The 53864-nt window shown below is 65.5% G+C and carries 58 protein-coding genes and 3 pseudogenes (2 of these 61 cut by a window edge); 25 read left to right on the top strand and 36 right to left on the bottom strand.

All coding sequences use genetic code 11. From position 1 onward, the window contains the following. Nucleotides 1-50: the beginning of a hypothetical protein gene (locus BLR24_RS30280; RefSeq protein WP_139188714.1), read on the bottom strand. It extends 148 nt beyond the left edge of the window; only the first 50 of its 198 coding nucleotides appear in the window; its start codon is at nt 48-50; its stop codon lies beyond the left edge, outside the window. Continuing rightward, complete coding sequence (locus tag BLR24_RS05175) at nt 28-954, bottom strand: LysR family transcriptional regulator (RefSeq protein ID WP_093014718.1); 927 nt, start codon at nt 952-954, stop codon at nt 28-30. The genes BLR24_RS30280 and BLR24_RS05175 overlap by 23 nt, the downstream gene beginning before the upstream one ends. A 215-nt stretch (nt 955-1169) precedes the next feature. Between BLR24_RS05175 and BLR24_RS05170 the strand changes: the two genes are divergently transcribed. Further along, nucleotides 1170-2537 (top strand): MFS transporter, encoded by a 1368-nt coding sequence (locus BLR24_RS05170; protein ID WP_254787173.1) that lies wholly within the window; start codon nt 1170-1172, stop codon nt 2535-2537. 145 nt (nt 2538-2682) lie between these two features. Here the strand turns inward: BLR24_RS05170 and BLR24_RS05165 are convergent, their stop codons facing one another. The 5 genes from BLR24_RS05165 to BLR24_RS30275 form a co-directional block, all read right to left on the bottom strand. After that, nucleotides 2683-3081: a VOC family protein gene (locus BLR24_RS05165; RefSeq protein WP_093013671.1), complete on the bottom strand. Its 399-nt coding sequence runs from the start codon at nt 3079-3081 to the stop codon at nt 2683-2685. A 342-nt stretch (nt 3082-3423) separates the two neighbouring features. Further along, on the bottom strand, nt 3424-4098 hold the full coding sequence (locus tag BLR24_RS05160) for a hypothetical protein (protein WP_093013668.1): 675 nt from the start codon (nt 4096-4098) through the stop codon (nt 3424-3426). Between the two features lie 105 nt (nt 4099-4203). Next, the gene (locus BLR24_RS05155; RefSeq protein WP_139188713.1) at nt 4204-4581 is read right to left on the bottom strand and encodes a hypothetical protein; all 378 of its coding nucleotides are present in this window, start codon (nt 4579-4581) and stop codon (nt 4204-4206) included. A 30-nt stretch (nt 4582-4611) separates the two neighbouring features. Next, a complete protein-coding gene (locus tag BLR24_RS05150) occupies nt 4612-4935 on the bottom strand; it encodes a hypothetical protein (protein ID WP_093013662.1) in 324 nt (107 codons plus the stop codon). Nucleotides 4936-5088: 153 nt separating this feature from the next. After that, a complete protein-coding gene (locus BLR24_RS30275) occupies nt 5089-5739 on the bottom strand; it encodes a hypothetical protein (RefSeq protein WP_139188712.1) in 651 nt (216 codons plus the stop codon). Nucleotides 5740-6162: 423 nt separating this feature from the next. On the opposite strand from BLR24_RS30275, the pseudogene BLR24_RS05135 reads away from it, so the two are divergent. Continuing rightward, nucleotides 6163-6500, top strand: a pseudogene (locus tag BLR24_RS05135) (YnfA family protein). Nucleotides 6501-6549: 49 nt separating this feature from the next. On the opposite strand, the gene BLR24_RS05130 reads toward BLR24_RS05135, so the two are convergent. Further along, nucleotides 6550-7467, bottom strand: a complete 918-nt coding sequence (locus BLR24_RS05130) for a protein NO VEIN domain-containing protein (RefSeq protein WP_093013652.1) — start codon at nt 7465-7467, stop codon at nt 6550-6552. 162 nt (nt 7468-7629) lie between these two features. Between BLR24_RS05130 and BLR24_RS05125 the strand changes: the two genes are divergently transcribed. Continuing rightward, the gene (locus BLR24_RS05125) at nt 7630-8277 is read left to right on the top strand and encodes an ABC transporter ATP-binding protein (RefSeq protein WP_093013649.1); all 648 of its coding nucleotides are present in this window, start codon (nt 7630-7632) and stop codon (nt 8275-8277) included. A gap of 83 nt (nt 8278-8360) precedes the next feature. Here the strand turns inward: BLR24_RS05125 and BLR24_RS05120 are convergent, their stop codons facing one another. The 3 genes from BLR24_RS05120 to BLR24_RS05110 form a co-directional block, all read right to left on the bottom strand. Next, on the bottom strand, nt 8361-10145 hold the full coding sequence (locus BLR24_RS05120) for an alkaline phosphatase D family protein (RefSeq protein WP_093013646.1): 1785 nt from the start codon (nt 10143-10145) through the stop codon (nt 8361-8363). A 168-nt stretch (nt 10146-10313) separates the two neighbouring features. After that, entirely contained in the window at nt 10314-10679 is a 366-nt protein-coding gene (locus tag BLR24_RS05115) for a copper-binding protein (RefSeq protein ID WP_254787172.1), read from the bottom strand. 47 nt (nt 10680-10726) lie between these two features. Then, the gene (locus BLR24_RS05110) at nt 10727-11377 is read right to left on the bottom strand and encodes an FMN-binding negative transcriptional regulator (RefSeq protein WP_093013642.1); all 651 of its coding nucleotides are present in this window, start codon (nt 11375-11377) and stop codon (nt 10727-10729) included. A gap of 266 nt (nt 11378-11643) precedes the next feature. On the opposite strand from BLR24_RS05110, the gene BLR24_RS05105 reads away from it, so the two are divergent. Further along, the gene (locus BLR24_RS05105) at nt 11644-11919 is read left to right on the top strand and encodes a hypothetical protein (protein ID WP_093013639.1); all 276 of its coding nucleotides are present in this window, start codon (nt 11644-11646) and stop codon (nt 11917-11919) included. A gap of 16 nt (nt 11920-11935) precedes the next feature. On the opposite strand, the gene BLR24_RS05100 is transcribed toward BLR24_RS05105, so the two are convergent. Together BLR24_RS05100 and BLR24_RS05095 are read right to left on the bottom strand one after the other, a co-directional pair. Continuing rightward, nucleotides 11936-12133, bottom strand: a complete 198-nt coding sequence (locus BLR24_RS05100; RefSeq protein WP_175543182.1) for a DUF7661 family protein — start codon at nt 12131-12133, stop codon at nt 11936-11938. A gap of 77 nt (nt 12134-12210) precedes the next feature. Then, nucleotides 12211-12646: pseudogene (locus BLR24_RS05095) on the bottom strand (tripartite tricarboxylate transporter substrate-binding protein); the annotation flags it as partial. On the opposite strand from BLR24_RS05095, the pseudogene BLR24_RS05090 reads away from it, so the two are divergent. The 10 genes and pseudogenes from BLR24_RS05090 to BLR24_RS05045 all read left to right on the top strand — a co-directional run. Continuing rightward, nucleotides 12638-12883: pseudogene (locus BLR24_RS05090) on the top strand (LysR substrate-binding domain-containing protein); the annotation flags it as partial. The pseudogenes BLR24_RS05095 and BLR24_RS05090 overlap by 9 nt on opposite strands. 153 nt (nt 12884-13036) lie before the next feature. Beyond that, the gene (locus tag BLR24_RS05085) at nt 13037-15076 is read left to right on the top strand and encodes an alpha/beta hydrolase domain-containing protein (RefSeq protein ID WP_139188711.1); all 2040 of its coding nucleotides are present in this window, start codon (nt 13037-13039) and stop codon (nt 15074-15076) included. A gap of 19 nt (nt 15077-15095) precedes the next feature. Beyond that, complete coding sequence (locus BLR24_RS05080) at nt 15096-15443, top strand: GFA family protein (RefSeq protein WP_093013630.1); 348 nt, start codon at nt 15096-15098, stop codon at nt 15441-15443. An 84-nt stretch (nt 15444-15527) separates the two neighbouring features. Beyond that, a complete protein-coding gene (locus tag BLR24_RS05075) occupies nt 15528-16007 on the top strand; it encodes a VOC family protein (RefSeq protein ID WP_093013627.1) in 480 nt (159 codons plus the stop codon). Nucleotides 16008-16055: 48 nt separating this feature from the next. Continuing rightward, complete coding sequence (locus tag BLR24_RS05070; protein ID WP_093013624.1) at nt 16056-16655, top strand: TetR/AcrR family transcriptional regulator; 600 nt, start codon at nt 16056-16058, stop codon at nt 16653-16655. A 135-nt stretch (nt 16656-16790) separates the two neighbouring features. Further along, nucleotides 16791-17792 carry an NADP-dependent oxidoreductase gene (locus tag BLR24_RS05065; RefSeq protein WP_093013621.1) on the top strand — a complete coding sequence of 334 codons (1002 nt, stop codon included), beginning with the start codon at nt 16791-16793 and terminating at the stop codon, nt 17790-17792. A 47-nt stretch (nt 17793-17839) separates the two neighbouring features. Then, nucleotides 17840-18544, top strand: coding sequence for an SDR family oxidoreductase (locus tag BLR24_RS05060; protein WP_093013618.1), 705 nt, complete (start codon nt 17840-17842; stop codon nt 18542-18544). Nucleotides 18545-18574: 30 nt separating this feature from the next. Continuing rightward, nucleotides 18575-19543 (top strand): alpha/beta fold hydrolase, encoded by a 969-nt coding sequence (locus BLR24_RS05055; protein WP_093013615.1) that lies wholly within the window; start codon nt 18575-18577, stop codon nt 19541-19543. Nucleotides 19544-19692: 149 nt separating this feature from the next. Continuing rightward, on the top strand, nt 19693-21075 hold the full coding sequence (gene baeS, locus BLR24_RS05050) for a sensor histidine kinase efflux regulator BaeS (RefSeq protein ID WP_093013613.1): 1383 nt from the start codon (nt 19693-19695) through the stop codon (nt 21073-21075). Then, nucleotides 21072-21758, top strand: coding sequence for a response regulator (locus tag BLR24_RS05045; protein WP_093013610.1), 687 nt, complete (start codon nt 21072-21074; stop codon nt 21756-21758). Before baeS ends, BLR24_RS05045 begins: the two co-directional genes overlap by 4 nt. A 57-nt stretch (nt 21759-21815) precedes the next feature. Here the strand turns inward: BLR24_RS05045 and BLR24_RS05040 are convergent, their stop codons facing one another. Continuing rightward, the gene (locus tag BLR24_RS05040) at nt 21816-23198 is read right to left on the bottom strand and encodes an MFS transporter (RefSeq protein ID WP_093013607.1); all 1383 of its coding nucleotides are present in this window, start codon (nt 23196-23198) and stop codon (nt 21816-21818) included. Nucleotides 23199-23525: 327 nt separating this feature from the next. Between BLR24_RS05040 and BLR24_RS05035 the strand changes: the two genes are divergently transcribed. The 3 genes from BLR24_RS05035 to BLR24_RS05025 are packed head-to-tail and all read left to right on the top strand — an operon-like array spanning nt 23526 to nt 26471. Further along, a complete protein-coding gene (locus BLR24_RS05035; protein ID WP_093014712.1) occupies nt 23526-24509 on the top strand; it encodes an amidohydrolase family protein in 984 nt (327 codons plus the stop codon). 26 nt (nt 24510-24535) lie between these two features. Then, nucleotides 24536-25405 (top strand): intradiol ring-cleavage dioxygenase, encoded by an 870-nt coding sequence (locus BLR24_RS05030; RefSeq protein WP_093013604.1) that lies wholly within the window; start codon nt 24536-24538, stop codon nt 25403-25405. A gap of 4 nt (nt 25406-25409) precedes the next feature. After that, nucleotides 25410-26471 (top strand): maleylacetate reductase, encoded by a 1062-nt coding sequence (locus BLR24_RS05025; protein WP_093013601.1) that lies wholly within the window; start codon nt 25410-25412, stop codon nt 26469-26471. 3 nt (nt 26472-26474) lie between these two features. Here the strand turns inward: BLR24_RS05025 and BLR24_RS05020 are convergent, their stop codons facing one another. Continuing rightward, the gene (locus tag BLR24_RS05020) at nt 26475-27425 is read right to left on the bottom strand and encodes a LysR family transcriptional regulator (protein WP_093013598.1); all 951 of its coding nucleotides are present in this window, start codon (nt 27423-27425) and stop codon (nt 26475-26477) included. Between the two features lie 24 nt (nt 27426-27449). Next, nucleotides 27450-27986 (bottom strand): MarR family winged helix-turn-helix transcriptional regulator, encoded by a 537-nt coding sequence (locus tag BLR24_RS05015; protein ID WP_093013595.1) that lies wholly within the window; start codon nt 27984-27986, stop codon nt 27450-27452. A gap of 134 nt (nt 27987-28120) precedes the next feature. On the opposite strand from BLR24_RS05015, the gene BLR24_RS05010 reads away from it, so the two are divergent. Further along, nucleotides 28121-29386 carry an acyl-CoA dehydrogenase family protein gene (locus BLR24_RS05010; protein WP_093013593.1) on the top strand — a complete coding sequence of 422 codons (1266 nt, stop codon included), beginning with the start codon at nt 28121-28123 and terminating at the stop codon, nt 29384-29386. Between the two features lie 15 nt (nt 29387-29401). Then, complete coding sequence (locus tag BLR24_RS05005; RefSeq protein WP_093013591.1) at nt 29402-29947, top strand: flavin reductase family protein; 546 nt, start codon at nt 29402-29404, stop codon at nt 29945-29947. Nucleotides 29948-29959: 12 nt separating this feature from the next. Here the strand turns inward: BLR24_RS05005 and BLR24_RS05000 are convergent, their stop codons facing one another. Beyond that, nucleotides 29960-30856, bottom strand: coding sequence for a LysR family transcriptional regulator (locus BLR24_RS05000; protein WP_093013589.1), 897 nt, complete (start codon nt 30854-30856; stop codon nt 29960-29962). Nucleotides 30857-30959: 103 nt separating this feature from the next. Here BLR24_RS05000 and BLR24_RS04995 point away from each other — a divergent pair, with 103 nt between their 5' ends. The 3 genes from BLR24_RS04995 to BLR24_RS04985 all read left to right on the top strand — a co-directional run bounded on the left by BLR24_RS04995 (nt 30960) and on the right by BLR24_RS04985 (nt 34138). After that, entirely contained in the window at nt 30960-31337 is a 378-nt protein-coding gene (locus BLR24_RS04995; protein ID WP_254787171.1) for a c-type cytochrome, read from the top strand. Nucleotides 31338-31398: 61 nt separating this feature from the next. Then, nucleotides 31399-31872, top strand: coding sequence for a (2Fe-2S)-binding protein (locus tag BLR24_RS04990; protein ID WP_093013583.1), 474 nt, complete (start codon nt 31399-31401; stop codon nt 31870-31872). 13 nt (nt 31873-31885) lie between these two features. Further along, a complete protein-coding gene (locus BLR24_RS04985; RefSeq protein WP_093014709.1) occupies nt 31886-34138 on the top strand; it encodes a xanthine dehydrogenase family protein molybdopterin-binding subunit in 2253 nt (750 codons plus the stop codon). Here BLR24_RS04985 and BLR24_RS04980 read toward each other — a convergent pair. The 8 genes from BLR24_RS04980 to BLR24_RS04945 form a co-directional block, all read right to left on the bottom strand. Next, nucleotides 34128-35093 carry a universal stress protein gene (locus BLR24_RS04980; RefSeq protein ID WP_093013581.1) on the bottom strand — a complete coding sequence of 322 codons (966 nt, stop codon included), beginning with the start codon at nt 35091-35093 and terminating at the stop codon, nt 34128-34130. The genes BLR24_RS04985 and BLR24_RS04980 overlap by 11 nt on opposite strands. 121 nt (nt 35094-35214) lie before the next feature. Beyond that, nucleotides 35215-35616, bottom strand: coding sequence for a GreA/GreB family elongation factor (locus BLR24_RS04975; protein WP_093013578.1), 402 nt, complete (start codon nt 35614-35616; stop codon nt 35215-35217). Nucleotides 35617-35939: 323 nt separating this feature from the next. Beyond that, a complete protein-coding gene (locus tag BLR24_RS04970) occupies nt 35940-37541 on the bottom strand; it encodes an MFS transporter (protein WP_093013575.1) in 1602 nt (533 codons plus the stop codon). Then, on the bottom strand, nt 37534-37935 hold the full coding sequence (locus BLR24_RS04965; protein ID WP_093014706.1) for a DoxX family protein: 402 nt from the start codon (nt 37933-37935) through the stop codon (nt 37534-37536). Before BLR24_RS04965 ends, BLR24_RS04970 begins: the two co-directional genes overlap by 8 nt. Further along, entirely contained in the window at nt 37935-39827 is a 1893-nt protein-coding gene (locus BLR24_RS04960) for an amidohydrolase (RefSeq protein ID WP_217636299.1), read from the bottom strand. The genes BLR24_RS04965 and BLR24_RS04960 overlap by 1 nt, the downstream gene beginning before the upstream one ends. A gap of 107 nt (nt 39828-39934) precedes the next feature. Then, nucleotides 39935-40213, bottom strand: a complete 279-nt coding sequence (locus BLR24_RS04955; protein ID WP_093013572.1) for a DUF1427 family protein — start codon at nt 40211-40213, stop codon at nt 39935-39937. A 14-nt stretch (nt 40214-40227) separates the two neighbouring features. After that, nucleotides 40228-40881, bottom strand: a complete 654-nt coding sequence (locus BLR24_RS04950; RefSeq protein WP_055798514.1) for a hydrolase — start codon at nt 40879-40881, stop codon at nt 40228-40230. 73 nt (nt 40882-40954) lie between these two features. After that, nucleotides 40955-41677, bottom strand: a complete 723-nt coding sequence (locus BLR24_RS04945; RefSeq protein WP_093013569.1) for a pirin family protein — start codon at nt 41675-41677, stop codon at nt 40955-40957. 166 nt (nt 41678-41843) lie between these two features. On the opposite strand from BLR24_RS04945, the gene BLR24_RS04940 reads away from it, so the two are divergent. Then, nucleotides 41844-42752 (top strand): LysR family transcriptional regulator, encoded by a 909-nt coding sequence (locus tag BLR24_RS04940; RefSeq protein ID WP_093013566.1) that lies wholly within the window; start codon nt 41844-41846, stop codon nt 42750-42752. 10 nt (nt 42753-42762) lie between these two features. Here the strand turns inward: BLR24_RS04940 and BLR24_RS04935 are convergent, their stop codons facing one another. Next, on the bottom strand, nt 42763-43464 hold the full coding sequence (locus BLR24_RS04935) for a B3/B4 domain-containing protein (RefSeq protein ID WP_093013562.1): 702 nt from the start codon (nt 43462-43464) through the stop codon (nt 42763-42765). Nucleotides 43465-43503: 39 nt separating this feature from the next. Continuing rightward, a complete protein-coding gene (locus tag BLR24_RS04930) occupies nt 43504-44340 on the bottom strand; it encodes an AraC family transcriptional regulator (RefSeq protein ID WP_093013559.1) in 837 nt (278 codons plus the stop codon). A gap of 125 nt (nt 44341-44465) precedes the next feature. On the opposite strand from BLR24_RS04930, the gene BLR24_RS04925 reads away from it, so the two are divergent. Beyond that, nucleotides 44466-45305, top strand: coding sequence for a DKNYY domain-containing protein (locus BLR24_RS04925; protein WP_175543181.1), 840 nt, complete (start codon nt 44466-44468; stop codon nt 45303-45305). 88 nt (nt 45306-45393) lie between these two features. Continuing rightward, nucleotides 45394-45600 carry a dodecin gene (locus BLR24_RS04920; RefSeq protein WP_093013553.1) on the top strand — a complete coding sequence of 69 codons (207 nt, stop codon included), beginning with the start codon at nt 45394-45396 and terminating at the stop codon, nt 45598-45600. Nucleotides 45601-45621: 21 nt separating this feature from the next. Here BLR24_RS04920 and BLR24_RS04915 read toward each other — a convergent pair whose 3' ends face one another. The 9 genes from BLR24_RS04915 to BLR24_RS04875 form a co-directional block, all read right to left on the bottom strand. Further along, nucleotides 45622-45891: a hypothetical protein gene (locus tag BLR24_RS04915; protein ID WP_254787170.1), complete on the bottom strand. Its 270-nt coding sequence runs from the start codon at nt 45889-45891 to the stop codon at nt 45622-45624. 77 nt (nt 45892-45968) lie between these two features. Then, nucleotides 45969-46397: a hypothetical protein gene (locus BLR24_RS04910; RefSeq protein WP_093013547.1), complete on the bottom strand. Its 429-nt coding sequence runs from the start codon at nt 46395-46397 to the stop codon at nt 45969-45971. An 11-nt stretch (nt 46398-46408) separates the two neighbouring features. Continuing rightward, entirely contained in the window at nt 46409-46987 is a 579-nt protein-coding gene (locus tag BLR24_RS04905) for a tail fiber protein (protein WP_093013544.1), read from the bottom strand. A 68-nt stretch (nt 46988-47055) separates the two neighbouring features. Next, nucleotides 47056-47712, bottom strand: a complete 657-nt coding sequence (locus BLR24_RS04900; RefSeq protein ID WP_093013540.1) for a hypothetical protein — start codon at nt 47710-47712, stop codon at nt 47056-47058. A gap of 138 nt (nt 47713-47850) precedes the next feature. Beyond that, complete coding sequence (locus tag BLR24_RS04895) at nt 47851-48786, bottom strand: FHA domain-containing protein (RefSeq protein ID WP_093014700.1); 936 nt, start codon at nt 48784-48786, stop codon at nt 47851-47853. A 23-nt stretch (nt 48787-48809) separates the two neighbouring features. Continuing rightward, nucleotides 48810-50987, bottom strand: coding sequence for a TOMM precursor leader peptide-binding protein (locus BLR24_RS04890; protein WP_093013537.1), 2178 nt, complete (start codon nt 50985-50987; stop codon nt 48810-48812). Beyond that, nucleotides 50977-51849, bottom strand: a complete 873-nt coding sequence (locus BLR24_RS04885) for a class I SAM-dependent methyltransferase (RefSeq protein WP_254787169.1) — start codon at nt 51847-51849, stop codon at nt 50977-50979. Before BLR24_RS04885 ends, BLR24_RS04890 begins: the two co-directional genes overlap by 11 nt. Beyond that, nucleotides 51827-52624, bottom strand: a complete 798-nt coding sequence (locus tag BLR24_RS04880) for a BMA_0021/BMA_0022 family TOMM bacteriocin (protein ID WP_254787168.1) — start codon at nt 52622-52624, stop codon at nt 51827-51829. The genes BLR24_RS04885 and BLR24_RS04880 overlap by 23 nt, the downstream gene beginning before the upstream one ends. 17 nt (nt 52625-52641) lie before the next feature. After that, nucleotides 52642-53864 carry the end of a TOMM system kinase/cyclase fusion protein gene (locus BLR24_RS04875; RefSeq protein ID WP_093013534.1) on the bottom strand. 2824 nt of this gene lie beyond the right edge of the window, so only the last 1223 of its 4047 coding nucleotides appear in the window; its start codon lies beyond the right edge, outside the window; its stop codon occupies nt 52642-52644.

Below are 53864 nucleotides of genomic sequence, written 5' to 3'. Positions count from 1 at the left end.
ACGTTCAAGGTCGAAGCTCGAATGCATTCACGGCGCTCTTGTTTGCTCATTCAGCGGCCGGCAAACCTCCAGCACCACCCCACGCAGCCACCGATGCGCAGGATCCCGATCAAGACGCGGATGCCACATCTGCGACACGGTGATCTGCTCCGTAGGCAGCGGCAGAGGGAACGAGCGCAGCGTGCCCCGCGCCCTCAGGTGTTCAAAGTACGAGGACGGTATCAATGCAATTAACTCAGTCGCGGCCGCTATCGACAAGGCGGTGCTGAAGCTGGGCACCACGACTGCGGTATTGCGCACCAGGCCCATCGCTGCGAGCGCGTCGTCCACCGGTCCCACAGTCCGGCCATGGCGTGAAGTGACCACGTGTTCGCAGGCAGCGTAGCGCTCGGCAGTGATCTCGGGTTCGGCGAGCAGGGGATGGCCTTGGCGCACTACTGCGATGAATCGGTCGCGATAGAGCGCCTGAACGCGTACCTCCGGGCCCGACTCACCGAGAACGCCGACATCCAGATCGAGCAATCCCTCGCGCAGTGGGCGAACGTCCTTGTCGGGCTTGGGTGCGAAGCGCAGGCGAACGCCGGGCGCTTCGTGCGCGGCGCGAGCCACCAGCTGATGCGCGAAGGCCTCGATGAAGCCGTCGTTGGCCCGTATGGTGAACAAGTGCTGGAGCGTGCGGGGGTCCATGCTCGTGCCGGCGGGCTGAAGCACCGCGCGCGACTCCTGCACCAGCTCCCTGACGCGGTCGCGCAGTGCGAGCGCATGCGGCGTGAGCACCATGGCGCGACCCGCGCGCACGAGGAGCTGGTCCCCGGTTGATTCCCGCAACCGCGCGAGCGCCCGGCTCATCGCCGACTCGCTCAGGCCCAGGCGCTCGGCAGCTTTCGCGACGCTGCCCTCGGAAAGAAGTGCGTTCAAAGCGAACAGCAGGTTCAGGTCAGCTTCTGTTGGCATGCCCGAACCTAGCACGGCTGCGAGGATTTCGGCAGGCGCCGCATGCAGGGACAAGTTGAGCGCCGCGCGCTGTGCAAGCCGTGCGCGCAGTCCTAAGCTGGCTTGGCGCAATAGAGCGTGCCTCTTCCAGTAGTCCAATCATGTTGTCATCTACGCTTCGACCGAACTCTTCTTCCACCATTGCCCGCACCGTCGAAACCCAAGAGGTGAACGACGTGAACGCAGTGCATGACGCCGATGGTCTGCCTCTACCGCGGCGCTACGCAGCCGTCGCCGCGATCCTGGGCGCGGGCGTGCTGGTGGTGCTCGATGGCGCCATCGCCAACATCGCGCTGCCAGGCATTGCCCAGCAATTGCAGGCGACACCCGCCGATGCCGTCTGGATCATCACCGCCTACCAATTGGCCGTGGTCATGTTCCTGTTGCCGGCTTCTGCTGTTGGGGAGAGGTTCGGGTATCGGCGGGTCTTCGCTGGCGGCGTCGCGCTGTTCACCGCGGCGTCGGTGTTGTGCGCGTTGGCCCCGTCGCTGCCATGGCTCGTGGCCGCGAGGTGCCTTCAGGGCCTGGGCAGTGCGGCCGTGATACCCCTTGGACTGGCGTTGTTGCGCTTCACTTATCCGCGTCGATTGCTGGCGCGCTCGATCGCCTGGAACGCGCTCGCCGTCGCGGCCGCTTCAGCGTCGGGCCCCACCCTTGGCGCTTTCATACTCTCTGCGGCAAGTTGGCCGTGGCTCTTTGCGGTGAATCTACCGATCGGCCTCCTCGTGCTCGCCGCCTGCGCAGGGTTGCCGAGCCCCGCGCGCTCGGTGCGCCGCATCGACGTCTGGAGCATCGCGCTCAACGCGGTCATGTTCGCCTCTTTCGTGCTGGGGAGTGACCGGCTGGTGGTGCATCCGTTGCACGGCGGCGCGTTGCTCGCGTTGTCGGCCGTTTGCATGGTCCTGCTGGTACGGCGTGAGATGCCAAAGTCAGCGCCGTTGATCCCGCTCGACCTGCTGCGCGTGCATTCCTTTCGGGTCTCGATCGTTGCCTCCGTGTGCTGCTTCACCGGCCAGATGGCCAGCCTTGTGGCTCTGCCGTTTTACATCCAGCACGAACTCGGCCAGAGCGCCGTGACTGCCGGCCTGTTGATGACCCCCTGGCCTTTGGCGGTGATGCTGGCTGCACCGCTGTCGGCACGCATGGCCCAGCGCTTGCCGAGCGCCTGGCTGTGCGCGGCCGGAAGTGCGTGCTTCGCGAGCGGTCTGGCCCTGTGTGCCCTGTGGCCGCTGCACGGCAACCCGGCTTTACCGATCGCTGTGTTCACGAGCCTCGCCGGCCTGGGCTTCGGCTTCTTTCAGACGCCGAACAACCAGAACATGCTGCTCTCGGCACCCAAGGAACGCAGCGGCGCGGCCGGTGGCGCGCAAGGCACCGCCCGACTCACGGGGTTGACGCTCGGCAGCCTGTTGATGAGTTTGATGTTCGGGCTGCTGCCGCCCCACAGCGCAGTGCACTGGGGCCTGGCGATGGCGGCTTTGGCCGCGCTGGCCGGGAGTGTGGCGAGCTTGCTCAGAAGCCCCGCAAGGGCTCGCGCCGCGTGATCGGTATCGGGAAGCGAGCGCACTCTTTTCGGCCCCAGCATTGCTGGTGCAACCGGCTTTGGAGGCACACAGATGTCTACAGTGGGGCCCCGAGCGGAAGTAGCGGCTTCGTAAAAGCAGTCGTTCACGGCGCAGGTCCGCACCCCTACTTCTCGGAGTCAGGTGCGGGTTCAAACAGCTCCACAAGATTTCCCGATGGGTCTTCCAGCAGAATCTGGCGGCCGCCCGGGCCCGCAACGATCTCGTTGCGAAACAAGACACCCGCCTTCTTCAGAGTGACCACTTCACCGTCGAGGTCGTCGGTGCGCACGATTATTCGATTCCACCCGCCCGGCTCGGGTGTTCGACCATCAGGCATGGGTTGCGATCCACCCCCAGGCCCCTTCCGAGGGCTGAGCACGAGTTGCATGTTCTCCTGCGTGAGAATCGCGAAATAGGGACCCGATTGTGCGGTGACGTGAAACCCCAAGTTCTCCTTGTAGAACGCAATAGCCGCATCGACGTCGTCCACAATATAGCGAACCATGAGTGCGTTTAGCTTCATACTGAATCTCCTTTGGCGAAGGCTTCAAGGGCAGTATGCAGTGGCGGCAATATTCATGAGACCGCCAGGGACACCCCGATCAGTTCTGTCGCCCTCATCAGTTTTCATGCACAGCAAGCTTCATGCGTCGCCAACGAATTGGTTGGTGGCCTGATTCCGCCACGACAGCGACCGACGTCCGGTCCTGGCCGAGGCTGTGTGGAAACGCGCTGTGCTGCTGGTCCTCTCGGAAGTTGACCTCTCAGATCAAGCCAGGATCGGCAATCGAAGGGGAAGGAAGGGTTTGAGTACCCCCGAAAACACGCTGATCACGAGTTTTCACACAGCCTCGGCCGAATCGAGTCAGGGCCGCCACACGTCAATCGCCCCTGATTTGTTAGCCGAGACTAGAACCATCTGGCTGCGCCAGTCAACGAGGACGACATTGTTCGACTTGCTGATAGCGGTGAAAGCATTCGTCAAAGCGGCGTCATCGGCACCCCTGTCGAGAAGCGCGGCGAGGACGTTGACGCCCGCGTCATCGGCTAGCCCGTACAGATGGACCTTGTCCGACAGTCGAATGCTGAAGCCATGCTCAACTTGCCCGAGAGGACGGGATGCGGTTGTCAATATGGGCGAAGGCAAGCGCTGTCCATGAAGCGTCGATGCCAAAAGATCCGCAGCACTTTGACCGACAAGTACTGGGGCTCTTGAGATGCGTCGAGCGTAGATGTCAGTCCACCCGTTTGCTCCTCGATGGGTTCGCTCAAATGCTTTGTACTCGGCAAGGCGCTTCTGGATTTCTGATAGCCGGTTGGCTGGAAAAAACTCGACCTGCGCCCACTCATCCTCATGAAATTGCGGCGCACCTTCGAAGGATTTAGTGCTGGGCATGACGAATCCAAGTTCGTCAGCCGCAACCGTCGGCATCGTGAATCGGATGGACTTGATATCAATGACCTCGATCTTGTCCGGGGCCTGCGCTGCCGAAGGGGCGGCACCCAGCGCAACCATAAGGGAGGAAATAAGCTTTTTCATGCGCTTCGGTTCTGCTCGATTTGATGATGGCGAGGCTGGGCGTCCGCTATGGCCGGATTTTCACGTCCGGCGCCAATGAGCGGTTGAATCCCCGCCGAAAGCGCACTAAACATCAAGCGCTCGCTGCCTTCGGATCTGACGTTTCTGCTCTGCGCTGGGCGGCTTGTAACAGCCGGAGAGACGCCGTCGGAGCGACTTTATCGCGGCAGCTTTTGAACGCATCACACCAGGGTCGGTCACGGTCTGAGCTTCGGCCCACTCCAATGAACCATCGACAAGCGCCCCTCTCAACGCACACAGGCAAAGCGTCTGCTGATATACCGTTGTTGCACTGGCGAATGTCTCGATCACCAAGTCTCGCAACTTCTTCTGCTGTTCCTGCGGTGGGACCAGCCCGTCATCGAAGCTCGTCAACCCGTTCAACGCGCTGAGCGCTCGCCAGAACGGATCGTCTGGCTCGTCCGAAAGCGCGGTCGTCGACATGCAGTAGTCCAACAGCACCGTTACGCAAGACTAGGTGCGAACTTCACTGAGAACAGCAATAGCGAATGGCGCGAGCGCCCGATCAGTCAGCAAGCGCTGCAGTGCAGCCACACCGCCGCGGCCGTAGGCAATGCAAGCCACAGCCCAGCGCGCGAGGGGCACCACCCTGGTGCCGTCCTCCAGTAGTCCATCTTCATGCCATCCGTGCTGGTTGCATAGCCGTTCAATCTCATCAGCGCCGTCAACGCCATGCGTGAGCGAAAACCGAATCAAGTCTTCCGGGAAAACCGAGCCGCCGTAGGACAGCGGTCCGGAGCTCTTGGCTGCTTTGCGGGCGAGATCATTGAATTTCATCGGAATTCGATATCCACGCTTTTGTGGTCGTCATGTCATTTGCCATTTGCCAGACTCTGAGATTCAGCCAACATGGTGAGGGTCCGGTTCTGGCCACTGGAGTCAGTTCTGACAGAGCGCTTGAGTGCTCGGCCCTTTCCCGAGAGTCTCCTGTTAGTACTGAGTCAAATGAAAGTTCGTCGCTGCGTCCAACGCGGAAACAAGCGGGCTTTTCTCTGTGTTGGATTTGATCGGTACGATCGTTCTTGTAAACGCCCTCTTACCCTGCATTTCAGTTTCGATGTACACAATGTGCACGCTGCCGCGGCCCGGGTTCTCTTTCTCGGTGTAAAGAGCTCTCTTGAATTCCGCCTCAGTCAGCGCTTCGAAAGTCTTGGCGTCGACCAACGAGGTCACGATACCTGACGGCTCCGCCTTGATCTGACCAGCCACGACAGCACCAATTACTCCTCCGAATGCAGCGCCCAATGCCCCGCGTCGCAATTCGGCTTGGAGATTGCGATAGACCACGAAGTGATGGAGCTTGATTTCAAGCGGACCGCTGTCCGCACCGAGCTTTTCGAACGCTCGATGCTGGAAAAGGCGGGTGGCAGGCGGAACGATGGCACTGTCGGGGACGCGATAAGTAGCATAGGCGTCGCTTGTGACGAGGAGGCTGAAGATTTCGCTTTGCTTCTCCTTTTCAGGACGCAGATCCGTAACTCGAGCTGGAACAGAACGCTCTATGCCCGGAACGTTCACGGTAACCACCTGCGCAGCACAGCCGGAAAGCAGGACGGCCACAGCGATCAAGTAAATTCTCAAGATTTCCTCCAAGCCATTTTTTTTGAGATTGCCAACAAATCAGCAGACCGACTCTAGTCGGCACAAAGGCGCTTGCAATGCCCCCGCCAGGGAAGAATGCGCAGGTGTGATGAACTTCCGCTCCTAGCCGATTGTCGTGCGGCACGAGGTCAGTGCGCACGCGCTTCGGACGCCCGGTTTGACCGTCGGCTCGAGGCCGATTGTGTTGAAAAACTCCCTCGGCAAGGCTCAGCCACGTTTTCGTGGGTACTTCACCCCTTACCTTGCGTGAGATCGTCGATCCTGGCCCGTTCTATGAGGTCGATTTTTCGATCACCGGAGGTTGGCCAGCAACCTTCGAGTTTTTCAACACAATCGGCCGAGTCCGGTCCTTGGCTACGCCAACTCACTGGTGGAGCGGGCCTGTGCGACGGCGAGGTCGCAATGGAGGCTTTCAAAACACTGGGACTTTTCATCGCAACTGCACTGGCAGAAATCGTCGGCTGCTAGCTACCTTACCTCTGGCTAAAGCACGGCAAGTCGGCCTGGCTGCTCGTGCCCGCAGCAATGAGCCTGCCGGTTTTCGCGTGGTTGCTGTCGCTCCATCCGACGGCCGCCGGGCGTGTGTACGCCGCCCATGGCGGGGTCTACATCGCGTTGCGATCCTGTGGTTATGGGCGGTGGACAAGGTGACTCCATCGACCACCGACTGGATCGGCGTCGCCGTCGGCTTTCTCGGCATGGCCATCAGCATGTATGGACCTCGGGAGCCAGGTCGTTGATTTCATTGACCTTGGTGTTCCGACTTGAGCGACGGTCGACGGCTGCCCGCTACCCCAGCGGATCGAAGCCCGGCGCCTGCGCCATCTCGGAAGCCTTGTAGATCTTGTGCTGCGCCGTGGGGCCAAGTGCATCGGAAACCACCAGCAGGCGCCAGAGCGGTTCGCGTGCGGAGCATGCGCGTTCTTCGCTCGTGAGCTGGAAGGCGGGCAGGCCCGTGGCGGTGCCCTTCACCACGACCCTGAGAAGCGTTGCGCCCTTGGCGTTCGACACCTCGATGTCATAGCCTAGCCCTTGGCTGCTCACATCCTCGGCGTTGTAGCCGTAGCCCTTGAAGTGGCGCATCACGTAGGCTGTGGCGGCGGCTTGCACGTCTTCGCGCGAGACCTGCCCGGATGCCGCCTGGCCCTCGGCCGCGGTGTCGGGAACGCTGCCTCGCGCCCTGGAGGCCTTGATTTCGGTATCGTCGGGAATCCAGCCCCGCGGGCCGCGGACCAGCACCGCGAGCTTTTGGGCCGGCTCCCAGATTGCCACATGCCATTCGCTCTCGTCGCGCACCCGCGTCGACACCTTGGCGCCCTTGTTGCTCTCGAGTTCGGCGATGGGCACGCGGTTCGTCTGCACAACGGCGCGGAAGCCCTGGCCTGCATCGAAGGTCCGCTTGAGCAGCGCCAGGCGGTCCTTGGCGCGCTGGATCTGGTAGGGCGTGCGTTCGCCGCCGTCCGGCCGATGATGCGTGTCCAGCGACTCGAGGCAGAACCAGCGTCCTTGCGCACCCACGCTCACGTATTCCGCCCAGATGGTGGCAATGACGTTGTCGCCGGTTGCCAGCCAGGCTTGGTCGAACGGCTTTTCGCGCGCGTCGAACACGCCCATCTTGGCGACGATTTCGACCGGCGTGAGCCTCGGTCCTGACAGGCGCATCTCGTCGATGACGGCGAGTACGGGGGGATCGACTTCCTTGTCCATGCAGTGGCGTTTTGGCGAATTGGGGGGTGGGAGTATGCCGTATCGGTGCTCCCCTTCTTGAGTTGGCCGGCCATTCGCACACCTGTTACGGCGGCCCTACATTGTTTCGACCGCCGGAGGGTACTCCTCGGTCCGGGCAGAATCCAGCGAAGGCTTACCCACATGAATTCCTCGACCCGGCTCCCCATCCTCCAACTCGACGACGTAGGCTTTGCCTATCCGGACCAGTCCGCGCTGGCGTCCGACTGGTGCGCCTCGGTGGGCGAAGGCGTCACGTTGATGTACGGCGACACAGGCACCGGAAAATCGACCCTGCTGCGCGTGATCGCGGGCACGCTGCCCGTTTCCGGACAGCTGACGCTGGCGGGCGCATGCCTCGACGCTGAGCCCGAGGCCTACAAGCGCAACGTGTTCTTTTGCGATCCGGCCACGGACGCGTTCGACCCGATCACCGCGCGTGCCTGCACGGCCATGCTGAACGAGGGCGACGGCGGCTTCGATGCGGCACTCTGGCAAACGCTGGTCGATGGCTTTTCACTTCAGCCGCACATCGAGAAGCCGATGTACATGCTCTCGACCGGATCGAAGCGCAAGGTGTGGCTGGCCGCCGCGCTGGCCTCCTGCCGGCCGCTGGTGCTGCTGGACGAACCCGAGGGCGCGCTCGACGCACGCTCCATCGGCTGCCTCTGGAAAACCATTGGCGCGCTCGCCGCCCGCCCGGGCCATGCCATCGTCATTGCGAGCAGCGCGCGCCTCGAACATGTTCCGCAGATAGCGCTCGCCGGCTGCATCGAACTGCCGCTTGCCTGAGCTCACCGGCCCCAGATCTTCCTGTAGGCATCCCGATAGCCGTTGCCTGAATCGAAGCTGTTCGCCGGTGCGCCGTCAAAAGCTCAGGCTGCAAGCACCTGCAGGTTGCCGACACCCGGCAGCACGCGCAGCGTGGCGGCCAGCCGCACCGAATAGTCGCGGCTGAACACCGTGCTGATCTCGATGTATTCGCAGCGCGCTTCGGCCGTTGTCAGGGTCAGCACGGCATAGCCGCGCTTGCTGGTCTCGGCGTAGCGCAGGTCGTCGACCATGCGCTTGAAGCCATCGGACAGCAGGTCGTTGGCGATCAGCGGCAGCGCCCGTTCGAAGCCGGGGGAAGACACGGAGGAGGTGCCGAATTCCACCCCCACCCGCTGGCCCGAGGAATCGGTGAGGTTCCCGGCCCAGGCATTGTGCGTGTCGCCGGCCAGCGAGATCAGGTTCTTGCCCTGGCTGCGCGCCATGGCCAGCACGGCATCGCGCGCAGCCGGGTAGCCGTCCCACGCATCGAGGTTGTAGGGCACCTTCTGCTGCGCAATCAGGGCGCGCTGGCTTTCGCTGCGTGCGGACTCCGGCAGCGCCAGCGCCGCGAGGTATTCGGTCAGCGTCTCTAGGCTGAAGTTGGCCGCAACGCTCAGGGGAATGTGCATGCGCATCATGAGCACTTGCTGCCCGAGTACCTGCCAGGTGCACGGCGATGCCGCCATGCGTCCGGACAGCCAATCGACCTGCGGCTGTCCCAGCAGCTGCCGCGTGGACGCGGAGGCCTCGCCGGCCAGGTACTGGCTGAGCGTGACCTGTTTGTCTCGGCCGATCAGGCGGGTGTCGAGCATGTGCATCGATGCCAGCGTGCCGATGTCGAACGAGCGGTAGATCCGCAGCGGGTTGGCCGGGTCGGGCAGCCGGGTCGGCAGCCACTCGTGGTAGGCCTGCACGGCGGCCGCGCGCCGTGCGGCAAAGCTGCCTTCGGTCGACTCGTCGTGGTTCTCGGCGCCGCCCGACCACGCATCGTCGGCCACGTCGTGGTCGTCCCACACGGCAATCATGGGCAGCCGCGCATGCAGGGCACGAAGGTCGTTGTCGGTGCGGTACTGCGCATGGCGCAGGCGATAGTCCGTGAGCGACAGGAGCTCGTGGTCGGGGTTCGACTCGCGGTCGATGGCAATGGCGAGCTGCGAGGCATAGCCCACCCGGCCGTACTCGTAGATGTAGTCGCCCAGGTGCAGCACCACGTCGATGTCGGTGCGCTTGGCGATCTCGGCATAGACATTGAAGTAGCCGCTCGGGAAGTTGGAGCACGACACCACCGCGAGCTTGGCCTGCGACACGCCGCCCACCGGCAGCGTCTTGGTGCGGCCGACGGGCGAGTTGTCGCCGCCCATGGCAAAGCGATAGAAATACGTGCTGGCAGCCTGCAGGCCTGTGACGTCCACCTTGACCGTGTAGTCGCGCTCGGGGCCCGCGCTCGCGGTGCCGCGCGCGACGATGATGCCGAAGCCTTCGTCGCTCGCCACTTCCCAATCGAGGTTGATGGTGCCCGGCGCGGACGCCGTCACGCGCGTCCAGATGATCACGCGATCGGACAACGGGTCGCCGCTGGCGATGCCATGCTTGAACACCGAACTGGGACCGTCTGGCGGCCTGCCGCCGCCCCCGCCTCCACCGAAGCCCCCTCCTCCTCCGTGGCCGCCCCCACCCCCACCGCAGGCGGTCAGCCCAATGCCGCCGCCCGAGAACATCGCGAACAGCACCGCGCTTTGCAACAGCGATCGTCGGGTGGTGCCTGTCAGGCCTTGCTGGGGATCGATGCCGCCGTCGTGGGCGATGGGGCTTGCCTGGTCTTTCTTCTTGTCATCGTCAGTGCGCATGGCTGTCTCCTGGTCCGCCGACGGTGAGACGCACGGCACGCCTCAGTCCCCTTTCGACGTCGGCGCCATTGAATGTGAAGACTTTGGTTTTTAGCGTAGGTTTGCGCCGACGCCCGCGTCAGCCGGAAGCGCACGGCATGCTTGCCGCAATCCTTGCGGATCGACGCGTCAGTCGCACTCCCGAAAGCGCTTGCACTCGGGGGCGACGTGGATGGACGTCAACGTGTTTTCGCCATCGATGTGTTTCGCGGTGAACCTCACCCACGAACCTTCGGCGATGCCCGCCAGCAGCGTGCGGTCCCTCACCCTGAATGCCTGAACCGTGAATGGAATCTTGGCCCTCGGGATCAACTTCAGCCGGACGTAAAGCTTGCCGTCGGACTCTTCCTTGAAGGAAGTGAGGCGCGCGTACGTGGTCACCGGCCTCGCCGCCTCGGTGGCGGTTTCGACAGGCTTCGTTTCAGTCGAGTGAGCAGGCGCCCCCATCGCCGTGGCAAGGCTCGACGCGAACATGAGGATGAAGGGATTGAGCATTTTCTGTCCCGGGATTCTGCAAGATGCGGGCGCGGTGTCGCGCTTGGTCAAACGTCTTCACGTCCGGCCATGGCGCGCTCGACAAGCCGGGCCATTGCCGCTGCGTTCTCGGTCCCCTCGGCCGCAAGTCCGGCGACGGTCCCTTGCCTGTCTTGCAGGTCTTCGTCCTGACTCGCCTTGAGCTTGCCAACCAGGCGTTCGATCGGAATTTCTATGCCCACTACGGCACGCGTGAGCTTGTCGATGAAGTCTGCCGGCGCGTCCGTCACCTTCCAAGGCGATTGGCGTGAGGACTCATGGACAGCCGTGAGGCGGACCAGCAGGTCGCGCAGCCACGCTTCATCAGTAATGGCCCGGGCAACACCGTGTGCATGCGCGACCGCGTAGTTCCAAGTGGGAACGACCTTCCCATGCGACCGCTTGCCCGGATACCAGCCAGGTGCGATGTACGACTGAGGGCCCTGGAACATCACCACCGACTGATCCGAATCGGGAAGCTGCCTCCATACGGGATTGGCGCGCGAGACGTGGCCAAGAAGCGTGCCGAGCTTGCCGCGCGACCTGTCCAGCAGAAAGGGAACATGGTTCGCGACCAGCCCTTCACTACTGGGCGCAACCCAGGCGCCAAGGGGATGGGCTTCCATCAGCGCCTGGGCTTCGGCGAGGTCGGGCAGCACGTGATGCTTTGATATGTACACGAAAACTCCAAGATTCAGTCGAGTCGAGGGCGCTGTTGCGAGAGGGAGTGCACCGCTCGACGGCACTGGGTATTTTGTCCCCCGGAACTCCCGTCTCCCCAACGAGATCGCGAATCAACTCATCAATAAGGGCCGATGCTCTTGACAGTACCGTCGCTCTATGACGAGTGGCTAGGTGCAAACAAGAGGTACTTAAGACTACATTCAGGAAACCAAAAAAAGCCGGCTTTTTTAGCCCAGTCAAATGCCGGCAATGGGAGGAATGAATGCCGCTCTTGTTCTTGATGAGACTGCAGCACACCCCGCTGCCAGTACGGGTCGTCCAGCCGGAAGAGGTCCGCCACGTCTCGGTGCTTGTGGCCACAGGCCTGATAGAAGCCGACATCGCACCTCTCCATCCGACCGGCCCGTACGCCGCATCGCGCATGGCGACGGTAAAGCGCATCACGGAGGACGGGGCTGCCGAAATCGCAAAGATGAGCGACACGCCCAAGCAGGCGAAAACCTCGATGCGATTCGCGCGGGGTCAGCGGCTGATGTGAGTCTCGGTTCCCGGTTTCAGGGTGGCGGAGAAGCTCCGATCTCGAAGACGTCGCCGTTCGTGGGCGTGGCACGCTCGTGATAGATGTCGTAGAGGTATTGCGCAAGCTCGCCGCCAGTGACGTCGGACGGAATGCCGAGCTGCACCTTCCGGCGCTTTCCATCCGGCCCCATCAGGTAGCCGTTCCACCGGCCTTCGACTCTCTCGATGGCCATGACCTGGCCGAACACGTTGAACAAATGCCGCATGCCTTTTTCTCCTGGCGAACTGTGACAGTGTCTCCTGGAACCTGTTCGATCGTGACCTTGCCCTCTTTCACGAGCTTGGCGAATTTCACGGTTTCTTCGCGGATGCGGCTCGCCATGTCGGCCGGGCTGTCGCCGATCGGATCGGCGCCAATCGCACGCATCCTCTCGCCGAAGTCGGGCGACTTGATGATCTTGACCATCTCGGCATTCAGCTTCGCGACGATGTCCTTCGGCGTGCCCGCCGGCGCCAGCACGCCAACCCACGTTCCGATGTCGAAGCCCTTGAGCCCGGCCTCTTCGAGCGGCACATCGGGCAGCACAGCGGAGCGCTTGGCCGTGGTGACCGCCAGCGCGCGCAGCTTGCCGCCCTTGATGTGCTGAAGCACGGGCGTGTTGGTGTCGGCCGATGAGATGCTGCGCCGTGCCGTTGCCGTTGGAGCCGTAGGTCAGCTCCTTGGGCGAGGATTTGGCGACGGAGAGATCGCTGTGCGCTGGGCACTCGATGGACACGGCATCGTGATGCGCGCCGAATGGGACATCGAGCGCTATCTGGCGAGCTGCCGCCTGGTGCAGGTGCTGCCGCAGTACCGAACGCCCAGCGCCGACATCTACGCGGTCTATGCGCAGCGGCACCAGCTCTCATCGCGCATCAGGGTGTTCGTCGATTGCCTGTCGGAAGCCTTCGGGCGGCTCGGTGCCGGTACTGGAGCTAGCTGAGGTCGAATTGATTCTGGTTGACCACGGCCTGCCTCCTCGACGAGTATTGAAGGTGGCGTCGCCAGATGATGATGATGCCGTGCCGGTGCGCCTGCGACGCCGGCAATTCCGGAGACACGGAAACACGGAAACACGGAAACACGGAGACAAACAATGAGCAAACTGGTAGCCCCGGAGCAAGCCCTGCGCTGGCGAATCGCGATCATGGCGGCGGCACTGCTTGCCGCTCTTTCCGCCTTTTCCGGCTGCGCGCAGATGTCCGCTTCGGGCGCTGCGCCCGCGGTGGTCGAACAGCTTCTCGTGCGCGAGCGCCAGCCCGCATTCGGCGGCAGCGCTTTCGGCAATGCCGGCCCTTACGAGCGCGTGGTCGCGCAAGCCCAGGTGGCGCTCGATCCGGCGCATCCGGCCAACCGCGGCATCGTCGACGCGGGGGCGGCCGCATCGGCCGACGGCAAGGTTCGCTACAAGGCCGACGTCGTCATCCTGCGGCCACGCGACAGCGCGAGGGCATCGGGAACATGGGTGGTCGAAGTCGCGAACCGCGGCCGCAAGCTGATGCTCGAGATCGTCAACGGCGGCGGCCTCCAGGCCGATCGCGCCGAAGAAGCCGGCACGGGATGGCTGATGCGCCAGGGCCATACCCTGCTGTGGGTCGGCTGGCAGGGCGACATTCCGGCGGACGCCACCGGCAAGACCGTCGGCATGGTGCTGCCAACAGCCATGCAAGGCGGGCAACCGATCATAGGCGCCGCATTCGAGGAGATCGTGTTCGACGCGCCCGGCCCGCGCGGCACCTTGCCCTTGAGCTACCCGTCCGCCTCGCTCGATCCGGCGATGGGAGAACTGAGCGTGCGTGCGCGGCCGGAAGCCTCACCCACCGTGATCGGACCCGCGCAGTGGCGCTACAAGGATGCCAGATCGATCGAATTCGAACGCCCCGCCGGCTTCGATGCCGGCGCGATCTACCAATTCAGGTACACGGCACGCGACCCGCGCCCGATGGGCCTGGGCATGGCGTCGCTGCGCGACGTCGTGTCGCACCTGAAGACCGGCCTGCCCGACGCGAGCGGCCAGCCAAGCCCGCTGGCCGACCTGAAGCCCAGGGCCACGGTGGCGATCGGCATCTCGCAATCGGGACGCTTCCTGCGCGACTGGGTGTGGCAGGGCTTCAATGCCGGCCCGGGCGGCCAGCGCGTGTTCGACGGCATGGTCGCGACCATCGCCGGCTCGCGCAAGACCTACACCAACGTGCGCTGGGCGCAGCCCGGCCGCTACTCGCGCCAGCACGAGGACCACTTCTTCTACGGCGACCAGTTTCCGTTCAGCTACGCGACCACGACCGATCCGCTGAGCGGCCGGCAGGGCGGCCTGCTCGCGCGCTGCGCTGTCGACCGGACGTGCCCCAAGGTCTTTCAGCTCGACAGCGGCCTCGAGTACTGGCAGGGCCGCGCCGCACTGGTCGTCACCGACGGCGCCGGGCGCGACATCGCGCTGCCCGATGACGTGCGCGTGTACCTGATGTCGTCGACGCAGCACGTCACCGCGCGCAACGCGACCTCCCCCATCTGCGAAACGCCCATCAACCCGGCGCAACAGCAGCCGGTGTACCGTGCACTGCTGACCCGCATGATCGAGTGGTCACGCGACGGCAAGGCGCCACCGGCCAGCCGGCACCCGACCGTGCGCGACGGCACGTTGGTGCAGGCGACTGCCGCGTCGATGCGGTTTCCCGATCTGTCGCCGCTCGGCGTGACGCTGCCCGCGCCCAACCTTCTCATGGTGAACGACGACAGCGCAATGCCTGCAAGGCCCGACGCCACGCGCGCATACACGGTCCTCGTTCCCAGGACCGATGCCGACGGCAACGACGAGGCCGGCATCCGCCTGCCCGACGTCGCCGTTCCGCTGGCCACCTACACCGGCTGGAACCGGCGAAAGGCCGGCTTCGCGCCGGGCCAGTTGTGCGGCCTCGACGGCAGCTACCTGCCCTTCTCGGCGACCGCCACCGAGGCCGCCGCCAAGCGCGACCCGCGGCTCCCGATTGCAAAACGCTACCCGAGCCGCGAGGTCTACCTCGCGAAAGTGAAAAGCGCGGTGCAGCGTCTGCAGGCGGAGGGCCTGATGCTCGACGAGGACGCCGCACGGTGGATGGACAACGCAGCCAGGGATGGACGGATCGCCGTGCTGCCCTAGCTTTTTTCTTGGAGGTCCTATGAATTACCAAGGTAGCTGCCACTGCGGCCGGATCGCCTTCGAGGTCGAGGGCGACGTTCAAGGTGCGATGGCATGCAATTGCTCGATGTGCCAGCGCAGAGGATCGCTGCTGTGGTTCGTGCCGCACGACCGGCTCCGGCTGAAAACGCCGCCCGAGGACATGAGCACCTACATGTTCAACAAGCATGTGATCTCGCATCGCTTCTGCGCGGTCTGCGGCATTCACACCTTCGGCGAGGGCACCGATCCCAAGGGCAACAAGATGGCGGCCATCAACATCCGATGCCTCGAGGGCATCGATCTGGATGCGGTGCCGGTGCAGCATTTCGACGGGCGCGCGAAGTAAGTCCGACGCGGCGCGATGGGTGTTGCCTGCCGCTGCAATTGCGCAATCATGCGCACCTGACAGATCCAACCTAGGAGAACCAGGATGACCAGCAAGAACACGATTTGCCTTTGGTACGACGGCACCGCGCTGGACGCCGCGACGTTCTACGCCGATACGTTTCCGGACAGCGCGGTGGGCGCTGTCCATCGCGCGCCCGGCGACTACCCCGCCGGCAAAGAGGGCGATATCCTGACCGTCGAGTTCACGGTCATGGGCATCCCTTGTCTCGGCCTGAATGGGGGCCCGGCGTTCAAGCACAACGAGGCTTTTTCATTCCAGGTTGCGACCGACAACCAGTCCGAGACGGACCGCCTGTGGGACGCGATCATCAAAAACGGCGGCCAGGAAAGCGCCTGCGGCTGGTGCAAGGACAAGTGGGGACTGTCCTGGCAGATCACGCCGCGGGCGCTGATAGAGGCGATCGCAGACCCCGATCCAGCGGCGGCCAAGCGCGCGTTCGAAGCCATGATGGAGATGACAAAGATCGACATCGCAAAGATCGAGGCGGCTCGGCGCGGCTGAAACCCAGGCTCGCATGAAAAAGCGCTGTACATGCGGCGAAAATGTCGTATGATACGCATCATGCGAACCGCAAAGCACAACGTCAGGACAGCCGCCAAGGAGGCTTCGCACGAGCGCATCGTGTCGGCGGCCGCCCGGGCGATCCGTCGCAGCGGCTACGACGGCACGGGTGTCGCCGACATCATGAAGGAGGCTGGCCTGACCCACGGCGCCTTCTACGCCCACTTTCCGTCCCGCGAGGCCATGCTGGCCGAAGCAGCGGCCCGGGCTTGCGCCGAAACAGCCGCCGCGACCGCGGGCGTGGTTGCCAGCGTGCCGCCTGCGCAGGCATTGAACTCCATGCTGCGCACCTATCTGTCGCCCCAGCACCTGGCGCAGGTGGAGCTGGGCTGCCCCCTGGCCGCGCTGGGTTCGGAGACGCCCCGTCAGGCGGCGGAAGTACGCCGCGTGACCACGCGGCACATCAAGGAAATGATCGATTTCGTCGCCCGCCAATCGCCGGACTGGGGTCAGCCTGCTGCCCACGAACGAGCGCTCGTGACCGTCGCCACCATGGTGGGGACGCTGATGTTGGCGCGCGCGGTCGATGAACCCGCACTGTCGGCCAGCCTGTGCGAAGCGGCGCTGAAGCACCTGCCCCCGCGTTGAACCACCTCGCAAAGTAACGCCATTTCTTTCGCCTCTAAATATGATGCTCATCATGCGACACAAGAAAACTGGCGGTATCAAGCCGCCTACGCCGATCCGCTCGCAAACCCGTGTAAGCCAGAAACAAGGAAAGATATGAAAGCGCTCACCTTCAAACGCTACGGCAAGTCGCCCGAGATCGGCTTCACCGACGTTCCCCGTCCCACGCTCAAGCCCGACGAAATGCTGGTGCAGGTCCACGCAGCGGGCGTGAACCCGATCGACAACATGATCCCGACCGGGCTGTTCAAAGCCGTCGTGAAGTTCGAGTTTCCGGCCACGCTGGGCAGCGACCTGGCCGGTGTGGTGACCGAGGTCGGCAGCCGCGTGACCCGCTTCAAGCCAGGCGATGCCGTCTTCGCCAGCATCTTCGACTTGGGCACGGGCTCGATCGCCGAGTTCGCGGTGGTACCCGAAGGCGCTGCCGCGCTGAAGCCGGCCAACCTGGACTTCGTGCAAGCCGCATCGATCCCGATGGTCGGGCTCACCTCGTGGCAAGCGCTGAAGGAACGCCTGAAGCTTCAAGCCGGCCAGAAGGTGTTCATCCCTGCGGGCTCCGGCGGCATTGGCACCTTTGCGATCCAGCTGGCCAAGCACCTGGGTGCCAAGGTGGGGACGACCACCAGCACGGGCAACGTCGAACTGGTGCGCAGCCTCGGCGCAGACGAGATCGTCGACTACAAGAAGCAGGAATTCGAGAACGTGCTGCGCGGCTACGACGCGGTGCTTGGCACGGTCAGGGGTGATGCGATGGAGAAATCCGTCGGCATCCTCAAGTCGCGAGGCGCCATGGTTTCCCTGGTCGGGCCGCTGGATGCGGCATTCGCTCGCGCCCGACGGCTGAACTTCGTCCTGACGTTCGTCTTCGCAATGATGAGCCGAAAGATCAAGCGCCTGGCGAAGACGCAGGGCGTCACCTACTCGTTTCTCTTTGCCCGCCCCGATGGCAATCAACTCGCCGAGATTGGCGAACTCCTCAAGGCCGAGCGCATCCGGCCGGTGATCGACAAGGTGTTTCCGTTCGAGCAAGCCAAGGAAGCACTGGAATACCTCGCCCAGGGACGTTCCAGGGGCAAGGTCGTCGTCAAGGTGCGATAGCGGTAAGTGGTATTGGTCCCCCTTTTTCTTTTTATCTGGAGATTCTCATGAAGATCGAAAATTCCGTCGCCCTTGTCACGGGCGCCAATCGCGGCATCGGCCTGGCATTCGCACGCGATCTGCTCGCTCGCGGTGCCCGCAAGGTCTACGTGGGTGCACGCGACCCCGCGACCGTCACGCAAGCGGGTGTCCAGGCCCTGCGGCTCGACGTGAACAAGCCGGAAGACGTGGCAGCCGCCGCGGCGCTGGCAACCGACGTGACGCTGGTGATCAACAACGCAGGCATTGCCCAGCCCGGCGGCTTTCTCGCGGCCGACAGCGAAGAAATCGCACGGCGCATCTTCGAGACCAACTTCTTCGCCGTGCTGCGCGTGAGCAAGGCTTTCGCGCCGATTCTCAAGGCCAACGGCGGCGGTGCACTGCTCAACGTCCTGTCGGTTGCGTCATGGGTGAATGGCGGCGAACTGGCCGCCTATTCGGCGAGCAAGTCCGCCGCGTGGTCGCTCACCAATGCGCTGCGCACCGAACTGTCGACGCAGAAGACCCAGGTGCTGGGGCTGCACATGGCCTATGTCGACACCGACCTCACGCGCGGGTTCGATGTGCCCAAGTCGAGCGCCGAGGAGATCGTCGCGCGCGCGCTCGACGGACTCGAAGCTGGCCTCGACGAAGTGCTGGCCGATGAGCTCACCCAGCAGGTCAAGCGCGGGATGACGGCGCCCAGGCCCAGCTATCTGCCGCAGGCGGCCTGAACCGTTCACGCACCCCCTGGAGATCAATTAATGCGTCACTCGTCCAAAGCCGCCGCGCTGGCTCTCGCGCTTGCGGCATCCACCATTTCGCAGTCGGCGGGGGCAGCCGATGCACCGTCCGACGGCGCGAAGCTCCGTGCGCCGGTGACGGCCCAGGTGGCGCACGTCACCTGGGCCAACGTTCCCACGCAATTCATCTCCGCGGGTGGCATCGATTTCGCGTACCGCGAAATGGGAACGCAGAACGGCGGAACGCCCGTGGTGTTTCTGGTCCACCTGGCCGCCGTGCTGGACAACTGGGACCCGCGCGTCATGGACGGCATTGCGGCCAAGCACCACGTGATTGCCTTCGACAACCGCGGCGTCGGGGCAACCAGCGGATCGCCGTCCAGTTCGATGGAGCAGATGGCGGACGACGCCATCACCTTCATCAAAGCCAAAGGGTTCGAACAGGTCGACCTCTTCGGCTTCTCGATGGGTGGAATGATCGCCCAGGAGATCGTGCTCAAGGAGCCGCAACTCGTGCGCAAGATGATTCTCGCGGGCACGGGGCCCGCCGGCGGCGAGGGCATCAGCACGGTGGCCCGCATTGCAAATTACGACCTGCTGCGCGGCTTGTTCACCGGCCAGGATCCGAAGCAATTCCTGTTCTTCACCCGCACACCTGGCGGCATCGAGGCGGGGAAGGCTTTTCTGCAGCGATTGAAGGAACGTCCGGAAAACCGCGACAAGGAAATCACGCTCACCGCATACATGGCGCAGTTGCGGGCGCTCGGGGCCTGGGGCCGGAAGGAACCTGCCGACCTTTCGGTGGTGAAGCAACCCGTGCTCGTCGCCAACGGCGACGACGATCGGATGGTGCCTACCTCGAACACGCGCGACCTGGCGCGTCGGCTGCCCAACAGCACACTGATCATCTATCCCGATGCAGGCCACGGCGGGGTGTTCCAGTTCCACGCCGAGTTCGTGCCCACGGCGCTCGAGTTCCTCGCGCGATAGGGTCCCGACGGCGGCCGCAGCTCGGGGCCGCACAAATGTGTAGCAATCATGGATGCCCCCGCAGGCTGCTGTGCGCATCTTGATTTTGTGGGTTGGCGGGGTGCTAATACCCGGATGCACGACCTGCCCGCGCCCGCCCATCCGATCCGATGAAATTCGGAATCACCGCCAAGCTTTTTCTCGCCGTTCTGGTCACGTGCGCCGCGGTCCTGGTCACGCAGGGCTTCGCCATGCGCTTCAGCTTCGAGCGCGGCTTTTTCGGCTACCTGAACGCGCAGGCGGGAGAGCGCATGGACAAAGTCGTGCCTCGCCTGGCCGCCGCCTATGCCCAGCACCGCAGCTGGGATTTCTTGCGCAAGGACTTTCGGGAGTGGATCGAGCTCACGCTGGCGCGGGACGAGGACGATCCTTCGCCTTCGCCTCGGCTCTCATCGTCCGATCAGAACGGTGCGTTCGCCCGCATGGGCCTGCTGGATCCAAGCTTGCGGCGCATCGTGGGCAACCCTGACGTTTCGACCGCTTCCATCCGGCGACCGGTGGTGGTCGACGGGCAGACGGTTGGCTGGATCGCGATGGTGCCTTTCGAAAAGATGATCGAGAGCAACGAGACGAACTTTCTCCAGAGCCAAATCCATGTCTTGACGATGATCATCGCGATGTCGATCGGCATGGCGGTCCTGCTCACCTTCGTGCTTGCGCGCGCGCTGCTTCGGCGCGTACGCAGCCTCGCCAGCGCCACTCATCAGCTGGCGGCGGGCGACTATTCGTCGCGCATCGAAGTCGGCGCCAACGACGAGCTGGGCACCCTGGCGCGAGACTTCAACCAGCTGGCGCAGGCTCTCGAGCACAACGAGCGCGCGCGGCGCACCTTCATGGCCGACATTTCGCATGAGCTGCGCACGCCCCTCGCGGTGCTGCGTGCAGAGCTCGAGGCCATCCAGGACGGCATCCGGCCCCCGAGCGCCTCGACGCTGGAAGCGATGAACCAGGAGGTCGGGCAGCTGGGCAAGCTGGTCAACGACCTGCACGACCTCTCGCTCACCGACGTCGGCGCCATGGCCTACCGGCGCGCGCCGATCGACCTCGTGACGATCCTCCATGCAGCGCATGCCGGCATGCGGCGCCGTTTCGAGGCGGCGGGCCTGCAGTTCGAAGCGGCGCTGCCGCAGGGCCCGCTGCCGGTCCGTGGCGACGAAGCGCGCCTGCTGCAGCTGTTCTCGAATCTTCTGGAGAATTCATTGCGCTACACCGACCAGGGCGGCACCGTGCGCCTGCATTGCACACGCCTGGACGGGGTTGCACGCATCGTGATCGACGACAGTGCGCCCGGTGTTCCCGGCGACAAGCTGGAGAAGGTGTTCGAGCGCTTCTTCCGCGTGGAAGCGTCGCGCAACCGGGCCAGCGGCGGCAGCGGCCTCGGGCTGGCGATCTGCCGCAACATCACCGAGGCGCATGAGGGCACCATCACCGCACAGCCCTCCCCGCTGGGCGGACTGCGCATCCTCATCGACCTGCCGCTGAGCCCACCATGAAAACGACTTCGCCAAGCTTGGTGCTCATCGTCGAAGACGAGCCGAGGCTCGCCGCCGTGCTGGGCGACTACCTAGGCACCGCCGGCTATGCGCATCGCTGGGTCGCGGATGGGTCGGCCGCGCTCGAGGCATTCCGCAGGGAACAACCCGACCTCGTTCTGCTCGACCTGATGCTGCCCGGGCGCGACGGCATGGACATCTGCCGCGACATACGGCGTGAAAGCCAGGTTCCGGTGGTCATGGTGACCGCGCGTGTGGAAGAGATCGACCGGCTGCTGGGCCTGGAGATCGGCGCCGACGACTACATCTGCAAGCCGTTCAGCCCGCGCGAGGTGGTTGCGCGCGTGAACGCCGTTCTGCGGCGCTATCGCCAAGGCCCGGATGCCGCGCCGGTCGGCACCGTGCTGTCGCTCGATGCAGCGGCCTACCGGGCCCAGCTTGCCGGCCGCAACCTGGGGCTGACGCCGGTGGAGTTTCGCCTGCTGTCTGTGCTGCACGGTGCGCAAGGGCGTGTGTTCTCGCGCGAGCAGCTGCTCAACCGCATCCATGACGACCAGCGGGCAGTCAATGACCGCGCGGTCGACAGCCACATCAAGAACCTGCGCCGCAAGCTGGTCGAAGGTGGCGGAAGCGACGACTGGATCAAGTCGATCTACGGGGTCGGTTTTCGCTTCGAGTTCTGATCGGGCGCAGCACGATCGACCTGAAGCTCCACCCACTCGGCGAATCGCTTCCAGCGCTCAAGCCCGAGGCGTTCCGGGCACCGCCGCTATCGCCTTGTTCAACGCAGCAACTGCCTCCGCCCGCTGCGCCGAGGCCGACGCCGACCTGTCGTGCTGGATGAGCAGCACCGCGACCATGCCGATGACCGCGGGAATTGCGATGGCGATGAAGTTCTGGTGCAGCGGAAGGCTCATGCCCACCAGCACGCCGATCAGGATGGGTGCGAGGATCGCGCCGCTGCGGCCGACGCCCAATGCCCATCCGAGGCCGGTGGCGCGCACGGCCATCGGATAGAACTGCCCTGCGTAGGCATTGGCCACGATCTGAGTGCCGATCGTCGAGGCACCCGCCAGCCCGATCAGGACGAAGAGCGCAGGCGTCGGCATCTTGTAGCCCAGCAGGGTGAGCGAAACGGCTGCCAGCGCATACATCCCGGCGAGCACGTACTTGATGTGGAAGCGGTCGGCGAGCCATCCGCCAGCGATGGCGCCAACCATGGCGCCGACATTCAGCACCAGGACGAAAGTCAGGGCCGAACCGAGGCTGTAGCCCGCGCTCGCCATGAGCTTGGTGAGCCACGAACTCAGCGCGAAGACCATGAACAGGCACATGAAGAACGCGGTCCAGAACATCACCGTGCTGAAGCCGCGGCCGTCGTAGAAGAGATGCTTGATTGGCGCGCTATCGGCCCGGTCCTTGGCCGGCACCACGAAGTTGTCGGTCGTCGATGGTTGATAGTTCGGATCGAGGCGCGAGACGATCTTCTTCAGCTCTTCGGTGCGGCCCTTGGCCAACAGGAACGGCATCGATTCGGGCATCGACTTGAGGATGAGCGGAATCAGAAGCACGGGCAGGCCGGCCGCGAAGAAGACCGATTGCCAGCCGTAACTCTCGATGAGCCCCTTGCCCAGGATCGCCGCGATGATGCCCCCGACGGCATAGCCGCTGAACATCAGCGTCACGAGGGTGGCCCGGATCTTCTTCGGCGAATACTCGGTCATCTGCGCCACCACGTTCGGCATCACGCCACCGATGCCGAGGCCCGCTAGAAAGCGCATCGCACTGAAGGCGACAGGGCTCTCGGCCAGCCCTGCCGCAGCGGTGAAGACGCTGAAGAAGCCGACGCAAATGGCAATCGCCCAGCGGCGGCCAATGCGGTCGGCAATGGTGCCCATGAAGATGGCCCCGAACATCATGCCGAAGAGCGCGGAACTGACCATGAACCCGGCATTGGTCGCATCGACGCCCATCTTCTTCATGATCGAAGGCAGAGCGATGCCGACGACCGCCAGGTCGTAGCCGTCGAACACGATGATGAGTGCGCACCAGAGCAGCACCAGCCCGTGGAAGCGGTTGAAGCGGGCATCGTCAGCCAGCTTGTGAAGATCGATTTGACGCATGACGCTTGTCTCCGATTCGAATGGCAAAGGTGCCTGTGCACCGCCCCGTCTCGCAACGGGAGTTGCAGAGTTGTGCGGCGATGCTTGCGATCATGGTCTTGCCGGCCCACAGGGTCCAACGCATTTTCCGGATGCCCTTTATGCGGCCTGTGAATGTTGGGGCGGGTCTACCCACGGGTCGCGCCCACCCGGCGCCCGATGCAACCCCCATGCGATCTCCGAATGCGCGCTATCACCGATCTTTGTTGGACCGTACCCCTCCGCTCTCATAGATTGACCGGCAGGTTGAGCGCCGTTGTGGCGCTGCCCCGCACCAAGGAGACAGGTATGCAAGGAAAGATCGGCCTCGAAGAACATTTCGCGATTCCAGAAACGCTGCAGGACTCGGCCGGCTTCGTGCCTGGCGCGTATTGGAAGGAGCTCAGCATGCGCCTGCTCGATCTTCATGACGTGCGCCTGCGCCAGATGGACGCGAACGGCATGGAGATGATGATCCTCTCGCTGAACGCGCCCGCCGTGCAGGCGGTGCCGGACCCCAAGAAAGCGTATGAGCTCGCGGTCCGCGCCAATGATTTTCTTGCCGAGCAGGTGGCAAAGCGGCCCGACCGCTTCCAGGCCTTCGCCGCCCTGCCGATGCAGGACCCCGACAAGGCCACGCAGGAGCTCGAGCGCTGCATGACCCAGCTCGGCTTTCGCGGCGCGCTGGTCAATGGCTTCTCGCAGGTCGGCACGCCCGACAACGCCGTCTACTACGACGCGCCGCAGTACGCATCGTTCTGGGCCGCGGCGGAGCGGCTCGACGCGCCCTTCTATCTGCATCCGCGCAATCCGCTCGCGAGCTGGGCGCAGATCTACGAAGGCCATCCCTGGCTGCTCGGCCCCACCTGGGCCTTTGCGCAGGAAACCGCCGTTCACGCGCTGCGCTTGATGGCGAGCGGCCTCTTCGATCGGCATCCGGGCCTCAAGATCATCCTCGGCCACCTGGGCGAAGGCCTGCCCTACAACATGTGGCGCGTCGACCACCGCAACGCCTGGGTCGAGGCACCCAAGGGCTACCCGGCCAAGCGCAAGCTGTGCGACTACTTCAACGAAAACTTCTATCTCACGACGTCGGGCAACTTCCGCACCCAAACGCTGATCGATGCGATGCTGGAGATCGGATCGGACCGGATCCTGTTCTCGACCGACTGGCCTTTTGAGAACATCGACCATGCGTCGAACTGGTTCAACGATGCGAGCATCAGCGAGGCCGACCGCAAGAAGATCGGCCGCACCAACGCGCTGTCGCTGTTCAAGCTGGCGCAATCCTGAGCCGCGCCCGAAAGCCAAGGTCATCCATGATCGACATCGACGAGTGGACCATCACCAGCGCCGCGCTCAAGGCGCAAGGCGCAACGCCCAACCCGCGCCTGAAGACGGTGATGGACAGCCTGGTGCGGCATCTGCACGACTTTGCGCGCGAGGTGCAGCTCACCGAAGCCGAGTGGTCACTCGGCATCGACTTTCTCACGGCCGCCGGAAAGATCACCGACGACAAGCGCCAGGAATTCATCCTGCTGTCCGACGTGTTGGGCTTGTCGACGCTCGTCACCGCGCAGTGCAACCGGCGCCCTTCAGGCTGCACCGAGGCCACGGTGTTCGGGCCCTTCTACGTACCCGATGCGCCAGAGTACAAGCATGGCGACGACATTGCGAACGGCGCGAGCGGCGAACCTTGCTTCGTCAGCGGAACCATCCGCGGCATCGACGGCGAGCGCATTGCCCATGCAAGCATCGACGTGTGGCAGTCCGACGATGAGGGCTGGTACGACGTGCAGCGCCCCGAGCTGGACCATGCGCAGGGTCGGGGGCACCTGACGAGCATCGAGGACGGGCGCTACCACTTCAAGTCCATCGTGGCCGTGCCTTATGCCATCCCCCATGACGGCCCGGTCGGCCAGTTGCTGGAGCAGCTCGGCCGCCACCCGTGGCGCCCCGCGCACCTGCATTTCATGATCAAGGCGACGGGCTACGAGCCGCTCATCACCCATGTGTTCCGCGCGGGCGGCAGCTATCTGGAATCGGACGCCGTGTTCGGCGTGCGCTCCTCGCTCATCGCCGACTGGAAGCGCCACGAGCCTGGCGTGGCTCCGGACGGAACGCGCATGGACATACCGTTCTACACGCTCGACTACGACTTCGTGTTGAACAGCGTGCCGCGGGACTAGACGCATGGACCGCTTCGTCTACACCGCGAGCGCTTCGCGCATCGTCTTCGGCGCGGACAGCATCGACCAGCTTCCGGCAGAAATCGAGTGCCTGGGTGCCCGGCGGGCGCTGGTGCTGTGCACGCCCAACCAGCGCGGGCAGGCCGAAGCCATTGCCGACCGGCTTCCCGGCCGCGTCGCATTCATCTTCGACGAAGCGGCCATGCATGTTCCGATCGAGATCGCGCGCAAGGCTCGCGCACTGGCCTCGGAGCTGAAGGCAGACTGCGCGCTGGCCGTCGGAGGCGGCTCGACCATCGGCCTGGGCAAGGCCATAGCGCTGGAGTCGGGGCTGCCCATCATTGCCGTGCCGACGACCTATGCGGGCAGCGAAGTGACGCCCATCTATGGCATCACGGAAGGCGGCCTGAAAAAGACCGGGCGCGATCCGCGCGTGCTTCCGAGCGTGGTGGTCTACGACCCCAAGCTCACGTTGTCGCTGCCCCTGGATCTGACAGTCACGAGCGCGATCAATGCCATGGCCCATGCGGCGGAGGGCCTGTACGCGCACGATGGAAATCCCGTAGTCGCGTTGATGGCCGAAGAGGGAATCCGCGCTTGCGCCGCGTCGTTGCAACCGCTCCGAGAAGATCCGCGCGATCTCTCGGCACGCAGCCTGGCGCTCTACGGTGCCTGGCTGTGCGGCACGGTGCTGGGCGCGGTGTCGATGGGCCTGCACCACAAGCTTTGCCACACCTTGGGCGGCAGCTTCGACTTGCCGCATGCGCAAGTGCATACGGTGGTTCTTCCGCATGCGCTCAGGTACAACGCCCACGCCGCGCCCGAAGCCATGGCCCGGATTGCAAGAGCGCTCGGCGCCGCGGATGCGCCGATGGGTTTGTTTGAATTGGCGCAGGCCCATGGCGCGCCAATGTCGTTGAAGGCGATCGGCATGCCCGCCGACGGGCTTCAAAAAGCGGCCGAGCTCGCAGTGTCGAACCAGTATCCCAATCCACGTCCGCTGGAGAAGGCGTCACTGCGCGCCCTGCTCGAACGCGCCTTCGAAGGCGCCCCGCCAACGGCTTGAAAATCAGCTCCGCGCTTGCGGCGCGGAATCGCGGCTCGATCGCTCGTGAAAGAGGCCGAAGATCAGCTCGCGCAGCCAGCGGTTGCCGCTGTCCTGATGAAAGCGCTCGTGCCACTGCTGGCGAATCTCGAAGGGCCTGACCTCGAAGGGCGCGTCGACGCTGCGCAGGTCGGCGCGAGTCGCCACCATGGCCTTGGCAAGGCGTGCCGGCGCGGTCAGCAGCAGGCCCGAGGTAGCGACGATCGAGGTCAACCCCAGCGAATGGGCGGCCGTGAGCACGACCCGCCGCCGATCGAGCGCGCCCGCACGGTCCAGGGTTTGCTGGAGCTGCGAATCGGTCGTTCCCTGGGGCCGGTAGGCGATGTGTTCGGCCGCGAGGTAGTCGTCGAGCTCGATGCGCTCGCGGGCGCCCAAGGGTGACGCCTTCGACATCAGGACCACGAAGGTCTCGTCGAACAGCCGCTGCTGATAGAACGATGGCCCCATCGATTCCCAGCTGCCTAACGCGATGTCGATCTGCCCATGCAGCATCCGCTGCCGCGCGTCGGCCATGGAGACGTCCACGGTTTCGAAGCGGACGCCGGGCGCGATGCCGCGTGCGACGGACAGCAGCTCGGGCATCATGACCAGTTGCCCGATGTCGTTGACCGCAATCCGGAACGTGCGGCTCGATGTCTCCGGCTCGAAGGTCCGGCCCTGGTCGACGGCCTGCGCCAGGCAGGCGATGCCTTCCTCGATGGGCGCGATGAGACGCTCGGCGACAGGCGTGGGCACCATTCCGTCCGCCGTGCGCACGAACAGCGCATCGTTGAAGCGTTCGCGCATACGCTTGAGCGCGTTGCTCACCGCCGATTGCGTCATGCCGAGACGGTCGCCTGCGAGAGTGACGCTGCGCGTGGCGTAGATCGCCTGGAACACCAGGAAAAGATTCAGGTCAATGGAGTTGATGTTCATCGCGCCGCCTCCTTCACCGAGCCGTCATTCGTTGTCCAGGACGGCCAGGTTGTCGTAGACCATTCGCAGCATGTCCCGCAGGGACTCGGCCTGTGCCGCGGTGAGCCCGGACAACGAAACGCGCTCGTAAACCTGGGCCAGCGGAATGATCCGCAGCGTGAGATCGCGGCCGGCTTCGGTCAGGCTCAGCGCGAGTGCGCGGGCATCCTCGTCCGACCGGTCGCGCACCAGCACGCCGCGCTGCAGAAGGCCGTCGACCACGCGGGAGAGGGTGGAAGGGTCCGTCGATGTGTGCAATGCCAGGTCGGAGAGCCGCTGGTGCGCCTTGTGGTGCAGCGCGACGCAAACCCGCCATTCGGTCAGCGAGAGCTTGAACTGCTTGAGTTCCTTGCTGAACGATTGCCCCATTCGCATGCCTGCGCGTGCAAGCAGGTAGGGAATGGCGCGCTCCAGATCGTGGTCGGACAACTTGTCTGCAGTTGCATTCAATTTTGCCGGTGCATCAGCACGGGTTCTGCGCAGCTGCCGAGGTTCCGGTGCGGGGGATTTTCTTGTGGCCATGCCGAATGCTACAGGCAGATTCAGCCGCAGATATAGCGTAAACCCCAAGCAATTATTAGTTGCGTTTGCAAGTGTTATGGATTTCAATCGAGGCCTTCGCTATCGCATGCCCCTTAAATTATCCGGAGACCACCATGATTGAAGCCGCGAACCCGTTTGCTCAACTCAACCGCGTCGACTTTCCCGCTCCAGGTCGGAAGTCTTCCGTGAAGGACGCGCCTTCGATCGAAACAATAGCTGCATCTGCAAGCAATTTGGTGCCCATGCTGCGAGAGCGGGCCCAGCGCACCGAACAGGACCGCCGCGTTTCCGAGGCAACCACGCAGGCGTTTCACGACGCGGGCTTCTTCAGGCTGATGCAGCCCGCGCGCTACGGCGGGTACGAGTACGGGTTCACCGCGTTCATCGACGTGGTCAGCGAACTGGCGCGCGGCTGCACATCGTCGTCATGGGGCTGCTCGCTGGGCGCCATCCACCAGTGGCTGGTCGCGATCTTTCCGGAAGAGGCGCAAGACGACGTCTGGCGCAAAGACCCGAGCGCGATCGTCTGCGGCTCGTATGCGCCGGCGACCATGGCCGAGAAGGTCGATGGCGGCTATCTCGTGCAAGGCAAGTGGCTCTTCGCATCCAACGTGGACAACTCGCAGTGGGCACTGCTGGGCGTCCAGTTTCCGCCCGAAGAAAAAGGCGCCCCGCCGTCGGCCGGCTTCTTACTCGCGCCCCGGTCGGACTGGGCCATCGAGGACAACTGGCACGTGGCCGGCCAGGCGGGCACGGGGTCCAAGGCGATCGTCATCGACAAGCCGGTGTTCATTCCCGGGCACCGCAAGCTGACCTTCGCGGAGGCTTCCTCCAACAGCCCGCCCGGCGCCAAGGTCAACGCGAATCCGATCTACCGCATTCCCTTTCTTTCAGCGGTGCCGGTTTGCCTTGTGTCGCCCATCATCGGCACCGCGCAAGGCGCGGTCGACGAGCTGATCGAGTTGGCCGGCACGCGCGTCACCCGGGGCGCCGTGGCCGGAGGCGGCAGCAGGCTGAGCGAATTCTTTCCGGTGCAGTCGCGCCTGGCCGAAGCCTCGGCCAGCGTCGATGCGGCGCGGCTTCTTCTCTACCGGGACACGGCACAGGTGGAACAGATGGCCGTCGACGGCCACGTCATCAGCGTCGAACAGCGCATTCGCAACCGCCGCGACCATGCCTTTGCCGCGCGACTCTCGCGCGATGCCGTCGAGGCGGTGTTCGCCAGCGTCGGCGGGGCGGGCTTGTCCCTGAACCAGCCGATCCAGCGCATGTGGCGCGACACCAATGCGATCTCGCGCCACATCAGCCTCAACTGGGACGCGGTGTCTTCGATGGTGGGCCAATACCTGCTCGGCCTCGAGCCCAAGGGCCAGTACTGATCGGAGGCACCGGCCATGTACTCCTGGGCTCTCATCACGGGCGACGCGGCCGAGACGGTCGATGCCCGCCAACTGCGTCAGGCGCTGGGCGCCTTTCCCACGGGGGTGTGCCTCGTGACCACCACCACGCCGGACGGCAAGCGTGAGGGCATGACGATCAACTCGTTCGCTTCGGTGTCGCTCGATCCGCCATTGCTCCTTTGGAGCATCCGCGACGACACGCGCAGCGCCGACGCGTTCCTTGCAACCCGGCCGTTCAACCTCAGCGTGCTGACCGCCGGGCAGCGCGACCTGGCTTGGCATTTCGCCAAACCCGCGGCGGACAAGTTCGAACGTTTTGCCGAAGCCTTCGAGGTCGGCTCCAATGGATGTGCGCGACTCGTCGAAAGCGTGGCGACCTTCGAATGCTCGACCTACTCACGCCATCAGGAGGGCGACCACACCATCATCCTCGGCCGCGTGGAGCGCTTCTCCCGGACGGACACGCCGCCCCTGCTCTTTCATTCGGGGCAGATGGGATCGCTGTGGGAGCTTGCCGAAACGCTGGCGCGGCCGCGCTGACACTCCTTTCGCTCAATGCCTGTGGCGGCCGACGTACTCGATCAGCGCCTTCAGCTTCGAGGGCTGGTCGTGCCGGCTGGGGTAGTAGAGATGGAAGCCCGGAAAGGTCGGCGAGAAAGCCGTCAGCACGCGCTTCAACCGCTTGGCCCGGATGTGGGGACGGGCCAGCTGCTCGAAGGTGTAGGCCAGCCCGACACCGTCGAGCGCGGCGTCCAGGCCAAACATCGTGTCGCTGAGGGTGAGGTTGCCCGCGATGTCGTAGTCCACCAGCTGGCCATCCACCTCGAACTCCCACTTGTAGATCGCGCCCGTGGCGGCAAAGCGAAAGCGGATGCAGTTGTGGCGCACGAGATCATCCGGGTGCCGAGGCGCCGGCACACGCTGCAGGTACTCGGGCGAAGCCACCACCGCAACGGCGACCGGCCCGCCGATGGGCACGGCCACCATGTCGCGATGAATGCTCTCGCCAAAGCGGATGCCGGCATCGAATCCCTTCTCGACGATATCGACGAAACCTTCGTCATTGGTCAGCTCGAGGTGGACATGCGGGTTGGCGCGCAAAAATCCATCCAACAGGGGCCGCAGCACCAGCGCGGTTGAAACCCGCGCGGCGTTCAGCCGCAAGGTGCCGGAAGGCCGGCCCTGGAGAGCGTTGAGTTCGTCGCCCGCATCGATGACCTGCCCGAGGGCCGGACCAACGCGCGCCAGGTAGGCCTCGCCCGCTTCCGTGAGGCTCACGCTTCGCGTGGTCCGGTTCAACAGGCGCACGCCCAGTCGCGCCTCGAGTTGCCGGATGGCCTGGCTCAATGCAGAGGGCGACACCGCCAGGTCCGCGGCGGCCGCGGTAAACCCACCATGTTCCGCAACCTTCCAAAACGCCATCAATCCGTCGAGTTGGTTCAGCTTCATACTTTGAAGCTTAACTTCACACGGTTTGCAGCATTGCCCCATTTTTCTTTCATATGCATGTTCGTACAGTTTGCGCACCCACAGCCCACGAAAGACCAAAGACATGGCAAGAGCACGCACAACGCGAGCCGCAGTCGAGCGCACCACAGCCGTTCGGCATTCCCTCGCGGCGACTCTCGCCGCGGTGGTTGCGACCTGCGCGGGCATCGCATCGCCAACTGACGCCGCGGCCAGCCAGGCGCTAGCGCAAAAGTACACATGCGTCGCATGCCATCAACCCGCCACGAAAGGGCTCGGTCCCTCGTGGCAGGACATCGGGGCGAAATACGGCGACGGCAAAGGAACGGCCGCGCAACTTGCGGCCAGCATCAAGGCCGGCAGCTCGGGCAAGTGGGGTTCCATGCCGATGCCGCCGCAAGCGCAAGTTCCCGATGGGGATCTGCAAGCGCTCGCGCAGTGGCTGGCCGACGGCGCCAAGTAGCCGCCGGATCGCTTCTGATTTTTTTCTTTCTTTCATTCCTCCCCCCTTCGGAGATCCGCCCATGAGCGCGCTCAACGTCAACGGCCGAAACCACACGGTCGACGCCGACCCCGGCACCCCCATCCTCTGGGCCTTGCGCGACACGCTGGGCATGACCGGCACCAAGTTCGGCTGCGGCGCGGCACTCTGCGGTGCCTGCACCGTGCACCTGGACGGCCAGGCCATCCGCTCGTGCATCACCCCGATTTCGGCGGCCGAGGGCAAGAAGATCGTCACCATCGAAGCTGCGACCGATGGCAGCGACCCGGTCGGCGCCGCGGTGCACGCGGCATGGGTCAAGCATGACGTGGCGCAGTGCGGCTATTGCCAGAGCGGCCAGATCATGAGCGCCACGGCATTTCTCAAGTCGCAGCCCAAGGGCAAGCAACCCAGCGCCGCCGAGATCGATGGCGCCATGGCCGGCAACATCTGCCGCTGCGGTACCTACGCACGCATTCGCGCCGCGGTGGCCGATGCCGCCCGCGCCCTCGCCTGAAAGAGCACCCACCATGTTGCCCACCCACATCGACCCCCGCGAACTGCCGCGCGCGCTGCAGCGCCTTTTGGCCCCAGGCCAACCCGACGAAGCCGCAGCCGCCGCCCTGCCGCGCCGCAGCTTCCTGAAGCTGGCCGGCGTCGGCGGCCTGGCGATCGGCGCGTTTCCGCACCTGGCCATGGCACAGGCTGATGGCGCGGCAAAGCCGGCCGGCGCACTCAAGCCCACGCAGCAGCCGCTGGCCTTCGTGCAGATCGCCGCCAACGGCGAAGTCACCGTGACGCATAACAGGCTTGAATTCGGCCAAGGGGTGCAGACGGGCCTGCCGATGATCCTGGCCGAGGAGCTGGATGCCGACTGGAGCCTGGTGCGCAGCAAGAGCGGCACCAACGACGCGGCCTACCACGACCCGGTCTTCGGCATGCACCTTACGGGCGGTTCCAACTCGATCAAGAACAGCTTCACGCAGTACCGCGAGCTCGGCGCGCGCGCGCGGGCCATGCTGCTGTCCGCGGCCGCGGCGCGATGGAACGTCGACGTGGCCACACTGCGCACGCGGGCCGGAACGGTGCTCGGCCCGGGAGGCCGCAAGCTCGGCTACGGCGAACTGGCTGAAGCCGCGATGGCGTTGCCCGTGCCCGAGAAGGTCACGCTGAAGGATCCGAAGGAATTCAGGATCATCGGCCAGCCGACCACGCGGCTCGATGCGCCCGCCAAGAGCAGCGGACGCCAAGACTTTGGCATCGACGTCAAGCATGCGGGCCAGCTCACGGCCGTGGTCGCGCACCCGCCGGTGTTCGGTGCGCGCCTCAAGTCGATCGATGACGGTGCTGCGCGCGCCGTGAAGGGCGTGAAGGCCGTGCTGCGCGTGCCGCTGGATCGCGGCGGCGAAGGCGTGGCGGTGGTGGCCGACGGCTACTGGCCCGCCAAGCTGGGCCGCGATGCACTGAAGCTGCAATGGGATACGTCGGCGGTCGAGAAGGTCGACAGCGACAGGCAACTGGTGCAATACCGCGAGCTGGCCGCAAAGCCGGGCCCGCGCAAGTTCGACGCCGACATGGCGCCCCTGGCCAAGGCCCCTCGCAAGCTCGAAGCCGAGTTCGTGTTCCCCTACCTGGCCCATGCGCCGATGGAGCCGCTGAACTGCACCGTGAAGCTCTCGGGCGACCGCGCCGAGCTCTGGGTCGGCACCCAGAGCGCAGGGCTGGACGCGGCCGCGGCGGCGCGCGTGCTGGGCCTCAAGCCCGAGCAGGTGAGCGTCCATGTGCAGATGGCGGGCGGCGGCTTCGGCCGGCGCTTCGTGGGCTCGAGCGACTACGTGGTCGAGGCCTGCGAGATCGCCAAGGCCGCGCGCACCGCGGGCCTGAACGCACCGGTGCGCCTGCTATACAGCCGCGAGGACGACATCAAGGGCGGCTACTACCGCCCCATGCACCTGCACCGCGCGCGCATCGGCTTCGACGAGCGCGGCAAGGTGCTGGCCTGGGACCACGTCATTGTGGGCCAGTCGATCCTCACGGGCACGGTGTTCGAGTCGTTCCAGGTGAAGGACGGCATCGACGCGACGGCCACCGAAGGCATGCGCGAACCGTACCCGATCCCGATGCGCCTGACCGTGCACCATCCCAAGGTCAACGTGCCCGTGCTGTGGTGGCGCAGCGTGGGCTCCACCCACACCGCCTTCGTGATGGAGACGCTGATCGACGAGATCGCACGCAGCACAAAGCAAGACCCCGTGGCCTATCGGATGCAACTCTTCGGCGACAAGCACCCGCGCCACCGCGCTGCCTTGCAACTCGCGGTGGACCAGAGCGGCTACGGCAAGAAACAGCTGCCCGCCGGCCGCGCCTGGGGCGTGGCGGTGCACGAGTCCTTCGAGTCCGTGGTGGCCTACGTGGTGGAAGCTTCGGTGAAGGACGGCCAGCCGGTGCTGCACCGGGCCACGGCCGGCGTGCATTGCAACCTCGCCGTGAACCCGCGCAGCGTCGAGGCGCAGGTGCAGGGCGCTGCGGTGATGGGCCTGTCGATGTGCCTGCCCGGCGCCGCCATCACGCTGAAGGACGGCGTCGTGCAGCAAAGCAACTTCGGCGACTTCGCGGTCCCGCGCATCACCGACATGCCGGAGTTCGCGGTGCACATCGTGCCGAGCGCGGAGCCGCCGAAGGGCATCGGCGAGCCGGGCCTGCCGCCGCTGGCACCGGCCTTCGCGAACGCCATCGTCCAGCTCACCGGCAAGCCGCTGCGACAGCTGCCTTTCAGCGTATAGAACCGTTGCCGGTGGCGCCGAGCCGATGGATCGCCGGCTCGTCGGGTATGCCGGCGCGCAGGCGGCGCACCACGCGCTGGCCTGCTGAAGGCTGCCCGCGTACCGCGGCACGCCGGGCCAGGTCGTGGCTGCCGTGCGGCACCACCAGGACATCGCCGGCGCCGCCGTTGAGCACGCGCTGGGCCACGCTGCCGAAAAAGAAGTCCGAGAGCGCCGAGGCGGGATGCTTGCCGACGACGACGAGCTCGGCGCCGCTGCGCTGCTGCTGCACCAGCACCTGGCGCGCCGGGTTCCCGTGCCCGATGGCCGACAGCACGCGGTTGCGGCGCGCCTCGTACGAGTCGGTGAGCCAGAACATCCGGTCGCGCGCATGTCGCAGGCATTCGTTGCGGTACGCCTTGATCGCCTGCTCCGAGACCTCCGCGTAGCGCAGCTTGCCCTCATTGGCGGTGCTGATGGCGTGGAACAGCTCGATGCGGGCCTGCTGGTTGAGCGCAGCGCCGAGCGCCACCAGGTCGCGCGACGCCTCGGAAAAATCGACCGCCACGACCAGGCTGCGGTAGGGCCCCGAGGCCGGTCGCCGCACGACGAGGACCGGACACTGGCGCTGCCGCAGCACGGCCTCGACGGGCTCGCCCATGAAGAACGACCGCAGGCCCCGCGCCGGCGCGGCGCCCCAGACCAGCAGATCGGCATCGCGCGTAGAGGTGAGGACGTCCTCGACAGTGAAAGCCGTCCGGTTCACGGCGCGCGCGCGGATGCCATGACGCTGTTCGATTTGCAATGCATGGTGCGCGAGCCGGCATACGGCATCGGGCGGAGGCTCTCCGGGGAACGCGACGCAAAGCAGCTTGAGCGAGGCGCCATGTTCGGCGCACAGGAGCGCTGCGCGGTCGAGCGCGTGGTTGCCTTGAACGGAGAAATCGGTGATCGCAAGAAGAGAACGGGGAATCATTGCAAGATCCTTTGGCAATGGCTGCGCCCGCACCCGGCCCACGACGGGGTGTCCAAAAGCCTTGGTGCCGGCAGCGCGTGTTGGAAAAGCGGCTTGTGTTCGAGCCGGGTAACGGCCGTGACTACGTCGCGTAGTCGCCCGTGGCCTCGGGCTGGAAGAGGATGGCCTTCACTTCAGCGGCGCACTCGCCGCCGTTCGGCGTCCGCCATTTCGCCGTCTCTCCAGCGCGCAGGCCCAGCAGGCCGTTGCCCACCGGAGAGAGCACGGAGATGAGGCCCGCCGCAGGGTCGGCATCTTCGGGGTAGCAGATGGTGAGAGCCTGCTGCGCGCGTGTGCGCACGTCGACGATCTCGACCTTCGAGTTCATCGTCACCACGCCCGGGTGAACCGCGCGCGAGCTCGTGATCTCCGCGCTGGCGAGCAAGTCGGCCAGGCTCGGCGATCGCTGGCGCTCGAGCAGCTTGCTCAGGCGGGCGAAGTCAAGGCCGGTGAGCGTGCGCTCGCCGTTGATCGTTGCATGCATCGACGCACTCCATCGAATGCGATCGCCGCCCACGGGGCTGGCGGTCGCTATAGCGCGGGTCTTTGTGCCCGGCGGTCGATGGTTGCGCTGAAAGGGAGAAAGCGGACCGCCGGGCTCAGGAGTGTGCTGGCGTCAGCTCGCGGCGCGCCTTTTTGTTTGCGAGCGCACGCGCGCAGGCCGCTGCGAGGAGCAGCGTGGCCAGAACGGCATGGGTGCAGACAAGGGCGGTAGTCATGCAGCGAGTCTATGCAGTGCGCGACGCAGAAGCAACCAATGACCTCATGCTTCCTGCCAGATTGACGCCCGCCCGGCTGCCCCGATCGTCATCCCTCGATCGAGAGGAAGTGATGCACCTCGGGCTTGCCCGGCCCCATGTGAAAGCGCATGGCCTCGCCTTGCAGATCGGCGTCGGCGTGCGACACGCGATGGTGCTGGCGCAGGTGCTCGGCCCACGACTCGACGAGAAACCACTCCACGATGCGCTCGGCATCGACCGTGTGCTCAGTGATGCCCCAAGCGTAGGCGCCGTCGCGCCGGCGCTCCAGCGAGAGCCGCCTCATCACGGCGAGGAACGCGGCGCGGTCGTCCTTGCGGATGCGGTATTCGACCTGGATCATCACGGGCCCGCGGTCGTGCGCCACGGGCTCTGCAACGAGCGGCTCGGGCCAGTGGTTGGAGGGCTGCAGGTCAGCCTCACCGGCCGGCAGCTTCACGCGGTGGAACGCGAGCGCCACCGCCACGAGCCCCACCGCACCCACCACCAGCGTCGCCGGCACCCCCACTTGCTGCGCCACCAGGCCCCAGCCCAGGCTGCCGGCGGCCATGGCGCCGTTGAAGACGGTGAGGTACACCGCCAGCCCGCGCCCGCGCACCCAGTTCGGCAGGATGGATTGGGCCACGCCGTTGAGCGTGGTGAGCGCAATGATCCAGCCGAGCCCCAGCACCAGCAGCAACAGCACCGCGAGCCACTTCGGTGGCGCGAACACGAGGCTGCCCATCACGGCCGCGGTGAGCAGCGATGCGAGCAGGATGAGCCCGTCGGCGTCGAGCCTTGCGCGCAGCCTCGGCATGACCAGCGCGCCGGCGATCGCGCCGGCGCCCACCGCACCCAGCAGCACGCCGTAGAAACCGGCCGTGCCGCCGAGCATCTGGCGCGCGACCAGCGGCAGCAGCGCCCAGACCGAACTGGCGAACAGGAAGAACACGGCCGCACGCAGCAGCACCACGTGCAGCTCGCGGCTGGCGCGCGTGTAGCGCAGGCCGGCGCGGAAGGCGCCCAGGAAGTTCTCGGACAGGCCGCTGTCGACGGCGGCCGGGCGCTTCCACCACAGGAGCGCGGCAATCACGAACGCATAGCTCAGCACGTCGATCCCGTAGGTGACCGCTGCACCGAAGCTCGCGAGGATCAGCCCGCCCGCGGCCGGGCCGATGGAGCGCGCGATGTTGATGCCCAGCGAGTTCAGTGCCACCGCGCCCTTGAGCTCGGCCCGCGGCACGAGCTCAGGCACGATCGACTGCCAGGTCGGCCCCATCAGCGCAGCGCCGATGCCGCCCACGAAGGTCAGCGCAATGAGGTACTCGACGGTGAGCGCGCCGGTGTGCGAGAGCACCAGCAGCGTGCCGCTGACGGCCGCGAGCACCAGCTGCACGAAGATCAGGAAGCGCCGCCGGTCGAGGATGTCCGACAGCACGCCGGCCGGAATCGCCAGCAGGAAGATCGGCAGCGTGGCCGCGGTCTGGATCAGCGCCACCGCGGTCGGGTTGGCCGAAAGATCGGTCACCAGCCACGAGCTGGCCACGTCGCGCATGAAGCTGCCGATGTTGCCGAGCACGGTGGCGGCCCACAGCACCGCGAACACCGGCTGGCGCAGCGGCGCGAAGGCGCCGGGCTGCGAAGGAACAGCAGTCTTGAGGGCATCAGTCATGAGTACGTTCTTTCAGGTCATGCCAGGCCACCAGCAGAAACCCGCCGACCAGCCCCAGGTGCTCGAAGAAGGAGTTGGCTGCCATGAAGCGCTCGGGCTGAGGCATCTCCCAGAAGCGCAGCGCGACGAAGGTCGCGAGCAGCGTGAAGCCGCCCAGCGCGAGCGCGCCGAGCCACCGCAGGAAGCCTGTGAGGATGAGCACCGAGGCGCCCAGTTCCAGCACGATGACGGCCACCGCCAGCGGCGCCGCGGGCGACAGGCCGAAGTGGTTCATCTCCGCGATGGATGCGTTGAAATCCACGGCCTTGTTGAAGCCGCCCTGCAGGTAGGCCGCGCACAGCAACAGCAAGGCGATCCAGCGCAGTGCGGGGATGGGTTGCCAGCGGTTCGTCATCACACCGCCCAGCAGGCGCAGCCGAGCGCGCCCCAGAAGCTCTTGAGGTCCGCGATCGGCAGCTTGCTGCTCCAGGCCGTCGCGTGCTGGTGACCGTGCACGCTGCAGTTGTTGGCGCAGGCGCAGGACATGGCCGCGTGGCGCATCGCCTTTTGCAGCGGTGCGCCCTCGGCATCGCCCCAGCCGGCATAGCCGCCGAAGCTGCGCACCGGGGACCAGTCGGGCATGGCCGGCGGCGGCGCGCCCTCGTCGTGCGACTGGAACGGCCCGGCGCCATACACCACCTTGCCGCCCACCATGGTCAAGAGCGCCGTGGTGTCGGCGATCTCCGATTCGGCGCAGGCGAAGAAGTCGCGGTCGGGCACCACCAGGTCGGCGAGCATGCCGGCCTCGATGCGGCCCTTCTTGCCGATCTCGTTGGAGAACCAGGTCACGTTCTCGGTCCACATGCGAAGCGCGGCCTCGCGGTCGAGGCAATTGCGCTGCGGGTAGAGCTGCATGCCGCCCACCGTCTTGCCGGTGACCAGCCACGAGAGCGACACCCACGGGTTGTACGAGGCGACGCGCGTGGCGTCGGTGCCCGCGGACACCTTCACGCCCTTCTCGAGCATGCGCTTGACCGGCGGCGTGGCCTCGGCCGCACCGGCGCCGTAGCGCTCGACGAAGTATTCGCCCTGGTAGGCCATGCGGTGCTGCACCGCGATGCCGCCGCCCAGCGCGGCGATGCGGTCGATCGATTTCTCGGAGATGGTCTCGCAGTGGTCGAAGAACCAGTTCAGGCCCGCGAGTGGCGTGTCGCGGTTGACCTTCTCGAACACGCCGAGCGCGCGGTCGATGGTCTCGTCGTAGGTCGCGTGCATGCGCCACGGCCACTTGTTCTGCACCAGCACACGCACCACTTCTTCCAGATCGCCTTCCATCTCGGGCGCCATGTCGGGCCGCGGCTGGCGGAAGTCCTCGAAGTCGGCGGCCGAGAAGACCAGCATCTCGCCCGCGCCGTTGTGGCGGAAGTAGTCGTCGCCCTGCTTGTATTTCGACGTGGCGGTCCAGTTGAGGAAGTCCTGCTTCTCCTGCTTGGGCTTTTGCGTGAAGAGGTTGTAGGCCAGGCGGATGGTGAGCTGGCCGGCATCGGACAGCTGCTGAATCACCTGGTAGTCCTCGGGAAAATTCTGGAAGCCGCCGCCCGCGTCGATGGCGCCGGTCACGCCCAGTCGGTTGAGCTCGCGCATGAAGTGGCGCGTGGAATTGAGCTGGTATTCGAAGGGCAGCTTCGGCCCCTTGGCCAGGGTGGCGTAGAGGATCGACGCATTGGGCTTGGCCAGCAGCAGGCCGGTGGGGTTGCCGGCTGCGTCGCGCACGATCTCGCCGCCGGGTGGCGCGGGCGTGTCCTTGGTGTAGCCCACCGCACGCAGCGCGGCGCCGTTGAGCAGCGCACGGTCGTACAGGTGCAGCAGGAACACCGGCGTGTCGGGCGCCACCGCGTTGAGCTCTTCGATGGTCGGCAGTCGCTTTTCAACGAACTGGTGTTCAGTGAAGCCGCCCACCACGCGCACCCATTGTGGCGCGGGCGTGATGGCGACCTGGCGCTTCAGCATGGCCATCGCGTCGGCCAGGCTGCGCACGCCGTCCCAGCGCAGTTCGAGGTTGAAGTTGAGGCCGCCGCGGATGATATGCAGATGGTTGTCGATCAGGCCCGGCAGCACGCGCCTGCCCTGCAGGTCGATCACGCGGGTGCCGCTGCTCGCCAGCGGCAGGATGTCTTGCGCGCGGCCCACCCGGGTGAAGCGGCCGTCCTTGATGGCCACAGTATCGGCCACGGGGTTGGCACGGTCCAGCGTGGTAAAGCGGCCGTTGTGCAAGATGAGGTCGGGGGCGGTGGTTGTGCCTGCCATGTCGGGTGTCCTCGAAGGGTTGAATTGGGCCATTGCCGTACCGCCAAGGGCGGCGCCGAGCGTGCCGAGGCAGAGCCGCCGGCGCTGTTCGTCGAATGATGGATCGCTCATGCTTCTTTGCCCGGTGCGGCGGCCTGGCCGGCCTTGGCGCATTGTGGCAATTCGCCGAACACATGCGGCTTGACCTGGTGGTGGAGCCACGACGTGGCAGCCGCGGCCTCGGGCTTGAGCCAACCCTTGACCAAGGGCGGAATCTGCTCGCCGAGCAGGATTCCGAGAAGCCCCACCAGGGCGATCACCGGCGGCGCCGGGGAGCGCACCTGAAAGAGCGCGTAGATCACGCCGACCAGAAGGCCCAGCGCAAGCGACAGGACATAGGGCTTCATCGGAATGCGCCCGCTCAGCCTTCGTGCGCGCCGAACATGGTTTTGGCGTAGGTCACGCCCAGGCCATAGGCGCCGCCGAACTTCTTTGCAATGCCGGTGGTGAGTTCGTAGGTGTCGGTGCGTGCCCAGTCGCGCTGCAGCTCGAGCAGGTATTGCAACGAGGTCATCGGCTGCGCGCCGGCCTGCACCATGCGGTCCATCGCGCGGTTGTGCGCCTCGGTCGACACGTCGCCGCAGGCGTCGGCGATCACGAAGACCTCAAAACCCTGGTCGAGCGCCGACAGCGCGGGGCCCACAATGCACACGCCGGTCCACAGGCCCGACAGCACGATGCGCTTCTTGCCGATCTCGTTGACGCGATCGATCACCGCCGCGTCTTCCCAGGTGTTCATCGAGGTGCGGTCGAGCATCTTCTGGCCGGGGAAAGCGTCGGTGATCTCGCTGAACATCGGGCCCGAAAAACTCTTCTCGGCCACGGTCGTGAGGATGGTCGACACGCCGAAGCCGGCCGCGGCATTGGCCACGAGGGCGGCGTTGTTGCGCAGGTTCACCGCGTCGATCGAGTGCGTGGCAAAGGCCATTTGCGACTGGAAGTCGATCATGACCAGCGTGTGGTCAGCGGGGGTGAGAAGCTTGGCGCCGGCGGTGGGGGTGGCTTTGATGGACATGAAATACTCCGTTTGAAAAATGATTGAAGAAAGAAAAAAGAAACGAACAGGAAATCGGGAAGCGTTGTCGGCTTTATTGAAATGACGGCAGCTCGTTCGGCCGCAGGTCGAACACCAGCACCTCGGCGCCTTCGCCGCGTGCCAACTCGATCCGCTGTTCGCCGCGCAGCCGCGCGCCGTCGCCTTCGCCCAGCCGCTGGCCGTTGAGCTCGACGCTGCCGCGCGCCACGTGCACATAGGCATGGCGATCGGGGCCGAGGGCGAGCGATGCGGATTCATCGCCGTCGAACAGGCCGGCATAGACGCGGGCGTCCTGGTGCACGGCGAGCGAGCCGTCGGTGCCTTCGGGCGAGACGATCAGCCGCAGGCGTCCGCGCTTTTCTTCCGGTGCGAAGTGCACCTGCTGGTAGCGCGGTGCCACACCCTTGGCGTTCGGCGTGATCCAGATCTGCAGGAAGTGCAGCGGATCGGCCGCCGACGAGTTGAACTCGCTGTGACGCACGCCGGTGCCCGCGCTCATCATCTGCACGTCGCCGGGGCGGATGACGGAGCCGGTGCCCATCGAGTCCTTGTGCTCCAGTGCGCCGTCGAGCACGTACGAGAAAATTTCCATGTCGCGGTGCGGATGGGTGCCAAAGCCGCGGCCCGGATGCACGCGGTCGTCATTGATTACCAGCAGGTCCGAGAAGCCCTGTTGCGCGGCGTCGTGGTAGTGGCCGAAGGAGAAGGTGTGGCGCGACTTGAGCCAACCGAAGTCTGCGAGTCCGCGGTCATTGGCGCTGCGAATTTCCAACATGATTTCCGTCCTTGTGGTTCGATGGATTCGATTTGATTCACAATTACCCCGAAGAAGAATCTCCGAGCCATGGCTGAATCATCTTTCTTTCCGAGAGACCTGTTGACGAAACTTTTCACCTTCAGTCATCGAATTTTTCGATGATTCAATTTCCAAGGACTAGCCCTTGCTGAAACTCAGCCTCGAAGCCATCGAACTCGTGGACGCCATTGCGCGCCATGGCTCCTTCGCCGCCGCGGGCGCGCGCCTGAACAAGGTGCCCTCGACCATCTCGTACGCGGTGGGCAAGCTCGAGGAGCAACTGGGCATGCTGCTGTTCGTGCGCAACGGGCCGCGCGTGACGCTCACCGCGGCCGGCGAGGAAATGCTCAAGGAAGGCCGCTGGCTGCTCGGCGCCGCAAGCGATCTCGAATCGCGCATGCGGCAGATCGCCACGGGCTTCGAATCGGAGCTGCGGCTGGTGCACGACTCGCTGATTCCCACGCAAGCACTGATCGACGACATCCGCGCCTTCGAGGAACTGCGCTGCGGCACGCGGCTGCGCATCGGCTGCGAGGCGCTCACAGGCAGCTGGGAAGCATTGCGCGAAGGGCGCGCCGACATCGTCATTGCCGCCGGCGAAGGGCCGGCCGGCGGGGGCTACCAGGCCGTGATGGTGGGCAGCCTCGAGTTCGCGTTCTGCGTCTCCGCGACGCACCCGCTGACCCGGCTCGGCCGGCCGCTGCACCGCGGCGACCTGCTCGAGCACAACGCCATCGTGGTGAGCGACAGCGCACGCACGCTGTCAGACCGCACCGTGGGGCTGCTCGCCGGACAGCACCGCGTGGCCGTGCCGTCCATGGCCGCGAAGATCGCCTGCCAGGCCGCGGGCCTTGGGCACGGCTTCCTGCCGCGGGCGTGCATCGATGGCGAACTGGCGCGCGGCACGCTGGTCGAACTCGCCACCGAGGAGCCGCGGCCGCCCGAGGCTTTCTGGCTCGCGTGGAAGACCAACGCGCGCGGCCAGGCCCTGCGCTGGTGGCGCGAGCGGCTCAACCGCACGCTGGTGCCGGCGCTGCTGCCGCGCTCGCTCTGAACATCGCCCCTCAGAACACCAGGCGAGGCGCACCCTGTCGCAGGACTGCACACGCCACCGGCGGAGACCAAACGCCGGCCAGCGCCTCTGACAGCGCGGCCAGCAGCTGCGGCACATCGTCGGCGGCATTGGCATGCAAGGCTTCGGCCACGATGAGCACGCGGGAGGTTTCGCCGCGCACGGCGGAGTGGGCGCTTTGGCGATGCGTCCAGCGCCGGGCGTGCGCGCGGCCGTCGGCATCCGCGAAGATGACTTCGCCGCGTTCGGGCGTTTCCGTTTCCCCCGAGAACGCCAGGTAGCTTTCCGTGCCGCCCGCGCACCGCACCTCCAGCCCCTCGGACACCTGCGACAGGTCGAACACCGCGATCGGAATCGCGAAGGCCACCGACACCGCATTGCAAAGATCGACCAGCGGATGAATCGGCGGCAGCGAGCCTTCCTTCCTGAACCGCCGCAGCAAGGACTCGGACGCGCACCGGTACTGCGTGGGCTTGAGACCCATGCGCCCGAAGGTGCGGCGCCAGGCCTGGACCTCCGGAAGATCGGCTTCCGTGCCGGCGGCGCCGAGCCTGGCGCGTGCGATGCCGTGGTGGTGCGCGACCTGCGCCTCCACCATGGCGTTCCTGTGGATTCCCTGGGCCACTAGGACGCCGGGCACCAGTTCGGGATGGCGCTCCCAGATTTCCGGCGAATGAGAGAAGAAGAAGTGCATGCCGCAGTGTGTCGCTCCCATGGCGGCGCGTCTTGAACGCTATTGCAGCGGTGCGGGCTGTATCCACGCGCGCTGCCATGCACCGGGCGTGTAGCCGAAATGCCGGACGAACGCGCGTGTCATGTGGCTCTGGTCCGCAAAGCCGGTCGCCATCGCCGCTTCCGTCAACGCGGCGCCCTGGCGGACGAGTGCGCGTGCGACTTCCGTGCGCTGTTGCAGCAGCCACGCAAACGGCGTGACGCCATGGACATCCTTGAAGCGCCGCAGCAGCTGGAATTTGCTCACACCTGAAGCGGCGGCCAGTTCGCCCAGGCTTGGTGGCTGTGCGAGGTTGTATGCGAGCATTTCGCGGGCCCGCGAAACGTCGGCCGATGCCGCAGGGGCGCTCAGCCGGCCTGCGCCGTGACGCCCGACGAGCAGCGTGCAGGCCCGCACCAGCAGTTCCTCGCAACGCAGTGCGTCGGCCAAAGCCTCGGCCTCCAGCATGCGCAGGAGTTCGCCGAGCACGCGCCGCAATTCGTCGTCCACGATGACCGGGCGAATCAATGCCATGTCCTGCGCCACGCCAGCGGAAGCCGCATCCACCGCCCATCGAAGCGCATCGGGTTCGAGGTACAGCATGCGCCAGCGCCGAGCGCTCCCGCCGAGCGGCCTGCCGTCATGCACCTCACCCGGATTGGTCGCGATGAGGTTGCCTGCATAGGCATCGACGTTTCCGCATCCGCTGGCCGAGGTTTGGGCGCCCTCGTCGATCACTCCCACGCCGAAGGTGGCATGCCAGTGCCGGCCGTAGTGTCGATTGCTCGAGATGCTCGTGCCATGCACGCCCTCCCAGGGTGAGCCGAAGACGCGGCAGACGTGGTGCGGGTTCCTCATCGCGCGGAGTATGCATGCGCTGGGTCCAGTCCCTCGGCGTGGATCGTTCGATATATGCTGGTATTCCGGTGCGGCATCGCCGAACATCGCGAATCGCTCGAAAAACCAAGAACCAACAAAGACCCATGAGCCGCATCCTCGTCCTCCTGCTGGGCCTGCTGCTCGGCCTTGTCGGCTGCGACGGCGGCAGCTACACGAAAAAAGGTTTGCAATGGTCTTACGACGGCACGCCCTTCACGCCCGCCGACCTGAAGACCTTCCGCGCCCTGGACAAGCACTTCGCGCGCGACGCGAAGCACGGCTACTACCGGGGCGGCACCATCGACGGCAGCGACGGCGCCAGCTTCGAGGCGCTGTCCGACCATGAGGCACGCGATCTCCAGACGGTCTACTACTGCGATACTTACCGCAAGGGCCAGGAGTACTGGGCCATTCAATACGTTCGCGTCACGCCCATCAAGGATGCGCATGCGCCCACCTATCGCGTGCTGGGCTTCGGCTATGCGCGAGATCGCTCGCGCGCCTACGAAGACGGCGTGGGCTTCACGGTGCGAGACGCGGCGAGCTTCGAGCCATTGGGCTCGCAATTTGCGCGCGATTCAGAGCGCGGCTATTTCGCTCGCGCCGAGATTCCCGGCAGCCACGGACCGACGTTCTCGCTGATCGACGCCGGGTATGCGCGCGATCGCACCAGCGCCTATCACGCCCACATCGAAACCGACACGCCCAATCGAGGACCGTATCCCGTGGTGCGCACCCTGCGCGGCGCGGACAGCGCGGCCTTGCGTGTTCTCGGGCGCGGCTACGCCTCGGACGCTGCGCATGTCTGGTACCTGGGCGCACCCGTGCTTCATGCCGATGCCGCGAGCTTTGTGGTGGTCGACGATGTCACGGGCGACATCGATGCAAGCGATCGCACGGGCTCCTGGAAACAGGGGCGAAACGCTGCTGCCGCCACACGCTGAGCCTCGCCGGCCAAGGCGGATGCAGAAAGTTTCCCCTGCCGCCGCATGCACTGGCTACGATGTGTCCACGCCTACAAGGAGCACAGACATGTCGAATCACGTTTACAAGTCGCTCGAGCTCACCGGCTCGTCGCCCGTCAGCATCGAGGATGCCGCGCAGACGGCCATTGCAAAAGCGCATGAGACGGTTCGCAATATCCAGTGGTTCACCGTCACCGAGACGCGCGGCCACGTGGTGGACGGCAAGATCGCGCACTGGCAGGTGACGCTGAAGATCGGCTTCACGCTCGAATAGCGACTGGCTGCGGCCGGCCCGCTAGTCCGCGATCACATGGAGGCTGTGCTTGCTACGGCGCGCGCGGGCGCACATCCGCGCCAGATCCAGCAGGAAGCCGACCACGGCCGGCTTGTCCGTGCAGCCCGGCACCGCGGCCAGGATGTCCTTGCGCAGCGCCGTCAGGCCGTCGCCTGAGACCACCATCTCCGCGGAGGCGCCGTAGTAGTGCTTCCAGAACTTCTGCAGCGCTCCCTGTTTCAGTTCATCGATGACGAGCGAATAGCCATCCTCCCAGATGGATTCGTCCATCGGAAGACTGGGGAGGCCCGGCGTTTCGGGCCGCATTCCTTCTGGCACCTGGATGATTCGCCGCATTTTTTCAGCCGCTAGCTGCAGTTGCCCGGCGCACCGTTGAATTCGGGAAACTCGGTGACGACCGTGCCGTCGGTTGCGCTTTCGACGATGAGGCGTCCGCACTTTTCGCCGGCCGTGCCGACGACCTGGTTGAAGTTGGCGTCATAGCGAATCCGATTGTCGGGCTGCAGGGTGCGGGTCTGGTTCGGCGCAGTCTGCACCATGTGGCAGAAGTTTTGCGCCGCGGCGGCATTGGTGCAGTACTGCGGCAGCAACTGGCTCGCGCCGGACGTTGCGGTGCAATGGCGCGCGAAGATGTGCTGGTAGGCGGTCGCAGTGACAACGCACGGCGCATCGACAGCCACCCGAGCCTCCCCGGCCTTCGGCCCGCCGCTCTGGCAACCGGTCAGCACCGCCATCGAGATGGCACAAAGGATGGCGAGTTGGCTTGTGTTCTTCATGATCTTCTTCCTCAGCGAAATTTGATGATGTAGTTGATGGCCAGATTCTTCGGCCGCGTTTCCGAAGTGAGCCGCGCGGGCTGGATGGGCGCGCTGGTCTGCAGGTCGCCCGACGTTTGGCCGGCCGCATTGCCGCTTTGCGACACCGCCGCCAGCGCCACCACGTTGTAGGTGTGGGTGTGCGTCTGCATGGCGTCGCATTGGTAGGAGCCCACGCCGTTGACCGTCCCGCTGCCCGTCGGCGCCATGCGCAATGCGGCATCCGGGTCCATGCCCGAGCCCGCATCGTTGCCGCGCAAGAAGAGGCCGCGGTAGTCGGGAATGCAGAAATCGTCGCTGACCCCGCCGTACAGGTAACCCAGCGCGGCAAACAGCTCCGGATACGCGCTGACCTTGAGCTTGCGCCCGTCGCACAGCATCCAGCCCTGTGCCTCGAGGTAGGCGGTCGGGATGTCGTCGCGCTTGGGCGCCGCCACCGAGTTCTGGCTCGCGCAGGCGGTGTTCTTCCAGATGTTGTTGGCGTCGCCCGAAACGGGGTTCACCTGTCCGGCAAAACCGCAGACGCTGCCTATGACGCATGCATCGAACATGTCGCATTCCTTTCAAGCCGGCCCGCCGCGCAGGCGGCAGGCCGGTCGGGTAGGTGAAGCGCCGGCGATCAGCGCGAGGTCAGGCGCAGACGCTTGTCGTTGGCCTCTACCAGCGAGTCCGGCTTGACCCAGGTGTCGTTGGCGTTCAAGGTCGTGGTGAGCGAATAGACGCCGGTGGGGTACGTCAGTTCGAGCGCGTTGTTGATCGAGTTGACGTCGATGACCTCGCCCTTCTGGTAGTTGCCGTATGCGATGAAGTACCGGGGATGTGGCGAGAAGGTCAGGTTCCCGTTGGGGCGTGCCTGCGCCGCGAAAACCGTGCTGCCCGACATCGTCACGCCGACGGAGGCCTGCGACTTGAGCGGAATGTCCGGGCTCTGGGCCAGGTAGAACCGATCCTTGTCCGGACCCTGGGCCTCATCGGTGAAGAGATAGCCCTTGTTGTAGTCCAGTGTGATCTTGTTCTTGCCGCCCTGAGGGATGTACTTTTCCGAGGCCGCGAACCGAATGCCGGGCTGCAAGTCGCCCGTTTCAGCCCAAGAGAAGCCGACGTCCACCGTCCACTCGAAGGTGAGCTCGGCCGTAGGGCTCGGGTTGGAGTACTTGGAAAACCAGGCCAGGGCCATGGCGTTGGGCGCCCACGCGGTCGGGTCGTTCTGGAACACCATGAAGTAGTCGGAATGACTCGACCTGTTGTTGATGGTGACGGAGTAAATATTTCCCATGACGCTCTCCAGAAGAAGTGGTTGGTGGAACAGTCCGGACCACTGTGGGACCGAACTGGAACCAACTCTAGGGAGCCACCCTCTTCAACGGAATTACAGGCGATTACACGGAGCGCAGGCCTCCGGCCGAGCGGCCGTTCAGCTGCGTGCGCCGCCCTCGATCAGGAACGGGTAGTTGCCAAAACGCACATCGCCGCGGCGGCGCTCCACCAGCGGTGGCTCGGCCGCGTGCGTGGGCAGCGCATTCAAGATCTGGTGCTTCGCGCGAAAGATCTGGATGTTCACGTAGGACGGCTCCACGCCGAGCATGCGCGACAGCTCGTCCAGCGCGATCCAGCCCTGGCTTTGCGGCGCAAGCCCGCGTTGCACGTCCTGCGAGCGCACCCTCGCGAGGGTCACGAGGGTGTAGTGGTGGATGCGCTCGCCAAGGGAAACCGACTTGCCGTCCGTCACCAGGCTCAGGCTCGTGTGCTCCTCGTTCTGGCTGACATTGAAGTGAAGGGCAACCTCCACGGGCTGCGGCGACACCGAAGCAATCTGGTTTTCTGCCGTCGATTCCAGGTCGTCGCACAGCACGAACTCCCACGTGCTGCCGGAAGTCCGCACCATGGCGCCGTCGCCCAGCTGGTCGATGCCGTCGATGTGCTCGAGCACCCATTGGCCTTCGAGGAAATAGACGTTCACCTCGGGCTGCTGCGCGTCCGGCAACAGGTTCTCGCGCAAGTTCAATGCCACCAGCGAGCCCTGTCCGTCACTCGGAAAAAGACAGGTCGCTGGAGGCGTCAGATCCTCGGCGATCCAGGCCGATTCGTCGCCCAGGCCCAACTGTATTTCTGCGCCCGGCGGCACCACGGTCCATCGGCCGCTCGGCAGTCGTTCGCCATTCAGCGTGGTTCCGTTGCGGCTCTGATCGACGATCTCCCAGGCCAGGCGATTCCAGCGAACCAGCGCGTGGATCTGCGACACGTCGGGCGCCTGCAGCACAGTTTGACAGGCCGAGGGGCGCCGGCCGAAGGCGTGCATGGGGCGCAGTACGGTGCCGCGTTGATCGAGCTTGTTTCGGAAGATGGCCATCGGTTGCTTTTGCTGCTTCGCGCTCAAACGTAAAGCGCCTGGGGGTTGAGATCGCTTTCCTGCAGCGGGGAGCCGCGCCATCCCATGGCGACAGGCACGCGGTAGAGGCGCGGGTTGCCCAGCTCGGGCCAGATGTGGCACAGGCCGGGCACGACCACTTTCACGGTGCGAAGCGGAATGTCCGGCCGCGTGTAGTCGAGAACCACCGTCTCCATACCGAGCGACACAGCGATGCGCACGCAGCGTTCGATCTCTTCGGCAATGTCCGCGCTCGGCGCCACGGTGGGTGGGCGCATCGGTGCCGCATCACCATCGCCTTCTTCCGCCGGCATGAGAAAGTGCGGCGCGTCTTCGGGACCGCCTGGATGCGGTACGGAAAATTTCTTTCCGGCGGCGATGAGCTGGCTCATTTCCGTGTGCGCGCGCTCACAGGCGAGCGCGGCACTCGTGCTGCAACCGAAGCCGATGGCCCAGTCACCCGTTGCGTCATGCCGGCCGATGGCGGCCACGACCGGAATGCCGAAGTCGTGGGTGAGGTCCAGCGCCCAGTGCCGCCATTGCGGCCCCAGGCTGCGCGCGATGCGGGCGCGGCTTTGCGCATCGAGGCACCCGAGGTCGATGGCGGGCCTGGAGATTTCGCCGTACCACCAGATGGCGGCGGCGTCGCGCTCCACCAGTTCGAGAAAGCCCTGAAGGATGGCTTCCTCCAATGTGTTCCCGGCAGCGCAGCCGTTCGACGTCCACACCGAATGCCGCTGGCTCTCCACCGGGGCGTTGGCATGGCAGAAGGCCAGCGGCAGGTAGCAGCGGGACCTGGACGTCAGCGACCAGGCCGGCGTCCACCATGCCGGTTCGTGCGCAGACGGCGCTGGTGAGGCCACCGCATGCGGCGGGTCGTTCGCTTTCAGTTGCATGCGCTGCCTGTCGCTGAAAAGCGCGAGCGCCTGCGGCAGGATGCAGCGCGCGTCCAGCGCCGACGCCGCCGCGAAAACGCAGGCCTCATCGCCCTGGTGAAAGGCGGCGTACCGCTCCACGGCTTCGCACATTGCGCTGGCACGGGACTGGTCCGTGGACATGCCCTTGCCAAGGCACACCTGGACCAGGGCGCTGGCGGAAGAATCGCCGTGCGCGGCGGGTGTCCTGAAGATTTCGCTGCGATAGACCGTGAGTGCATCTTTCGCTTCGGTGCCCAGTGGCACGACGCGCGCAATGACGCCGCACAGCGGATCGAGGTGCGGGGCCAGGCGTTCGAGCGTGGCGGCCGCGGGCATCGTGCGCCAACCGCCATCGGGCCGGGCGCTTGCAAGGCAAGGCGCAGGCACCACCGGACGACGCTGAAGTTGCGCCATGAGCCCCGCATCGCCGCACTGCGGACACTGGGGCCTCGGCACGACGGCATGCGGCTGCGCGGGCTCGATGGTCCACAGCGCCTGGTCGGCGTTTGCAGCAACGATCTCCCGCGCCAGCGGGAGCAGGCGCTCCAGCCGATCACGGGCGAGCTTCGCGTCGGCGCGTACCGGCAAGCCGACGCTTCGGCCGCCGTGCCTGTCCTGCCACCAGGCTCTTGCAGGCTGGTTCCGCAGCAGGCGATGCGCAAGGCAATGCCAGCATGCCGTGGCGGCGGCGGCCTGCGGCGTGAACAGCGGCCCCACCATAGCCCGCTCGCCCGTCGGCTTGACCAGCAGCCACGAACGCCTTGCGGCCCGCTGCTGCGCATCGATCAGGCCGAGCCGGGGATCCAGGTAGTCGTCGCAAAAGACGACGGTGCGCACTTCATCCCCGCCGGCTGCGCGCGCCCAGCGCCGGGCCGCTTCGGGGTCCACAACTTGCGACAGCACGATGGCGTCGACGTGCGCCTCCACATGGACGCGCTCGAACGGCAACGAAAAATCCGGAACCACGTGGCGCTCTGCGTCATTCCCCGGCACCGGCCTTGCGAGGCCCTGCCGCGCCAAGGCTTCGAGCGCATGCAGCATCTCTGCCAGCAGTGCGGGCACGCCCTCGTTTCTGCAATGCGAGGCCAGGCTCACACGCTCGCGCAGCATGCGCTCGACGGCCAGCACGCCGGGCGCGCCGAGCAGGAACAGGTCGGTCTCGCTCAACAGCAGCAGGCCGTCCGGCCTCAGCAGCGGCGGCAGGAACCTGCCGTGCCACTCGAAAACACCGGTGAAGAAATCCGTCGACGGCAGGCTATGCGTCATGCGGCGATCCCAGCGCGAAGCGGGCGACCGTGTAGGGCCAGCGGCCGGTCGCCGCGCGGAATGCGGCCTCGAAGAGCCGGTGCGAATCGGAGAACTGCGAATAGAGGTGGTCCTCGGAGACCACGCGAATCGATGGATGGATGGCCGCGATGCGGGCCGAGTCCTCGAAGCCGGAGACCACCGGCAGATGCATGCCGCCCACCTGCACCGGCATGCCCGCCAGGACCGGATGGACGTAGTCCAGCACGACGACGTTTGCGGACCCGCGCCGCTCGAACCGTTGGGCCAGATGCAGCAGCATGGCCTCCAGGGGTGCCTGCGGCAGATAGGGGCACACGCCTTCCAGCATCACGAGCACGGGCCGGCCGGCCGGCAGGTCGGCCGCATCCAGCCACGCCGGGTCGAGGATCGAGCACGCGAGGTTGCGCTCGCCTTCGCCGGGCGTCACATGCTGCTCGCGCAGGCGAATCGCATCCGGCAGGTCGACGTTGAGCCAATCGACGCCAACGCCTTGCGCCACGCGCAGCCCCAGCCGCTTGCGGCGTGTGCACAGCCCCGCCCCCAGCGTGATGCCGATGCCGAGCGGATGCGCCGCGAAGAACTCGGCCGCCAGGCGATCGATCAATGCGGCGCGCAAGACCACGCCGCGGACGAATGCCGCATCCCGCGTGCCGGCCGACAGGTCGAATGGCAGCGCCGCGGCAACGCGGCGCGCCTCCGGATCGGAGAAGACCGACGCGGCGATGACGCTCTCGGACCCGGCCCGGGCCGCGAGTGTCAGCAGCAGCGTCGCGGTGGCGCCTTGCAGCGCCGTTGCCGCCGTCCCTTCGGCCGGGGACTCAGCAAGTGAAGGGATAGGCACTGCCCGTGTTGTTGTACGCGGTGAGCGCAATCGCGCGCATGCCCTCCTCCGCCGGTGCCTGCGGGTAGTTCAGCTGGATCGTGTTCTTGATCAGCGAACCGCTCGGGCCCTTCAGGTTCCACTCACCGCGTGCGGCGTCCCAGGTGAGCTTCGGATGGGTGGCAAACCGGATCTGGAAATTGAATGGGTTGTTGTAGCCCAGCCATTGGCTCAGCACCGGGGCCTTGTCGGTGGCGAGATCGCCGGTCAGCTCGCTCAGGAACTGCGGCGATTGCCATGCGAGGGCGATGGCGCGCAGCACCACGCCGCCGAAAGCCAGCAGCGAATCCGGACCTCCGCCCGGAATGCCAAGCCCCGTCGGCAGCGCACCTTGCGGCGGTCCGACGGGCTTGTCCGGTTTGTCGAAGGCGGCGGCCGCGCCCATGAAATTGGGGAACAGCTGGTAGTAGGCGGCCAGGGCCTCGGCCGCGTGAGACGACGTCGGCGCCTGCGGCAGCACGATGACGAAGGCATCGTCGGGGCTGATCCAGCCTGCCGTCAGCACCGGCTTCCATTCGGCCCTCTGCGCCGGATCGCTGTTGAGGTACAGGCCGATGTTCACCTGCGGCCACAGCGTCGGCAGGCCGAAGTCGCGATGCAGCATCGGCTGGATGTCCTCCTGGTCGAGCAGTTCGCGCCGGTACGCATCGTCTTGCCACGATCGCGCAAGGGCCCGGAGGTAGGCGAGACGGAATTCGAGCAAGGGCTCGGCTGCTGCACTTTGGCGCTGGGTCATGATGACTTCTTCCTTGGTTAAGAAAAATGCGCAGGCATCGGCTTGCGCGGGCACAACTCCGGCCGCATGGCGGCCAGATCCTTCAAGCGTCTGTACACATCCCGGTCGGCCGGCGCGAGCGCCTGCAACGCTGCCAGCGCGTCGAATTCGGTCCGGTGTTTTCCACCTTCCCGCGCGACCTTCGCGGCGCGGGAAAAAGACAGCATCGCCGGCGCACGTTCGGCACCCGCGCCCAGAAGGTAGCGGGCCTTCTTCAGGTGGAGTTCGGCGCTGTACAGCCTCTCGTTGAGTTGCTCCGCCAAGCGCAGGCAATCGTCGATGCGGTCGATTGCTTCGCCCCATCGCTCGCGGCCGGCCAGCGTTTCGGCGGCGAAGGCGCGGTAGTACGTCTGGCAATAGCGGCACCCCATGTTCCACAAGGCCTGCACAGTGGCGTCGGCCTGCGCGATGTCTTGCGGGTCGCCCGTCGACCAGCATCGGATGATGTCCGCATAGCCCTGGAAAGCCGGCAGGCCGTAGCGCGCCGTGATGTCGAGCAGCTCGGTGGTGCTCGCCAGCGCAGCCGCCTTGTCGCCGCGGGCCTGGTGGCCCAGGCTCTGGTACAGCAGGGCCATGCTCAGCGAAGGAATGTGGGACATCTCCCGGGCCCACCGCACGGCCTGGGCGGCGTCGGTGGCCGCCGCCTCATCGTGGCCGGCGAACCATCGCACCAGCGAACGCCCCGTGGTCGCCCACACGCGCGTGTCGAAACCGAAATCCGCCGCATGGTGAGCGTGCGCCTCGGGGTCGTAGCGCTCGACGGCGTCGGTCAACGCGCGTTCCGCCATGGCGAACCGGCCGTCGGAATAGTGCGCAAGGCCTAGGTAGGTCTGGCCGGCGACCAGCACGCCCTCATCCTGCTGATGCCTTGCATGGCCCAGCAGCCTGTGGCTCAGCCGACGCACCTCGTCGCGGTTGCTCGCAACGTGGTGGAAGGTGATCATGGCCCACAGGTGCTGCACCTGCTTCTCCGCGGCCACCGTGTCGTCCAGCAGTTCCTGCGACAGGGCGATGCGGTCGACCACCTGGTCATGGGCCCAGCCGTACTTGTTCATCATCGCCTGCGTTACATAGCTGTTCACGTCCAGCCGGATTTCGCGCTGCAGGGCGCCGGCCAGATGCCCGATCCAGCCGTCGATGTGCTGCGCATAGGCGATGGTTTCGTCGTTGAGCGAACGGTGCTGCGTGAGGCGAAGCTGCC

This window comes from Variovorax sp. OV700 (assembly GCF_900099805.1).
Classification (GTDB): Bacteria; Pseudomonadota; Gammaproteobacteria; order Burkholderiales; family Burkholderiaceae_C; genus Variovorax.
This window is presented reverse-complemented; position numbering and strand designations above follow the sequence as displayed.

What these genes read in the sequence shown, in the direction of transcription:
- BLR24_RS04930 (WP_093013559.1), bottom strand. Translation starts at nt 44,340, where the DNA reads ATGAGGAACCCGCACCACGTCTGCCGCGTCTTCGGCTCACCCTGGGAG.
- BLR24_RS05060 (WP_093013618.1), top strand. Translation starts at nt 17,840, where the DNA reads ATGAAGATCGAAAATTCCGTCGCCCTTGTCACGGGCGCCAATCGCGGC.
- BLR24_RS04920 (WP_093013553.1), top strand. Translation starts at nt 45,394, where the DNA reads ATGTCGAATCACGTTTACAAGTCGCTCGAGCTCACCGGCTCGTCGCCC.
- BLR24_RS04925 (WP_175543181.1), top strand. Translation starts at nt 44,466, where the DNA reads ATGAGCCGCATCCTCGTCCTCCTGCTGGGCCTGCTGCTCGGCCTTGTC.
- BLR24_RS05040 (WP_093013607.1), bottom strand. Translation starts at nt 23,198, where the DNA reads ATGCGTCAAATCGATCTTCACAAGCTGGCTGACGATGCCCGCTTCAAC.
- BLR24_RS04955 (WP_093013572.1), bottom strand. Translation starts at nt 40,213, where the DNA reads ATGAAGCCCTATGTCCTGTCGCTTGCGCTGGGCCTTCTGGTCGGCGTG.
- BLR24_RS05025 (WP_093013601.1), top strand. Translation starts at nt 25,410, where the DNA reads ATGGACCGCTTCGTCTACACCGCGAGCGCTTCGCGCATCGTCTTCGGC.
- BLR24_RS05035 (WP_093014712.1), top strand. Translation starts at nt 23,526, where the DNA reads ATGCAAGGAAAGATCGGCCTCGAAGAACATTTCGCGATTCCAGAAACG.
- BLR24_RS04980 (WP_093013581.1), bottom strand. Translation starts at nt 35,093, where the DNA reads ATGATTCCCCGTTCTCTTCTTGCGATCACCGATTTCTCCGTTCAAGGC.
- BLR24_RS05020 (WP_093013598.1), bottom strand. Translation starts at nt 27,425, where the DNA reads ATGAACATCAACTCCATTGACCTGAATCTTTTCCTGGTGTTCCAGGCG.
- BLR24_RS04880 (WP_254787168.1), bottom strand. Translation starts at nt 52,624, where the DNA reads ATGACCCAGCGCCAAAGTGCAGCAGCCGAGCCCTTGCTCGAATTCCGT.
- BLR24_RS05070 (WP_093013624.1), top strand. Translation starts at nt 16,056, where the DNA reads ATGATACGCATCATGCGAACCGCAAAGCACAACGTCAGGACAGCCGCC.
- BLR24_RS04995 (WP_254787171.1), top strand. Translation starts at nt 30,960, where the DNA reads ATGGCAAGAGCACGCACAACGCGAGCCGCAGTCGAGCGCACCACAGCC.
- BLR24_RS05125 (WP_093013649.1), top strand. Translation starts at nt 7,630, where the DNA reads ATGAATTCCTCGACCCGGCTCCCCATCCTCCAACTCGACGACGTAGGC.
- BLR24_RS05075 (WP_093013627.1), top strand. Translation starts at nt 15,528, where the DNA reads ATGACCAGCAAGAACACGATTTGCCTTTGGTACGACGGCACCGCGCTG.
- BLR24_RS05085 (WP_139188711.1), top strand. Translation starts at nt 13,037, where the DNA reads ATGAGCAAACTGGTAGCCCCGGAGCAAGCCCTGCGCTGGCGAATCGCG.
- BLR24_RS04900 (WP_093013540.1), bottom strand. Translation starts at nt 47,712, where the DNA reads ATGGGAAATATTTACTCCGTCACCATCAACAACAGGTCGAGTCATTCC.
- BLR24_RS05155 (WP_139188713.1), bottom strand. Translation starts at nt 4,581, where the DNA reads ATGTCGACGACCGCGCTTTCGGACGAGCCAGACGATCCGTTCTGGCGA.
- BLR24_RS04975 (WP_093013578.1), bottom strand. Translation starts at nt 35,616, where the DNA reads ATGCATGCAACGATCAACGGCGAGCGCACGCTCACCGGCCTTGACTTC.
- BLR24_RS04960 (WP_217636299.1), bottom strand. Translation starts at nt 39,827, where the DNA reads ATGGCAGGCACAACCACCGCCCCCGACCTCATCTTGCACAACGGCCGC.
- BLR24_RS04905 (WP_093013544.1), bottom strand. Translation starts at nt 46,987, where the DNA reads ATGTTCGATGCATGCGTCATAGGCAGCGTCTGCGGTTTTGCCGGACAG.
- BLR24_RS05055 (WP_093013615.1), top strand. Translation starts at nt 18,575, where the DNA reads ATGCGTCACTCGTCCAAAGCCGCCGCGCTGGCTCTCGCGCTTGCGGCA.
- BLR24_RS05100 (WP_175543182.1), bottom strand. Translation starts at nt 12,133, where the DNA reads ATGGCCATCGAGAGAGTCGAAGGCCGGTGGAACGGCTACCTGATGGGG.
- BLR24_RS04950 (WP_055798514.1), bottom strand. Translation starts at nt 40,881, where the DNA reads ATGTCCATCAAAGCCACCCCCACCGCCGGCGCCAAGCTTCTCACCCCC.
- BLR24_RS05130 (WP_093013652.1), bottom strand. Translation starts at nt 7,467, where the DNA reads ATGGACAAGGAAGTCGATCCCCCCGTACTCGCCGTCATCGACGAGATG.
- BLR24_RS05105 (WP_093013639.1), top strand. Translation starts at nt 11,644, where the DNA reads ATGCCGCTCTTGTTCTTGATGAGACTGCAGCACACCCCGCTGCCAGTA.
- BLR24_RS04990 (WP_093013583.1), top strand. Translation starts at nt 31,399, where the DNA reads ATGAGCGCGCTCAACGTCAACGGCCGAAACCACACGGTCGACGCCGAC.
- BLR24_RS04965 (WP_093014706.1), bottom strand. Translation starts at nt 37,935, where the DNA reads ATGACGAACCGCTGGCAACCCATCCCCGCACTGCGCTGGATCGCCTTG.
- BLR24_RS05000 (WP_093013589.1), bottom strand. Translation starts at nt 30,856, where the DNA reads ATGAAGCTGAACCAACTCGACGGATTGATGGCGTTTTGGAAGGTTGCG.
- BLR24_RS04945 (WP_093013569.1), bottom strand. Translation starts at nt 41,677, where the DNA reads ATGTTGGAAATTCGCAGCGCCAATGACCGCGGACTCGCAGACTTCGGT.
- BLR24_RS04890 (WP_093013537.1), bottom strand. Translation starts at nt 50,987, where the DNA reads ATGACGCATAGCCTGCCGTCGACGGATTTCTTCACCGGTGTTTTCGAG.
- BLR24_RS05120 (WP_093013646.1), bottom strand. Translation starts at nt 10,145, where the DNA reads ATGCGCACTGACGATGACAAGAAGAAAGACCAGGCAAGCCCCATCGCC.
- BLR24_RS05080 (WP_093013630.1), top strand. Translation starts at nt 15,096, where the DNA reads ATGAATTACCAAGGTAGCTGCCACTGCGGCCGGATCGCCTTCGAGGTC.
- BLR24_RS04915 (WP_254787170.1), bottom strand. Translation starts at nt 45,891, where the DNA reads ATGGACGAATCCATCTGGGAGGATGGCTATTCGCTCGTCATCGATGAA.
- BLR24_RS05115 (WP_254787172.1), bottom strand. Translation starts at nt 10,679, where the DNA reads ATGCTCAATCCCTTCATCCTCATGTTCGCGTCGAGCCTTGCCACGGCG.
- baeS (WP_093013613.1), top strand. Translation starts at nt 19,693, where the DNA reads ATGAAATTCGGAATCACCGCCAAGCTTTTTCTCGCCGTTCTGGTCACG.
- BLR24_RS05175 (WP_093014718.1), bottom strand. Translation starts at nt 954, where the DNA reads ATGCCAACAGAAGCTGACCTGAACCTGCTGTTCGCTTTGAACGCACTT.
- BLR24_RS05160 (WP_093013668.1), bottom strand. Translation starts at nt 4,098, where the DNA reads ATGAAAAAGCTTATTTCCTCCCTTATGGTTGCGCTGGGTGCCGCCCCT.
- BLR24_RS05045 (WP_093013610.1), top strand. Translation starts at nt 21,072, where the DNA reads ATGAAAACGACTTCGCCAAGCTTGGTGCTCATCGTCGAAGACGAGCCG.
- BLR24_RS05005 (WP_093013591.1), top strand. Translation starts at nt 29,402, where the DNA reads ATGTACTCCTGGGCTCTCATCACGGGCGACGCGGCCGAGACGGTCGAT.
- BLR24_RS04910 (WP_093013547.1), bottom strand. Translation starts at nt 46,397, where the DNA reads ATGAAGAACACAAGCCAACTCGCCATCCTTTGTGCCATCTCGATGGCG.
- BLR24_RS04985 (WP_093014709.1), top strand. Translation starts at nt 31,886, where the DNA reads ATGTTGCCCACCCACATCGACCCCCGCGAACTGCCGCGCGCGCTGCAG.
- BLR24_RS05065 (WP_093013621.1), top strand. Translation starts at nt 16,791, where the DNA reads ATGAAAGCGCTCACCTTCAAACGCTACGGCAAGTCGCCCGAGATCGGC.
- BLR24_RS05150 (WP_093013662.1), bottom strand. Translation starts at nt 4,935, where the DNA reads ATGAAATTCAATGATCTCGCCCGCAAAGCAGCCAAGAGCTCCGGACCG.
- BLR24_RS05165 (WP_093013671.1), bottom strand. Translation starts at nt 3,081, where the DNA reads ATGAAGCTAAACGCACTCATGGTTCGCTATATTGTGGACGACGTCGAT.
- BLR24_RS04970 (WP_093013575.1), bottom strand. Translation starts at nt 37,541, where the DNA reads ATGACTGATGCCCTCAAGACTGCTGTTCCTTCGCAGCCCGGCGCCTTC.
- BLR24_RS04935 (WP_093013562.1), bottom strand. Translation starts at nt 43,464, where the DNA reads ATGCACTTCTTCTTCTCTCATTCGCCGGAAATCTGGGAGCGCCATCCC.
- BLR24_RS05010 (WP_093013593.1), top strand. Translation starts at nt 28,121, where the DNA reads ATGATTGAAGCCGCGAACCCGTTTGCTCAACTCAACCGCGTCGACTTT.
- BLR24_RS05030 (WP_093013604.1), top strand. Translation starts at nt 24,536, where the DNA reads ATGATCGACATCGACGAGTGGACCATCACCAGCGCCGCGCTCAAGGCG.
- BLR24_RS05015 (WP_093013595.1), bottom strand. Translation starts at nt 27,986, where the DNA reads ATGGCCACAAGAAAATCCCCCGCACCGGAACCTCGGCAGCTGCGCAGA.
- BLR24_RS04895 (WP_093014700.1), bottom strand. Translation starts at nt 48,786, where the DNA reads ATGGCCATCTTCCGAAACAAGCTCGATCAACGCGGCACCGTACTGCGC.